Source organism: Campylobacter felis, assembly GCF_030250085.1.
GTDB lineage: Bacteria > Campylobacterota > Campylobacteria > Campylobacterales > Campylobacteraceae > Campylobacter_D > Campylobacter_D upsaliensis.
This window is the reverse complement of the sequence record NZ_JANURX010000011.1, coordinates 1-57,671: the sequence shown is the minus strand read 5'-3', so window position 1 is coordinate 57,671 and position 57,671 is coordinate 1. Positions and strand designations below refer to the sequence as shown.

Genomic DNA, 57,671 nt, shown 5'->3' with positions numbered 1-57,671 from the left:
TTTTGTCGTGGAGGGAAATGGGGTAAAAAATGAAATTTCCTCTATGAACGGCGTATTTCAAATGAGCTTAGATATGATTTTAAAAGAGTGTGAAGAGCTTGTGAAGCTAGACTTAAAAGCCATTATACTTTTTGGCGTGATAGAAGAAGCAAAAAAAGATAGTTGTGGAAGTGAAGCCCTAGATGAAAATAGCCTCATCGCAAGAGCCATAAGAGCTATTAAAAAGGACTATCCTCAAATTTTTATCATTAGCGATTTATGCTTTTGTGAATATACAGAACACGGACATTGTGGCATTATAGAGCCAAAAACTAAAAGCGTGGATAATGATGCGACTTTAGAGCTTTCAGCCAAACAAGCCCTTATCCACGCTAAAGCTGGGGTGGATATGATAGCACCAAGTGGTATGATGGATGGCATTATCCTTAGCTTACGCGAGGCTTTAGACGCGGCTGGGTATGAAAATTTGCCTCTTATGAGCTATTCAACCAAATTTGCGTCAAGCTATTATGGACCTTTTAGAGAAGTGGCAAATTCCGCTCCAAGTTATGGAGATAGAAAGAGCTATCAAATGGACTTTCACAACGGCAAAGAAGCCCTAATGGAAAGCCTAGAAGATGAAGCGCAAGGAGCAGATATTTTGATGGTAAAACCTGCCCTTGCGTATTTAGATGTGGTAAAGGAGCTTTCGCAAAATACAAATTTACCACTTTGCGTTTATAATGTAAGTGGCGAATATGCGATGTTTCAAGCGGCTAAAAGGGCTGGGGTGATTGATTATAAAAAAACACTTATAGAAACGATGATAGCATTTAAAAGGGCTGGTGCGAAACTCATCATCACTTATCACGCTAAAGAACTTGCAGAAATTTTAAGGAAAGAAGCGTGAGACATTTTTTAACTTTAAAGGATTTTAGCAAGGAAGAAATTTTAGCCCTTGTTAATCACGCTAAAGTTTTAAAGCAAAAGCCTGAAAAACTTTTGATAGATAAAACTTTGGCTATGATTTTTGAAAAAAATTCCACACGCACTAGAATGGCTTTTGAATTAGCCATTACAGAGCTTGGTGGCAAGGCTTTATTTTTAAGTGCGAACGATTTGCAGCTTAGTAGAGGAGAACCACTTAAGGATACGGCAAGAGTTATAGGCTCTATGGTCGATTTTGTAATGCTTAGGGTTAATCACCACGCAAGTTTGGAGGAATTTGCAAAATATTCAAAAGCTCCTGTGATAAATGCTTTAAGCGATTTGTATCATCCAACGCAAATTTTGGGCGATTTACTCACAATGCAAGAATATCAAAAAGAAGGTCAAATAGCCTTTGTAGGAGATAGTAATAATATGTGTAATTCTTGGCTTATCGCCGCTTCGATACTAGGCTATGAATTAAGCATTGCTTTACCTAAAAACTATCACATTCGCCCTGAAATTTTGGAATTTGCGAAAGAAAATGCAAAAGAAAGTGGAGCGAAAATCACTCTTACAAACGATAAATTCGAGGCTATCAAAGATAAGGAAGTGGTGATTACTGATACTTGGATTTCTATGGGTGAAGAGGAGCAAAAAGAGCAGAAAATCAAAGATTTTGAGGGCTTTATCATCGATAAAGAGGCGATGAGTGTGGCGAAAAAAGATGCGATTTTACTCCATTGCTTACCCGCTTATAGGGGCTATGAGGTGAGTGAAGAGCTTTTTGAGTTACACAGCGAGGTGATTTTTGAGGAGGCGAGAAACCGCCTTTTTGTTGTAAAGGCTTTATTGTGTTTTTTGGAGAGAGAAAAATGAAAGAAATGAAAAAAACCATAGTAAAAAAAACAAAAAATGCTGTGGCACAGATTAATGATTTTAGCAAGTATTTAGGTATGAAAAAGCAGGATTTGACGATTTTTGAAATGCTTCCTGAAGAAAATGAGTATAGACTAAGGCTTAAAAATAGTAAGCTTAATAGAGTTGAGCCTTGGTTTATCATCGATGAGGACGGCGGCACACACGCATTAACTTCTTTGCATAGTCTTAATAATTTGCTAGATACCCTTAAGAAAAATCAAAAGGAAATTTTTGAGCTTAAGCTTGAAAAAGCGATTTACCAACAAATGCCTGTGGATTTTAATGACGCTTGGGCTGTGGCTATGGACGCTGTTGAAAAAATTGTAAGGGTTACTGGGGTGGCTAGGGCTAATGTCGATTTAGACCGCCTACTTGAAGACATTAAAAAAGAACACCCAAATTTATTTATCGATATGAATATGATGATGGAGAGTTTGCAAAATGAAAGATTATAAAGCCTTTGTAAAGTATTCTAAGGCTGGTCCTCGTTACACTTCCTACCCTACGGCTGTGGAATTTAGCACGGAATTTAGCTATGGGGAATATTTAAGATGTTTAAGGGAGTCCAAACGCGATCTTTCTTTATATTTTCACCTGCCTTTTTGTAGAAGTGCTTGTTATTTTTGCGGGTGTAATGTCATTTACACAGCTAAAGAAGAGAGTAAAAAGCGTTATTTAACATATCTTTTTAGAGAGCTTGACATTTTAAGCTCTCTTTTAAATACACAAAAAAAAGTCGTGCAAATGCACTTTGGAGGTGGCACACCGACTTATTTTTCTGCTGAGGAATTAGAAAGTTTAATCTTAAAAATTAAAAGCGTTTTTTCTCATTTTGACAAAGAAGCCGAGCTAAGCTGTGAGATAGACCCTCGCTTTTTCAATGACGCACAAGCTGATGTTTTGGTGCAAAATGGTTTTAACCGCATTAGCTTTGGGGTGCAAGATTTTGACGAAAGAGTGCAAAAAGAAATCCATAGAATTCAACCTTTTGATTTAACAAAAGAAGCGCTTTTAAAGGTGCGAAGTAGAGGAATAAAGTCCGTTAATATCGACCTAATTTATGGCTTACCTTTTCAAAATTTGCAAAGTTTTAAGCAAACTTTAGAAAAAATCATACTTTTAAATCCTGACCGCTTGGCTATTTTTAATTATGCTCATGTGCCTTGGCTTAAGAAAAATATGAGAAAATTTGACGAAAATACCCTACCAAGCCCTGATGTCAAACTTCAAATTTTAGAATATTGTGAGCAATTTTTAGGGCAGAATCATTACAAAATGATAGGAATGGACCATTTTGCTAAAGAAGATGATGAGCTTTTTAAAGCTTTAAATGATAATACCTTGCATAGAAATTTTCAAGGCTACACGACTAAGGGTGGCGTGGATTTAGTGGGTGTGGGACTGACTAGCATAGGCGAGGGGCAAAATTATTATGCGCAAAATTTCAAGGATTTAAAATCTTATGAAGAAGCGATTGAAAGGGGCGTTTTGCCTTTTGAAAGGGGTGTTTTACTTAGTGATGATGATAGGCTTAGAAAGGCTGTTATTATGGCTTTAATGGCGAATTTTAAGCTAGATATTAAAGAGATAGAAAGGGAATTTAAAATTGATTTTAGAAAGTATTTTAAACAGGATTTAAAGGCTCTTGAGGAGTATGGTGAGTTTGTAAGCGTTGAAAATGATTTCATTAAAGTCAATGAAACAGGCACAATGCTTATAAGAAATATCGCAATGTGTTTTGATGCGTATTTAAAAAACATTAGCGAAGAAAAAAAAGTATTTTCAAAGACGCTTTAATGGATTTTGCTAAATTTTCTCAAAGCTGCGTAAAATGTGGCAAATGTATCCCCACTTGCACAATTCATCAAATCAAACGCGATGAGATTAATTCTCCGCGTGGTTTTTTAGACCTTTTGACTGCGTATAAAGAGGGAAATTTAGAGCTTGATAAAGAAGCAAAAAGAGTGTTTGAATCTTGCTTTTTATGCACGAATTGCGTGGAGGTTTGCCCATCGCACATTAGGGTTGATAATGCCATTGAGGCGGTGCGTTATGACATCGCTAAGAAATTTGGCATAGCTTGGTATAAAAGGCTTTTGCTTTATTTTTTACGCACACGAAAAGCCCTTGATATAGCAGCTAAATTTGGCTTTGTGTTTCAAAGCTGTGCTTTTGCTTTGCAAAATTCTGGTATGAAGGCGCGTTTTTCTTTACCTTTGATTAAAAAAGGCAGACTTTTGCCTAGTTTTAAGCAAAAAAGTTTTTTAAATCAAAACACCGAATTTATCGATAATGGCGGAGAAAAAAGCGTAGGATTTTTTGTAGGCTGTTTGGCAAATTATTTTTATATAGATAGTGCAAAAGCCGTGCTTAGTATCGCTAAAGAGCTTAAAATTAATGTTGATTTGATGAAAGAGCAGGTTTGCTGTGGAGCGCCGCATTTTTTCACAGGGGATTTTAAAAGCCTTGAAAGTCTAGCGAAAAAAAATGTGGAATATTTTGAAAAAAAGCTTGAAAGTGTGGAATATATCATCACTCCTGAAGCGACTTGCTCGGCTATGCTTAGTGTGGATTTGGAGCATTTTTTTACGATGATAAAGGAGGAGCAGTGGGCTAAAAGAGCGGCTAAAATCGCCCCTAAAATCAAGCTTGCGACTTGGTATTTTTATGAAAAAACGCCTCTTTTAGAGCTTTTAAAAACTAAGGCTCAAAAAGAGCTTTTAATCACCTACCACGACCCTTGCCACGCGAGGAAAATGCAAGGAGTGTTTAAGGAGCCAAGAGCCTTTTTAAAGGCAAATTACCGCTTTGCTGAGATGAGTGATTCTAATGCTTGTTGCGGTTTTGGAGGCGTGAGTATGCAAAGTGATTATTATGAAAATACCTTAAAAGTGGGACTTAAAAAAGCTAAGATGATTGATGAAAGTGGTGCTAGCGTGGTGAGTGCGGAATGTTCTGCTTGTAGAATGCAAATTTCAAACGCCCTTACGCAAAATCAAAGCAAGGTGGTTTTTAAAAGCCCCCTTGAATTAATCGCACAGGCTTTAAAGCAGTGAAAAGTCTTTGCATTATCCCAGCGCGTGGTGGTTCTAAGCGAATTCCAAGAAAAAATATTATTGATTTTTGCGGCAAACCCTTGATGGCTTATAGTATAGAAAATGCCCTAAATTCAGGCATTTTTGAGGAAGTTGTGGTTTCTAGTGATGATGAGGAAATTTTGCAAGTGGCAGAGGCTTTTGGGGCGAGGGCTTTGATGAGGGAAAAGGAGTTAAGTGATGATTTTAGCTCAAGCTCTAAGGTTATAAAAAGCGTTAGCGAAAAAATAGGGGCTGGGTATGAAAACATTTGCTGTCTTTATGCGACCGCACCCTTGCTTAATAAAAAAATCTTAAAAGAGGCTTATGAAGAATTTATTAAGGGCGATTTTAGCTTTTTGTTTGGCGCTGTGGAATTTGACTATCCTATCCAAAGGGCGTTTTATTTGAAGGAAAAAAGGGTTTATATGTTTGATGAAAGTCAGTATTTTATGCGTTCTCAGGATTTAGAAAAGGCATATCACGATGCGGGGGCATTTTATTTTGGTAAAAAAGAAGCGTGGCTTAAGGAGGAGATGATTTTCACGCCCAATTCTAGCGTGTATTTACTGCCTAGAAATTTGGTTTGCGACATTGACACGCCACAGGATTTAGAATTTGCGAAAAAACTTTTGATGTTAAATAAGGCTTTGATGTGAAAATTCTCATTCGTGCGGATAGTTCTTTTAAGATAGGACACGGACACATACAGCGTTGTTTGATTTTAGCAAAGCAATATGAGAAATTAGGACACGAAGTGAGCTTTGCTTGTTTGGAGCTTGAGGGAAATATCATAGAAAAAATTCCAAATGAGGTTTTTTTACTTGAAGGGACGAGCCTAGATGAGCTTTGTGGGCTGATTGAAGAAGAAAGTTTTGAACTTTTAGTGCTTGATCATTATGATTTTAAAGAGCAAGATGAAAGAGCGATTAAGGCGATGTGTGAGGTGCAAATTTTAAGCTTTGATGATGAGCTAAAGCCTCATTTTTGTGATATTTTACTTAATGTTAATGCCTATGCCAAACCTTCACTTTATAAAAATTTAGTCCCTGCTACTTGCGAGCTTAGATGTGGCTTTTCTTATGCTTTGATTAGAGAGGAATTTTACGAAGAGGCGAAGAAAAAACGCCCTAAAATTTGGGATATTTTCATTTGTATGGGTGGCACAGATAGTAAAAATCTCTCCGCCAAACTAGCTCTCGATCTTCCCAAAAGCTTGAAAATTCTCATCGCAACAACAAGTGCAAATAAGAATTTAAAAGCCTTAAAACATTTAGAGCAAAACACGCCTAACATTAGCTTGGCTGTGAATTTAGAACATTTTGCTAAGGCGATGAACGAAAGTAGAAAACTCATTATCCAAGCTTCAAGTTTAGTTAATGAAGCCTTGCTTTTAAAGGCAAATTTTAAAGCCATTTGCACCCAGAAAAATCAAGAAAAACTAGCTCAGTGGCTTTTAGAAAAAGACTATGAAATCGAGTATAGATGATAGAGCTTAGAAATTTTATCTCTCTTAATGAAAATGAGCTTAAGGAGCTTTTAAAATGGCGTAATAGCGTGGGAAATTTTATGAAAACGCAAAATATCAGCCTAGAAGAACATTTAAATTTTGTAAGTAGCCTTAAAAACGATGAAAGTAAGCGTTATTTTGTAGTTTTTAAAGGGGGGCAAAGTATAGGCGTGATACATCTTTTTGATATCAGCCTTCAAACTTGCGAATTTGGACTTTATGCAAAGCCGAATTTAAGAGGCGTAGGACAACTTTTAATGAACGAAGTTTTAAACTATGCTTTTGACACTTTAAAAGTGCAAATTCTAAAAGCTTGTGTATTTAAGACAAATGAAAGGGCTTTAACTTTGTATCTTAAAAATGGCTTTAAAATCATCAGTGAGGACGAAAAAATGTTTTATCTTTGCAAACGGGGGGGGGGGGGGGGGTAACCCTTTACCTTAATCCTTTAAGGAGAGCTTCGTGAAAATAGCTCTCGTTAGCTCTCCTAATCAGTGGTTTTATGAAAAGGCTTTGGAATTTGCGAAAAAACTTGGGGCGGATTTTTTTGAAGCGTATGAAAAAGTAAGAGGCTATGAGGTCGTTTTCATTTTATCTTATCACAAAATTATCCCGCCAAATTTATTAAGTCTTAATCAACACAATCTCATCATACACGCCTCCAAACTTCCGCAAGGAAAGGGCTGGTCGCCTATGTTTTATCAAATTTTAGAGGGTAAAAATGACATTGTTTTCACGCTTTTTGAGGCGGATAAGGGTGTGGATAGTGGGGATATTTATCTTCAAAAAACGCTTAAGCTTAGAGGCGATGAGCTTTACAAAGAATTAAGAAACAAGCAAGCTTTTTTCAGTTTAGAGCTTTGTGAGGATTTTTTAAAACTTTATCCAAATTTAAAGTCTAAAAAGCAAAATGGAGTGGAGAGCTTTTACCCTAAAAGAAGCCCTAAAGATAGCGAATTAAACATCGATAAAAGTTTAAAAGAGCAATTTAATCTTTTACGCATTTGCTCTAATGAAGACTTCCCTGCTTTTTTCTATCATAAAGGTAAAAAATTTGTGCTAAAGATTTATGAGGAAATTTAGCTTTAGTATTAAAAATAAATTATTATTAAGTAATTATTAAATTTATATTAATAATAACAAATCATAATTTAAGCAACATTTCACATCACAACTTACAAGCAAACAAACACACCAAAACAAAAATTTTTAAAATTGTTTAAAGCCTATTGAAATTAATAAAACCTATCGCAAAAATATAAACTTAACATTGTAGCCCAAAGGCTACAAATTTAATGTCTTGCGAGGTAGTTTGTATCGTAGTTATTATCGATAAAATCAGGATTTTCCATCATCGCCAAATGAAAATCCCTCGTCGTCTTAATCCCCCCAACAATAAGCTCATGCAAGGCCACCTTCATCTTAGCGATGGCCGTATTTCTATCCTCCCCCCACACGACAAGTTTGCCTATCATCGAATCATAATAAGGTGGCACCGCATAGCCCTCATAGCAGTGGCTTTCCATTCTCACATTACGCCCTGCTGGTGGGATATATTTGGTGATTTTACCCGGACTTGGTAAAAAGGTCTTAGAATCTTCAGCGGTAATACGACACTCTATACTATGTCCGCGTAGCTTAATGCTTTCTTGAGGAGGCAAGGCATAGCCCTCGGCAACCTTTATCATCAATTCTATGATGTCTATACCGCTTACCATTTCACTCACGCAATGTTCAACTTGCAAACGCGTATTCATCTCAATAAAATAAAAATCCAAATTTTTATCGACCAAAAATTCAAAAGTCCCAGCACCCTCATAACCTATGGCTTTTGCTGCTTTGACAGCTGTTTCGTGTAATCTTATCCTTGTCTTTTCATCAAGCAAAATAGCAGGACTCTCCTCTATAAGCTTTTGATGACGCCTTTGCATAGAGCAGTCTCTTTCACCTATGTGTATGACATTGCCAAAGCTATCTCCTACAACTTGCACTTCGATGTGGCGAGGGTTTTGGATATATTTTTCCATATACATCGTTCCATCTCCAAAAGCCGTCATAGCCTCACTTTCAGCCGACCAGTATGCTTTTTCTAAATCTTTTTCATTTTCTACCACACGCATACCACGCCCACCGCCTCCAGCAGCCGCTTTTAAAATGACGGGATAGCCTATTTCTTTTGCAAGTTTTTTTGCTGCTTCCGCCCCAGCTAAAGCCCCATCACTTCCGGGGATCACAGGCACACCAGCCCTTTGCATTACTTGTTTTGCCTTGCTTTTATCGCTCATTAAATTCATCGCCTCCACTGAAGGACCTATAAATTTAAGATTATGTTTGGCACAAATTTCGACAAAATTTTGATTCTCACTTAAAAAGCCATACCCCGGGAAAATTGCATCCGCCTCCGCTATCTCAGCCGCTGTGATAATAGCAGGGATATTAAGATAGCTTTCAGCACTTCTTGCCTTACCTATGCAGATATTTGCGTCCGCATACTTAAGATAAAGGGCGTCTTTATCCGCTTCAGAATAAACGCAAATCGCTCTTTTTCCCATTTCTTTAATGGTTCTTAAGGCTCTTAAAGCAATTTCACCGCGATTTGCTATTAAAATGCTTTTAATTTCCATTTATAGTTTCTCCACCGCAAATAAAGGCATACCAAATTCCACAGGCTGTCCGTCCGCGACCAAAACCTCGACAATACGGCAATCAAACTCCGCTTCAATCTCGTTCATAATCTTCATCGCTTCTATTATGGCTATGGTGTCGCCTTTTTTCACATTAGCCCCCGCTTTGACAAAGGGTGCTGCACCCGGGCTTGGCGCTTGATAGAAAGTGCCTACCATAGGGCTTGTAATGCTTGGTTGATTGCTTTTAGTTGGAGTGCGATGAGTTTCATTAACGACATTGACATTAATAGGCTGAGGAGTAGTAGGAGGTGGAGTAGTAGGCGCTGGCACATCACAGAACATCTCTCTTTCAAGCTCTATTTCAAAGCCGTCCTGCTCTTTAATCTTAATCTTGCTAATATTTGCCTCAGAAAACAAATTTACAAGCTCTTTAATCTCTTCTTTAGTCATACAATTCTCCTATATTAAAGACTTTAAATCGCTATTATATTAAAAAATAGTAATTAAAATTGAATTTTTTTTGCTAAAATTAAGCATATTTCATCACAAAGATGAGATAAATTCTTAAAAGAGGCACATATGAAGAAATTATTACTTTGTATGATTGCATTTTTTATAGTAGGGGCGAGTATGGCGGAACCAAAAGTTGCTATTTTAGCCACAGGAGGAACGATAGTAGGGTCTATCGATAGTGCGGTTGCTACTATTGGCTATACGGCTGGTGTTGTAGGTGTTGATGTGCTGATTAAAGCAGTGCCTGAAATTCAAAATTTAGCGAAAATTGAAGGACAGCAAATCGCAAATATCGACAGCTCAAATATGCGTGATGAAATTCAGCTCAAACTTGCAAAAGAGATTAATAAGCTTTTTGCGAGTGGCGTTGATGGTGTGGTTATCACTCACGGAACGGACACTATGGAGGAAACGGCTTATTTTTTAAATTTAACCATTAAAAGCGATAAGCCTGTCGTTTTAGTCGGTGCTATGCGTCCAAGCACAGCCATAAGTGCAGACGGACCTAAAAATCTTTACAACGCAGTCGCTCTAGCAGCTGATAAAAATGCCAAAGGCGTAATGGTTGCTATGAACGATAAAATTCAAAGTGCTAGAGGCGTGGTAAAAACACATACTTTAAATGTCGATGCTTTCTCTTCACCTGATTTTGGGGATATGGGTTATATCGTTGATGGTAAGGTTTATTTTTATAACAATGTCGCAAAAGCTCGCACCAAAAAAGCACCTTTTGATGTGAAAAATCTTAAAGAATTACCAAAAGTAGATATTCTTTATAGCTATTCAAATGATGGCAGTGGGGTGGCTGCTAAGGCTTTATTTGAAAATGGCACAAAGGGTATAGTAGTCGCTGGAAGTGGTGCTGGTAACATACACGAAGCACAAAAAGAAGTTTTAAAAGAGCTTTTAGCTAAGGGGCTTAAAGTCGTGGCGAGTTCTCGTGTAGTGGCTGGTCGTGTGGCAGTGAGTGAGGCGGATAAAAAGCTAGGTTTCATCAGTGCGGAGGATTTAAACCCACAAAAAGCTAGAATTTTGCTAATGTTAGCTTTAACTAAGACTAACGATGTTAAGAAAATTCAAGAGTATTTCTTAAAATACTAAAACATAGGCTCTTTATGAGCCTATATTCAAAGTTTTAATTTTAAATTCACTTAAAAACGCATTGCAATTCATAAGACTTTATTTGAAATGGCATAGTAGTCGCTGGTAGCATACACGAAGCACAAAAAGAAGTTTTAAAAGAGCTTTAAGGCTTAAAGTTCTCTCGTGTAGTCGCTGGTCGCGTGGCAGTAAGTAAAGCGGATAAAAAGCTAGGTTTCATCAGTATGGTATAGTAGTCGCTGGAAATGTGGTAGTGAATAAGGGGGGAATAATTTTTAAGATAATTGTTATTTTTAGGATTTTATATGCTTAGAACGAAAAAAGCCCCTGGGGGCAGGGGCTGACCACCCAGCTAAAAGGGAGGGGGCTGGGTGGATAAGTGGCATTATACCATAAAAATTAAAACTTGTAAAGAGCTTGAAGTCTTACAGTATCTTTTTTACCTTCGCCGTTTGCATCTTTATCAACATTTAGGTAAGAATACCGAGCTTGGAAAGATAGTTTTGGAGAGTATTTATAATCTACTCTTGCAACAGCTTCCATTTTTTCACCACCGCTCTTGTGGTCAGCTGTCTTAGTTCCACCATATACGAAGTCTGCACCTAAACGCAATACTTCATTGAAGGTATAACCAGCAGTTAGGTAACCAAAAGTATTTTGACCAAGGTCGCCATTTAGGTGTGAACCTTCAGTGTAGTAAATTTCGTTACCAGCAAGAAGATGTCCTAAGTTACCTTGATCTTCGATCACTGTTACTGTTACAGCATCTTTTTCACCATAGTATAAACCACCTAGGCTAGCGTCAAAGCCATTCCAGTCAATAGAACCTCTTAAAGCGAAGAAATTTCCGTCTTCAAATTTTTTATTACTTGGTCCTGTAGATTGTCCCGGTTTATTGTTAGCAGTATAAGTTTTATCTAGGTAGTTTCCTAAATAAGCGGCATTAAGTTTCCAGTTGACATCGTTAAAGATAGTTGTGCCATAAGCTAAATCTAAAGCATACCAAACGCCTACGCTATCCCAATAAGCACCCCATAGTTGAGAGTCAAGTTGTCCGCCGAAAACTTCATAAGAAGCGATAGCAGCACCACCATAAAGGTTACCAACTTCATCAAAAGTTGTAACATTACCAAAACCTGTTACATCACTTCCTTGCTCATCTACATTGTAGCTATCTACCGCGAAAGCTGCAAAAGTTAAGCCGTCAAAGCTGTTATTAACCACTTTGACACCTGCGCCAACAAGACCATCTATGCCATTGTCAGTCCAGATAGTGTTAAGCTGTTGCTTACCTACTGATACGCTAGTAGCAAAGTCTTCATTAGTGTAAGTTAGGTAAAGTTGTCTTACATGTAAAGTCGCACTATCGCCAGTTGTAACACTTATAACATCAGAACCATAACCGCCATCTTTCGCACTATAATCTAATTGAACGAAAGCTTTGAAGTTATCTGCGATCGCAGCGTTGAAATTAAATTGCGCTCTGTATTTGTGATTTTGCTTAGAGGTATTAAGACCTGACTGACCAACAAGACCAGCATTATCTTTGATATTTCCTGACTCATAGCGGTATCTTAAAAAACCTGATACATCGATATCTTTAATCGCTTCTTCTAGTGGAGTAGCATTAGCCACTGAGAAAGCACCCGCAGCAAGAGCTGCAACTAAACTAAGTTTAACTAGTTTCATGAGAATTCTCCTTAAAATAAGATATAAAACGGCGAAATTATAGCATATAAATGAGCTTTTTTACTTAAATAATACTTAAAAATTAAAAATATTAAAGAAAATAAAGATAAGAAATAAAGCCCTAGAGCTTTAAACTAGGGCTTTTAAGGAGTTCTTATGAATGTTTAATTTACACGATGAAATGATAAATTTAAAAGCTTAATGATAGGTAAATAATATTAAATTTTATTAATCACTATCTCATTTTCTTCTAAATCTATGCTTATGGTATCGTTTAGGCTTAAGGTATCGCTTAAAATCATATCGCTTAATTTATCCTCTATCTTATCATAAATGGCTCTTTTAAGAGGTCTTGCTCCAAAGTCAGGGTCAAAGCCCTCTTTGGCGATGAGTTTGGCGGCTTCATCGCTTAAGGTCGCTTTTAAGCCCTTGTTTTCTAGGCTTTTTTGCAAGTCTTTGAAAAGTAATTTCACTATCTCATATGCCTCGTTTTGTCCTAGTGGGTTAAAGGTGATGATGTCATCGAGGCGGTTTAAAAATTCGGGCTTAAAAAAGCTTTTAAGCTCGGCTTTTACCGCTTCTTCTTGCTCTTTTCCTTTTAAATTCATAATGGCATTTGAGGCGATGTTAGAAGTTAAAATGATAATGGTATTTTTAAAATCCACACTCACGCCCTTGCTATCTGTGGCTCTTGCGTCATCTAATATGCCTAAAAGTATGTTAAAGACATCTTTGTGTGCTTTTTCTACCTCGTCAAATAAAATCACGCTATAAGGCTTTCTACGCACGGCTTCAGTAAGCTCTCCGCCCTCTTCATGCCCTATATAGCCCGGAGGCGCACCTAAAAGACGCGAAACGCTGTGTTTTTCCATAAATTCACTCATATCAAAACGAATCATTGCTTTTTCATCGTCAAATAAAAATTTCGCTAAAGCTTTGGCGGACTGGGTTTTACCCACGCCTGTTGGTCCTAAGAATAAAAAGCTTCCTATGGGTTTGCTGCCCTCGTTTAACCCTGCTTTGTTGCGTTTTATCGCCTTGGCTAAGGCGTTTAAGGCTCTATCTTGTCCTATGACGCTTTCTTTTAAATGCTTTTCGACTTCTAGGAATTTTTGCTTTTCGCTTTTTAGCATTTTTTGCACACTAATGCCTGTCCATTTGCTTAAAATTCCTGCGACTAGGTCTTCATCGACTTTATTTTTAAGCAAGACGCCGTTTTGACTTAAAAGCTGCCATTTTTCTTCAAGGCTTAAAACTTCTTTTTCTAGGCTTGGAATTTGTCCGTATTCTAACTCGGCGGCTTTTTGAAAATCGCCTTTATTTTTGGCTAAATTTGCTTCGTTTTTTAGCATATCAATTTCTTTTTTCTTAACGCTTATGCTATCAAATACGCTTTTTTCGTTTTCGAACTGGGCGTTTAGGGCGTTTTGCTCCTCTTTTAAATTTGCTAGTTCTTTGGCAATTTCCTCTAATCTTTTCTCATTTGCTTCATTTTGCTCCATTTTAAGCGCTTCTTTTTCGACCTCTAAGGTTTCTAGCTCTTTTCTTACCTTTCTTAAAGAGCTTGGCTCGCTTTCTATTTGCATTTTAAGCTCGGCGGCTGCTTCGTCAATGAGGTCAATTGCTTTATCAGGTAAAAAGCGATCATTTATATAACGCTTAGAAAGCTTTGCCGCTGCAACTAGGGCGGAGTCTGTAATGCTTACATTATGATGAATTTCAAGCTTTTCTTTAATGCCCCTTAACATAGCCAAAGCCTCGTTAATGCTTGGTTCATTGACACTTACGGGCTGAAAGCGGCGTTGAAGTGCGGCGTCTTTTTCAAAATACTTGCGGTATTCTTTAAGCGTAGTCGCTCCTATGGTGTGAAGTTCGCCTCTTGCTAGGGCTGGTTTTAAGATGTTTGCCGCGTCCATACTGCCCTCGCTAGCCCCTGCTCCAACAATGGTATGAATTTCATCGATAAATAAAATCACATTTTTACTTTTTATCACTTCATCAACGACACTTTTAAGCCTGTCTTCAAATTCGCCTCTATACTTTGCTCCTGCGATTAAGGCACTCATATCAAGGGCGATGAGGCGTTTATTTTGTAAAGAAGTGGGGACATCTTTTTTCACTATCCTTTGTGCTAAGGCTTCCACAATAGCCGTTTTACCAACGCCGGGTTCGCCTAGTAAAATGGGATTATTTTTACTTTTTCTAATGAGAATTTGCATTGTTCTTTCTATCTCTTCTTCGCGACCTATAATGGGGTCAAGCTCGTTTTGCTGGGCTTTTTGCGTTAAATCTATGCCAAATTTATTAAGAGCGTCCATAGTATCTTCGCTTGTTTTACTCTCTATCTTACGCCCTGCCCTTAAAAGCTCTAGTTCTTTTTTAAGCTCGTTTAAATCGATAAATTTAGTTAAAAGCTCTTTTATAGGCGAACGCTTACTTTCTGCTATGAGATAAGTATCTACGCTTAAATAACTATCGCCATTTGCACTCATTAAACCCTTAGCATTTTCTAAGGAATTTAAAAGCTCGTTTGAAATTCTTATGTTATCTCTGCTTACATTTGAGCTTGTAGGCAAGGCTTTAATTTGGCTTTTAAGCTCAAGCTCTAGGGCTTCTTTTGAGATGTTAAGTTTATTGCAAATTTGAGAAAGTAGGCTCGTGCTATCTATCGCTAAAGCCCACAAAAGATGAAGTGGGACGACTTCGCTATTTTTACTATGTATCGCTAAAGAGACTGCACTTTCGACATTTGAAAGCATAGAATCTGTGAGAAAATCTTGTAAATTTGCCATAATAGCTCCTTTTAGTTTTATAATGGTGGTATTATATATCTTTAGTCTATTAATGTCAAGTTTTTTTAATAAATTTTTTTAATTTACTTTACAAACATATCAATAGCCTTATGCAAATCCTCTAAACTTTTATGGTCATTTTCCTCTAAAGCGTGAATAAGACAATGCGATAAATGCTCCTTTAAAATAGCGGTGGCAGTGTTATTAACGGCAGATTTAACGGCGGCAAGTTGGATAAGAATTTCGCTGCAGTCTTTGTCATTTTCTACCATTTTTTTAATGGCTTCTAAATGTCCTATGGTTTTGGCTAGGCGGTTTGAAATTTGCTTGATGTGTTTGGGGGAGTGGTGATGATGCATAATTTTACTTTCTCTTTTTGAAATTTACAAAATTGTAGCAAAAAATGCAAATTCTTTGTATTTACAAATTTTTATTAAAATCTTAGCTTTAAAATCTTTAAGGAGTTGATAGTGAAAAGGAAACAAATTCTCGCTGCTTTGGCGGGATTTACGGGATCGCTTATTTTATGTCTTGGGCTTGCAAATGTCTTATATGCCGATGATAAAACGGAACAAATGCAAAAACGCCTCGAAGCTTTGGAAAAACTTACTAAAACGCTTCAAATTGTCGAGCAGTATTATGTCGATGAGCAAAATATTAGCGATTTGGTCGATAAATCACTTTCAGGACTTTTGACAAATTTGGACGCACATTCTTCTTTTTTAAATGAAAAAGATTATAATGATATGAAAATGCAAATGAGTGGCGAATTTGGCGGACTTGGGATCACTGTGGGTATGAAAGACGGAGCTTTGAGCGTGGTTTCACCCATAGAGGGAACACCTGCGGATAAAGCGGGGATCAAATCAGGCGATATTATCCTTAAAATCAATAATGAAGCCACTTTAGGTATGAACTTAAATGATGCCGTGGATAAAATGCGTGGAAAGCCTAGCACCAAAATCACTTTAACCATTTTTAGAGAGGGAGCAAGTAAGCCTTTTGATGTGAATTTAACAAGAGAAATCATCAAGGTGGAGAGTGTTTATAGTAAAAGGATAGAAGATGAGGACATTTTATATCTTAGAGTTACAAGTTTTAATAAAAATATAGTCGATGAAGCACGAAAAGAGCTTAAAAAATACCCTAATAATAAGGGCGTAATTTTAGATTTAAGAAATAATCCGGGAGGGATTTTAAACCAAGCCATAGGACTTACAAATTTATTTGTCGATAAGGGCATTATCGTTTCTCAAAAGGGTAGAAATGAAAGTGAAAATAAGGACTATAAGGCAGATCCTAAAAATAAAATTTCAAATTCGTCCCTAGTCGTTTTAGTTAATGGCGGAAGTGCGAGTGCAAGTGAGATTGTAAGCGGGGCTTTACAAGATTTAAAAAGGGCGATTATCGTGGGGGAAAATACCTTTGGTAAAGGTAGTGTGCAGCAAACTATACCTCTAAACAAAACAGAGGCTTTAAAACTCACCATAGCAAGATACTATCTCCCAAGCGGACGCACCATACAAGCTGTGGGCGTAAAGCCTGATGTGGAAGTTTTCCCGGGCAAGGTTACGGCTAAAGAAGATGGCTTTAGCATTAAAGAAAGTGATTTAAAGCAACACTTAGAAAGTGAGCTTGAGAAATTAGAAAAGAAAGAAGATAAAAAAGAGTTAAAGGAAAATAAAAGCCTTATCACAAAAAAACAAATCAATGAAGACGCACAGCTAAAAGCGGCAATTGATAGCATTAAAATTCTAAACATCAAAAAAGGAAAATAAAAATGGAAAAGAAGGAATTGCTTTACGAGGGCAAGGGCAAGAAGCTTTTTAAAACCGATGATGAATTTTTGCTTATTACGGAATTTAAAGATGACCTAACTGCCTTTAATGCTGAAAAAAAGGGTAATGAAGCGGGTAAGGGGGCGCTTAATTGCAAAATTAGCACCGAGCTTTTTCATCTTTTAGAAAAAGAGGGTGTTCAAACGCATTTAGTTAAAACCCTAAGCGAAAATGAACAGCTTGTTAAAAAATGCAAAATCGTGCCCATTGAAGTCATCGTGCGTAATGTCGCTACTGGCTCTCTTACAAAAAGACTTGGCATTAAAGACGGCACAAAGCTTCCTTTTGCTTTAGTGGAATTTTGCTTAAAAGATGATGCTTTGGGCGATCCTTTCATCAATGATGAGCATTGTTTGCTTTTAAATTTAGTCAAAAATCAAGAGCAAATCGAGGAAATTAAAACAATAGCTAGGAAAATTAACGCCATACTTTTGGACTTTTTTGATAAGAAAAATTTAAGGCTGATCGATTTTAAAATCGAACTTGGCTTAGATAAAGATGATAAGCTCATTTTAGCCGATGAAATAAGCCCTGATAGCTGCCGTTTTTGGGATAAAGAGACAAATGAAAAGCTTGATAAGGATAGATTTAGGCAAGATCTAGGCAATGTCAAAATGGCTTATGAAGAAGTTTTAAAAAGAATTTTAAGTTAAGGGGCGAAAGTGCAAATAACTATCAATGTATTTTTAAAAAATGGCGTTTTAGACCCGCAAGGCAAGGCTTTAGAAAAGGCTTTGCACTCTTTAAATTTTTCTAAGGTTAAAGAAGTGCGTGTGGCAAAACAGCTTAAAATCGAACTTGATGAAAGCGACACGCAAAAGGCTAGAGAGCTTGTAGCTAAGATGTGCGAGGAACTGCTTGTTAATAGCGTGATAGAAGATTATGAAATTTTACTTTAAGAAGAAAAAATGAAAGTTGCTATTATAAGATTTTTAGGGACAAATTGCGAATTTGACACACAATACGCCTTTGAAAAAATCGGCGCTAAAGTCCAGCTCGTTTGGTACGAGGAAAGGGAATTTGAGGCGGATTTGGTCGTTTTACCGGGGGGCTTTTCTTATGGGGATTATTTGCGTTGTGCGGCTATTGCTAAACTTGCTCCCGCTATGCAAGGCGTTTTCAAACACGCTAAAAAAGGTGGCTTTATACTTGGGATTTGCAATGGCTTTCAAATTCTACTCGAAGCAGGACTTTTAAAGGGTGCGATGAAGCATAATGAAAATTTAAGCTTTATCTCCAAAAATCAAACCCTAAGAGTCGTTTCTAACGATAATGCTTTTTTAAAAAAATTTCACAAAAATGAGCTAATCACCCTTCCCATAGCACACGGCGAGGGGAATTATTATGCCGATGAAGCTACGCTTAAATACCTAGAAGATAAAGACCTCATCACACTCAAATATGAAAATAATCCCAACGGCTCTTGTAATAATATCGCTGGAATTTGCGATGAAACTAAGAAAATTTTCGGTCTTATGCCTCACCCTGAAAGAGCTTGTGAAAAGCTTTTGGGTGATGATGTAGGGCTTAAGATGTTTGAGGGATTTTTATCTTGAGAATTTTAAGCATTTTATTTTCATTTATCATAATTTTATGGGCGGAACCATCCGTTTTTGAAGGTCAGCAAAAAACGATAGAAAGCCAAAAAGAATTTTACAAAAATATCGCTCCAAGTGATGAAAATACAGATTATGAAAATAATCGTTATGAAGATTATGTGGCACATTCAAGCTTAGCCTTAACGAGTGAGGAATATCCGCAAAATTTTTATGTAGGAGAAGCCTTTAACATAGAGCTTTACGCTAAAACTTTGGAAGATGTTAAATTTGATTTTAACCTCTCTTTAGTCAAAAATGACAGCTTGCATTTTTTAAACCCTAAAAGCTCATTTGAAAAAATTTCTAATGATACTTATAAAAATACGCTATGGTTTGAGGCTAAGGACGCTAATGCAAATTTAGAGCAAATTGTCGTTTCTATGTTAAGAAATGGCGAGGTCTTTCAAAAGGCTAGTTTGCAAATTCAACCCCTGCGTTTTCAATACCCACCCAAAGAGCAAACTTACGCTCATATCGTGGCAAGCTCTTTGGATATAGGGCAAGTTAAGACAAGTTATTTTGATGAAAAAAATATCATTATGATGCTTGAGCTAAATGCGACAAATGCAAATCTTAAGAGCTTTTTTGTAAATGGAGTGCAAAAACAAGGCATTGAAAATTATAAGGGCGATTTTAACGCTTCAAAGGCATTTTATTATGCCATTTTCCCTGCAAATAAAAATCATTTTGAATTTTCTTATTTTAATAAAGAAAGTAAAAAGCTTGAAAATTTTAACATCAAACTTCAAATTTCTAATGATGAAATTAGCACGCAAAGCGATTTAAATCCTACAAATAAGGACTTTAATATCTATAAACAATACGCCTTATGGGCTTTGGCTTTTGTTTTGGCGATTTTATTTATCTTTAAAAGAAATTATTTTATCTTAGGTTTTGCTTTGCTAAGTTTTGCTCTAAGCTTTTTAGTCGATACAAATACGTATAATGGATTTTTAAAAACAAATACTAGGGTCAAAATTTTACCGACTGAACCTTCAACTTATTTTTACACTACCAACACAGAAGAAGAGGTAGAAATTTTAGGAAAAAGAGAAAATTACATTAAAGTTTTGTTTAAAAATGGCAAAATAGGCTGGGTTAATGACACAGATTTACTCAAAAATTAAAGCTTTAATTTTTTGGATATTTTTTATTTTTAGCGTTAGTGGTGTGATTATAGCCTTTTGCTTCACACAAAATCAAAATAGCATTTGGAAAATTCGCCGTCTTTGGGCTAAAACCCAAAGGCTAATTTTAAACTATAAAATAGAACTTATAGGCGAATTTCACCAAGACGCACAAATGCTAGTGATGAATCATCAAAGTGCCTTAGACATTATCGCGCTTGAGAGCATTTATCCTAAGAATTTATGCTGGATAGCTAAAAAAGAGCTGGGTGAAATTCCTGTGTTTCAAATCGCCATTAAAAAGTCTCAACTTCTTTGCATAGATAGAAAAAATCCTCGTGCCTTAGTGAGTGTTTTAAAAGAGGCTAAAGAAAGACTTAAGGCGGGGAGGGTTTTGGCAATTTTCCCTGAAGGGACACGCTCAAAAAGTGAAAAAATGCTTAAATTTCAAAGTGGTGCTAAGATTTTAAGCGAGAAATTAAATTTAAAGGTGCAACCTGTTTTAATTGTCGATTCTGCTAAGATTTTAGACACTCAAAAATTCGAAGCAAAAAGTGGAATTTTAAAGCTTATAGCCCTACCACTTGTGGATACAAATGACGCAAATTGGCTAGAAAATACAAGAAAAACAATGCAAGAGCGTTTGGAGCAAGAAAGGGCGGTTTTATTGTAAATTTTTTGCTACAATGCGACAAATTTTTAAAAAGGATAAAAAATGCAATTTCAAACTGAAGTTAATCAACTTCTACAACTTATGATACACTCTTTATATTCTAATAAGGAGATTTTTTTACGCGAACTTATTTCTAATGCTAGTGATGCCTTAGATAAGCTTAATTTTTTAAGCGTGAGTGATGATGCCTATAAGGGCTTAAAATTCGAACCTAAAATCGAACTTAAACTTGATAAAGACAAAAAAACCCTTACCATAAGCGATAATGGTATAGGTATGAATAAAGACGATTTAATCAACCACCTTGGCACCATAGCAAAAAGTGGCACAAAAAGCTTTTTGGAGAATTTAAGCGGAGACGCGAAAAAGGACTCGCAACTCATAGGGCAGTTTGGCGTGGGCTTTTACTCAGCCTTTATGGTGGCGGATAAAATCGAAGTTTTAAGCAAAAAAGCTTTAGAAAATAAGGCATATTTATGGAGCTCTGATGCAAATGGCTATGAGATAGAAAAAGCACAAAAAGACACGCAAGGCACAAGCATAACCCTACATCTTAAAGATGAAGAATTTTTAAACGAATTTAAGATAGAGAGCATAGTAGAGAAATATTCTAATCACATACAATTTCCTATCTTTATGGAAAAAGAGGAGTTTGTCCCTCTAAGCGAGGAAGAGCAAAAAGAAAATAAAGAGCCTAAAAAGGAGCTTAAAATCTCACAAATTAATAAGGCAAACGCTCTTTGGACGATGTCAAAATCAAGCCTTAAGGCAGATGATTATGAAAATTTTTACGAACAAAATTTTCACGATACAAATAAGCCTTTACTTTATATCCATACAAAAAGCGAGGGTAAGCTTGAGTATAATTCTTTATTTTTTATCCCACAAAATGCACCCTTTGACCTTTATAGAGTCGATTATCAAAGTGGCTTGAAGCTTTATGTGAAGCGTGTGTTTATCAGCGATGATGATAAGGAGCTTTTGCCGACTTATTTGCGTTTTGTAAGAGGGATTATCGATGTGGAGGATTTACCTTTAAATGTCAGCCGTGAAATTTTACAAGAAAATGTCATTTTAAAGGGCGTTAAAGAAGCAAGTGTTAAAAAAATTCTAGGCGAACTTCAAAAGCTTAAAGAAAAAGATAAAGAAAAATATTTAAGCTTTTTTAGAAATTTTGGCAGAGTTTTAAAAGAGGGGCTTTATGGCTTTAGCACAGAGAAGGAAAGTTTGCTAAAATTAATGTATTTTAAAAGCTCTAAAGGGACGGATTTAAGAAGCTTAGAAGAGTATAAAAACGACCTAGCAGATGAGCAAAAAGAGATTTTTTACATTATAGGAAGTAGCGAAAGTTTGCTAAGAAATTCGCCTTTGCTTGAGGATTATAAGGCTAGAAATATTGAAGTTTTGCTACTTGATGATGAGATTGATAGCATTATTATGCCTATGTTAGGAGAATTTGAGGGCTTGAAATTCACAGCGATCAATCAAGTCGAGGATAAAAACGAACTAAGCGAAGAAGAAAAGCAAAATTTCGCCCCTTTTCTTGCAAAATTTAAAGAACTTTTAAAAGATGAAGTTGAAGATGTGAGACTTACTTCAAGACTTAAAGATAGCCCAAGCTGTATAGTGTATGATAAAAATAAGCCCGATTTTGCCATGCAACAACTTTTAAAACAGATGGGTCAAGAGCAAAATGTCAAGCCCATTTTAGAGCTAAATCCTAAGCATAGCATTTTTGCAAAACTAAAAGAAAATGAAAGCTTTGTCCCAGATATCGCCATTTTAACTCTTAATATGGCAAAATTAAGCGAGGGTATGGGTATAGAAAATGCGAGCGAATTTAATGCAAGTTTAAGCAAAATCATCACTAAGGCTTTATCGTGATAGAGCATATCGCTCCTAAAATTTGGAATAAGAGCTTAAGCTCTTACCAAATTTTTGATGTAAGAACGCCAAGCGAGTGGCAAGATGGAATTATAAGCGATGTTAAATGTGTAGCTTTATTTGATGATATGGGGCTTTTAAATAAAAATTTTATAGAAGAATTTAAGGCAAAATATCAAAAAAATGGCAAAACCCTAGCCTTTATCTGTCGTAGCGGACATAGAAGCGAAATCGCTGCTTCAATGGTGCTAGATGAGCTTGAAATTCGGGGCGTGAATTTAGAAGGAGGCGTTTTAGCCTACGAAAAAGAGCTTATCAAATGATAGGCTTTTATCTTTTAATCGCAGCTCTAAGTTTTTTAGCACTTTATTTTGCAGTGAAAAAACTCACATTAAATATAGATGAAAATAAGCTTTTAGAGCGCCGATAAAAGCAGATATTTATCCTCGATTTTGTGATATTATTGATGAGGAGATAAGAGCCTTAAAAGAAGGTGTAGAAAGTGGGGAATTTGAGCTTTTAGAAGACGAGAAAAAAGAAGAATTTTTAGAATCGCTTGGAGATTTAAGCAGGGAACTAACTTTCATACAAACGATGAATTTAAGCAAGAAAAATGACTCCATTTGGCAAAGTGAGCTTTTTAACTTTTTAAAAGAGCTTGAAAATTTAATCTTGCGTTATCTTAAAAATGCAGAAATTTTAAGCGATACTTTAAGAGAAAAACTGATGAATGCATTTGAGAGCTTAAAAGCCTAAGGAGAGCATTTGCAAGAGGAAAATAAACGCGACTTCAAATATATCAAACAAATTGCCATTATCATTTTTATCGCTATTTTAGCTTATATGCTTGTAATTTATGATGAGCTTGCTAGCATTTTAGCGGGAGTGGCTATTTTGCTTATAGGTATGATGAATTTAAGTGGAGGTTTTAAAACTTTTAGCGGTGGTTTGCTTGAAAAAATTCTAGCAAAAAGCACCGATACGACACCAAAAAGCATTATTTTTGGCACGATTAGCACTGTGATTATGCAGTCTTCTTCGCTTATTTCTATCATTAGCATTTCTTTTCTTTCGGCTGGTCTTATCTCACTTCTTCAAGGCATAGGCATTATGTTTGGTGCAAATTTAGGCAATAGTGCTGGCTCTTGGCTTATCGTTGGGATTACAAGCATTAAAATTTCAAGCTTTGCTATACCTATGCTTATCATTGGGGTTTTGCTTTTTTTTCAAAATGATGCGATTTTTAAAGGAGTGGGGCAAATTCTCATTGGCATAGGCTTTTTCTTTTTGGGAGTAGATTATATTAAAAATGGCTTTGAAGAAGTTAAGGAAATTTTCAATCTAGAGCGTTTTAATGTCGAGGGCTTTAAGGGAGTGCTTATATTTACGGCACTTGGGGCTATTTTAACAGGCGTGATACAATCCTCCCACGCCACTTTAGCCATCATCATCTCAGCCCTACTTTCTCATCAAATTTCTTACGAAAATGCTTTGGCGGCGACTTTAGGAACTAGCGTTGGAGGTGTGGTAACGGCTCTACTTGCTTCACTTAGCACAAATATCGAAGGGAAAAAACTTGCCCTTGCAAATTGTATTTTTAATTTTGGCATTGCGGTAATTGTTTTGGCTGTTTTTCCTTATTTTGTAATGATGGTTGATTTTATCGCTCAATTTGTCGGCATAGCTAAGGATAATTTTGCCCTTAAAACTGCCGTTTTTCACACGCTTTTTAATCTCATCGCCGTTATTTTATTTGGTCTTTTAATTAAACACATTGTCAAATTTTTAGACCGCTTCATCAAGGCTGCAAAAGATAAAAATAAAGACAAAGCCCTTTATTTAGACCCTAATCTTACGCGTTATCCAGACACAGCCATTGAAGCTTTAAGAAAAGAAAGTGAGCATCTTTATAATAATACTTATGCTATTATCGCTCACACTATAGGCTTTAACCGCAGAGATATACGCTCAAATTTAAGCTTTAGCGAAATTATCAAAACAAAAAAATGGTTTAGGCAAAATGTCGATTTGGACTATTTATACCAAACAAGAATTAAGGTGCTTTTTGAAGCCATTATGGAATTTTCTACAAAAGCACAGCTTCACATCAAAGACGAAGCAAAAAATGAACGCATTTTCGCCTTTAAAATCGCCGCTAAAAACTTAACAGAAGCGACTAAAAATCTCAAAATCATACAGACTAATATCAAAAAAAACTCCAATTCTCAAAACGAAAATCTAGCAAATGAATACAACACTATAAGAATAAATTTAGGAGAGCTTTTAAGAAGTGTGGAGGAACTTCGTTTAGTCGAAGATGAAAAGGCTTATCTTATCATTAAAAATTTCACAAAAGCAAAAGAAATGTTAAAAGAAATTGATAATGAAACCCTGAAAAAAATAGAAAATCTTCTCTCACAAGGCAAAATCACCACAACAGAGGGCATTTCTATCCTTAATGATACAGCTTTTATCGCTAAAATAGCCGAAGAAATCATCGAAGCGGTTGAAATCATCTTCTCTAAAGATGAAATTAAAAAGAAAGAGGAAGATAAAAAGCAAGAGGAAAATTAACTCATTTGCTCATATTCTCATCTTTTAGAAAACCGACCTTATGGGCATTAACGCAATCTTGACTGATGATAGATTTTTCGCGACATTCTAAAGATCTTTCTTTAGCAATTTGTGGATTTTGCTCGTAAAATTCGAGCGATCTAGTCTGCTCACAAGCAGCGAAAAATAAAGAAGTTAATAGTAAAATATAATTTTTCATTTCTCTTCCTTATAAGAAAAAATCGGCAAAGACCATTGATATTTAATCGCTAAAAGTCTCGCTCCCACACCCACAATAAGCGTTATAATAGTGCAAACAAACACATCAAATTGCACCCAAACCACTAAGGCATAATAAAGCGCACCAGAAATAATAGCAATACCAGCATAAATTTCTTTTTGAAAAACTAAAGGGATTCGCATACACAAAATATCTCTTAAAATTCCACCAAAAACACCTGTAATTACAGCAGCCGAAATGGCGATGATTAGACCATATTCTTCATTAATAGCAATTTGTGCTCCAAGTATGCTAAAAACAACAAGTCCTATTGCATCAAGAGTGAGAAAAAGACTCTCAAGCCTTGTAACAAGGCGAGGAATTCTAGTGGCAATAAGCGCACAAAAGCATATTAAAATGATGTATTCTGGGTGCTTAACCCAAGTAAGAGGATAATGCCCCAAAAGCACATCTCTAATACTCCCACCTCCAATCGCCGTTACCAAAGCGATGAAAATCACTCCAAAAAGATCCATCTTATGCCGTCCAGCGGCTAAAGCCCCTGTCATACCCTCAGCAGAAATTCCTATAATATAAAGCGTTGTTAAAAGCATTAAAAATTCTCACAAGAAATTTGATAAGTGTTAATATTTTCATCTAAAACATTAATATTAGGCACTTTATAGCACTCTTTAAAATCTTTTGCTTTAAAAATTTTAATGTAAAAACTAGGCACGGCGATATGGTTTTTAATGCGTTTAGGATTTACATCATAAACTATAAGGTTTAAGACGGCTATTTTTTGAAATTTGTGCGCTAACTCTCTTTCTCTTTTTTCTATATCGTTCCAAATTTTATTGTTAATTTGAAAATTTTGTGGCGTAATATTACTCATCAAAAATACAGCCTTTTGTGAAGCCAAAGAATAGCTAAAAGACGCATTAGGTGCGATATGTCCTCTACTATAAGAGCTATTTTTATAGTCTTCCCAGCGAGTTCTATATTTTTTCGCTAAAGCAAAATCTTCTTCAAATCTTGGTCTTTTTTTAAGTTGCTTTAAGACTAAATTTTCCGCTTTAACTTCATAAGCTAGAGCTTTTGAGCCTTTTAGATGATAATCATAGCAATTAATATAATAAATTTTATCCATCACAATAGAGCAATTTAAGCCGTTAAAATAGCCTTTAAATTCCTCATCTAGCTCATATTTTGCAAAAAGAGAAAGACTAAAAATAGCAAGTAAAATTAGAATTTTCACACTTTCTCCTTTAATTTTTTATCCTTACTTTTGCAAAAATCATACAAAAAACATTGATGACATAAAGGATTTTTCGCCTTGCAAGTATAGCGACCAAATAGCACCATAGCTTGATGAAGATAATTTAATTCATCTTTAAAAATGCGTGTTAAATCCTCCTCTGTGGCTTCTGGAGTTTTTGCCTTACTTAAGCCCAAACGATGAGAAACACGAAAAACATGCGTATCCACCGCCATAAAATTTGCTCCACACCACTCTATCAAAACCACATGAGCAGTTTTTTGCCCCACACCCGCTAAACTCTTTAAATCTTTTTCATTTAAAGGAATTTCGCCATTAAAATGCTCACAAACAGCTTGTGCCATTTTGATGAGATTTTGTGCCTTATTATTAAAAAACGAACAGCTTTGGATATAGCCTTTCACGCTAGCTAAATTCGCCTTTGCGAGACTTTTTATATTAGGATAAGCCTTAAAAAGTGCGGGAGTGATAAGATTAACCCTTTTGTCGGTGCATTGAGCTGAAAGCATTACGCAAACTAAAAGCTCGTAAAGGGTAGAAAATTTGAGTTCTGTAACAGGCTTATCAAATTTTTTTAAAAAAAGTTCTTTTATTACTAAATTTCTTTTCATTTTTTTATTGTAGTTAATTAGTTTTAACCAAGTTTATATATAATCACTTACCAACAATTTTCAAAAAGGATACATTATGAAAAAATTTTCTTTAATTGCAGCTAGTTTAATCGCTAGCGTAAGTTTAAGCTTAAATGCTGCCACAGTAGCAACCGTAGATGGTGAAAAAATCAGCGACACAGAAGTAAATGAATTTTACGCTCCAATGCTTAGAGGGCAAGATTTCAAAAAATTACCTGAAGAACAACAAAAAGCTTTAATTCAACAATATGTTATGCAGGATTTAATTTTAAAAGACGCAAAAAAACAAAATTTAGAAAAAGACCCTATGTATATCAAAGGACTTGAGCGTGCAAAAGATGAGCTTTTACTCAATGTTTATCAAAATAAAATGATACAAGATATTAAAGTTGATGCTGCTAAGGTTAAAGAAGCTTATGAAGAAAACAAAGAGCAATTTGTAAAACCAGCAAGAGTCAAAGCTAAACACATTTTAGTAACAAGCGAACAAGAAGCTAAAAACATCATCAATGAGCTTAAAAATCTAAAGGCTAAAGACTTAGAAAATAAATTTGCACAAATTGCAAGAGAAAAGTCAATCGATACAGGCTCAGCTGCTAATGGCGGCGACTTGGGTTGGTTTGATGAATCGACTATGGTAAAACCTTTCACTGATGCAACTTTTTCTCTTAAAAATGGTGAAATCACAAAAACTCCGGTAAAAACGAATTTCGGTTATCACATTATCCTAAAACAAGATTCAAGAGCGAAAGAACAAGTCGCCTTTAAAGACGCCAAAATGGGCATTGAAAACAGACTTAAATTTGAAGAATTTCAAAAAAGAATAGCCCTTAAAGGACAAGAACTTTATAAAAACGCTAAAGTGGAAATTAAGTAATGGGACTTTTAAATATCGTTGAGGCAGGAGTTATAAGCGGAGATAAACTTAATCTCGTTTATGACTATGCTAAGAGTGAAAATTTTGCTATTCCTGCGGTTAATGTCGTGGGAAGTAGCTCTATAAATGCCGTTTTAGAAGCAGCAAGAAGGGTCAATTCTCCCGTTATTATACAATTTTCTAACGGAGGGGCTCAATTTCTCGCAGGGAAAAACTGCCCAAATGGCGATGTTTTGGGAGCTATAAGTGGAGCTAGACATGTGCATTTAATGGCTAAGGCTTATGGTGTGCCCGTAATCTTACATACCGATCACGCCGCTAGAAAGCTCCTTCCTTGGATCGATGCTTTAATCGCCGAAAACACACGCTTTAAAGCACATCATAATCAAGCCTTATTTAGCTCGCATATGCTTGATTTAAGCGAAGAAGACTTAGAGGATAATCTCAGCACTTGTGAGGATTATCTTAAAAAGCTTAGTGTGCTTGGAATTTCTTTAGAAATCGAACTTGGTTGCACAGGTGGCGAAGAAGATGGGGTCGATAATACGGGCATTGATAATGCCAAGCTTTACACTCAACCTGAAGATGTAGCTTTAGCTTATGAAAGATTAATGAAAATTAGCCCAAATTTCTCTATCGCGGCAAGTTTTGGTAATGTGCATGGGGTTTATAAGCCCGGCAATGTAAGCCTTGAGCCTGAAATTTTGAAAAATTCGCAACTTTTTGTCAAAGAAAAATTTAAACTAAATAACGATAAGCCTGTGCATTTTGTCTTTCACGGAGGAAGTGGAAGTGAGCTAAAGGACATAAGGGAGGCGATTAGTTATGGTGTGATTAAGATGAATATCGACACCGATACACAGTGGGCTTTTTGGGACGGAGTAAGGGCTTATGAAGCAAAACATAAAACATTTTTACAAGGGCAAATCGGCAATCCAGAAGGCGATGACAAGCCTAATAAGAAATACTACGACCCACGCGCTTGGCTTAGAGCTGGAGAGGAAAGTATGGTAAAAAGGCTTGAAGATGCTTTTGAGCATTTAAATTGCATTAATAAAAATTGAAAACCAACCTTAAGGTTGGTTTTATTTTGAAGATGAAGTCTTTAAAATAAAACTTATCGATAAGGTCTTTTTATGGAGTTAAAAGCACAAGAATTTTCTGAGTTAATTTTGCCTGAAAGTAAGGAAAAAAGAGGCTCTTTAGTTTATCTTAAAATTATTTTTATCCCTACCTTACTTTATGCTTTTGTAGTGCTTGGTTACCTCAAACAAATCAATTTTCAAGTGGAAATTCATACTCTCGTAATGACTGGAATTATTTATCTTAGTGCTTTAATTTTTGCTAGGCATAGTGCGGAATACGCCTATAACATCTTCGAACAGCAAAAAGATGAATTTAAACAGGCTTTAAAGCGTTACATTATGAAACATTTTTTAACCATAGGAAAAGATACAAAGTCAAATGCAAATTTTGATGATTTTGCTAATGCCTACATTAAAGGGACGCGCAACGAGAATTTCGCCGCAGTGGGTGCGACTATCTTTCCTATGATGGGAATTTTAGGCACTTTCATTAGTATAGCTCTTTCTATGCCAAATTTTTCTTCCTCAAACACTCAAGCCTTAGAGCAAGAAATAGCCCTACTTTTAAGTGGAGTTGGCACGGCTTTTTATGTGTCGATTTATGGAATTTTTCTTGCTTTGTGGTGGATTTTCTTTGAAAAAATTGGCTCAAGCAAAATTCAAAGACTCTTAAATCGTCAAAAAAATTCAACCGAGGGCTTTTTTTGGACAAAAGAAGAGCTTGATTTAAAATATTTAAGCGAGAGTTTGCAGCATTTTGATAAGATAGGGACTATCTTTAAGCAAGTAAGCAGCGATGACTTTTTTAGCGAACTTGACCACACTATAGAGCGTAAATTTGGCATTTTTCAAGATATGTTAAATATCGAAGAAAAGGCGATTAGACTTAGTAGTGAGCATATCAAACAAAGTATGAGTGAGCTTTCTAAAATGCAAAGAGACCAAAGAGATTTAGGAAAACTTTATAGCGAAATGCTAAATGGAGTCAGTTTGCTTAATCAAAACTTAAAAGAAGTTAGCACTAGAATGAGTGAGCAATACAATAGACTTCTTAACATAAGCACAGAAAAAATCACCCATTTAGATAAAACCTTAGAAAGTTTTGACGATAAAATCGAACGCTTTTCTAAAAATTTCGAACTTTATGAAAAAGCAATGCTAGAAAATCAAGAAAAAATCTTTAACGGCTTTAAAGCAAGTCTTTTTGAGGGTATGGAGAAATTTAAAGAAATTTATGAAGAAGAAAAAAATATCGATGAAAAAATCGAATTAATGGACGAATTTAAAAAAGAATTAAACGCCTTAGATAATGAAACAAAAGAAGTGATTGCCAAACTAGAAGGTAAAGAAAATGAGAATTTGAAAGCAACTCAAGATGAAGAAAATAAAGAAGACTTAAAAAAAGATGATGAAAAATAATAAAGAAGAGGGGAATTTTTGGATCGCTTATGCGGATTTAATGGCGGGACTGCTTTTTATTTTCATACTTTTAATCGGCGCTATCGTGGTTAAATATGTCTTAACACAAAGCGATTTAAAAATAATCAAAGAAAACTTAAACACCCAAGAAGCAAATTTAGAGCTTAGCAAACAAGCTTTAAAAGATAAAGAAAGCATAGTGTTTCAACTCAGCAAAGAATTAAATGCCACCGCAAATACACTCAATCTTATTCACACTCAAAAAACAGAACTTGAAAATAATATTAGCACTTTAAGTAAAGATTTAAAAAATAATATTGATGAAAAAGACAGGCAAATTCTCATTTTACTTAATCAAATCGAACTTAAAGAAAACGAGCTAAAAGCTATCCAGCAGGATTTCAAAGAGGCTAAAGAAAGGGTAGAAAATTTAAGCTTTATCAGGGAGAATTTAAGCAAAGAATTACAAAAAAAGCTTGATGAAAATATCAGCATAGACCAAAAAACAGGGGCGATTTCTTTACCGGCAGAAGTGCTTTTTGACAAAGATTCTTTCATTTTAAAAGAGGAAGCTAAGACTAGCCTTAAGAAAATTTTAAGTGGATACTTGACGGGTATTTTAAATGATGAAAATATCAGCAAAAATATCGAAAATATCATCATCGAAGGACACACGGACAGCGATGGTTCTTATATTTACAATCTTGATTTATCGCAAAAAAGAGCTTATGAAGTGATGAGTTTTATTTATAGTTTTTACAAAGACGAAAGACTACAAAAGCTTTTAATGGCAAGTGGAAGGAGCTTTTCTGTGCCTATTTTAAAAAATGGCGTGGAGGATAAGGACTTAAGTCGTAGGATTGAAATTAAATTTAGTCTTAAAAATGACACAGCCCTAAAGGAGCTTGAAAATTTCTTTGAATTCCGCTAGTGTGCTTGAAAAAAGGCGTTTTAAAGACTTAGAATTTTATCTTAAACGCGATGATTTATTAGGTGAACTTAATGGTAATAAGGCGAGAAAACTTCGCTTTTATCTTCAGCAAAATTATCCCAAAAATCAACGCTTTGTAAGTTACGGAGGCTCACAAAGTAACGCCCTAGCCGCCCTTAGCATTTTTGCAAAAAATTATAAACTCATCTTTGTATGCGAAAAAATTTCAAGCTTTTTAAAGCAAAATCCTTATGGAAATTACGCTCTAGCCTTGCAAAATGAGGTAGAAATTTTAGAAAATTTATCCTTTCCAAGCCATAGAGAAATGGCACTTAGCCTCTGTAAAGAGGGAGATATTTTTATCGAGGAAGGCATAGCAAATCAAAATGCCGAGCTTGGTTATAAAGAACTTGCCAAAGAATTAAAAGAGCATAGCAAAGAGCAAGGCGTGAAATTTGATATTTTTTTACCCTCAGGCACAGGCACATCTGCTGCTTTTCTAGCCAAACATAGCGAATTTAGGGTTTTTACCTGTGCTTGTGTGGGAGGAAGTGCTTATTTAAAAGAGCAAATTTTAAAGTTAGAACCGCTTTATGACTTTTCTAATCTTTTCATTTTAGAGCCGCCTAAAAAATATCATTTTGCCAAGCCTTACGCGGAATTTTACGCCTTGTATCACGCCTTAAAGCAAGAATGTGGCGTAGAATTTGACCTACTTTACGATATGCTAGGTTTTAGCACCCTAATGTTTCACAAAAATAGGCTTAAAAACCCCCTTTATATCCATCAAGGTGGGCTTTTAGGAAATGAAACTATGCTACAAAGATATGAATTTAAGGGCTTTAATTTACCATACCAAAATAAAAAATCACCAAAATAATCAAAGGCACGACAAATTTCACATAATAAAACCACACGCTAAGCCAAGCACTTTTTAGCTCACCTTCATTTGAAAGTTCTCTTAAGCACACTTCTTTTTTTAGCACCCAGCCTACATAAATGCAACACAAAAAGCACATTACCGCTAATAAAATCAAAGGTATCAAAAATATTTTTACCCCTTAGCAAAACGACATCGCTTAAAGGTCCATAAGTTAAAATACAAGGCAAATTTCCCAAAATAAAAATCACGCCTAAAGTAAGATTAATGGCAGCTTTTTCTTAAGTTTAAATTTCTCCTCCAAAACGCTAATAATCACTTGATAAATAGGCAAACTAGTCGTTAGTGCTGCAATGAGTAAAAGAAAGAAAAATAAAGCACAAATCAAGGTCCCAAAATGAATATAAGAAAAGGCTATAGGTAGGGTTTCAAAGACTAAAGAAGGACCTTTATCGGGTGCTAAATTTGCTGAAAAAAGTGCTGGGAAAATCATAAAACCCGCCAAAACCGCAATCAGCGTATTTAAAATCCCTGTATAAATCGCCGTTTTTATCATATTTTCTTTTTTGCTAAGGTGAGAAGAAAGCGTTATCATCACGCCAAAGCCTAAAGAAAGAGCGAAAAATACCTGTCCTAAAACATCGATGAAAAGTTTAAGGCTAAGTTTTGAAAAATCAGGCAAAAGATAGAATTTAACCCCCTCCATAGCACCATCTAAGCTCAAATTCTCCTCCCCACAACCAAAATAAGACAAATCAAAAGCATAGGCATTAAAAATTTCACAGCTTTTTCAATCCCATCGATAATCCCACGCCTTAAAATTACCCAATTTATCACGACGAAAATGGTTGTAAAAATCCCTACGCCAAGAGGATTAAAGGCAATATTTTGTGTGTAAAATTCGTGCGTGTATTCTTTACTCACGGCACTTGAAAGATTAAAATCCCCAAAGAGTAAAGAAAAAATATATACCAAAACAAAGCCCCCAAGCACCATATAATAAGCCATAATCCCAAAGCTTCTCAAAAGCCCCATATAGCCCACGCTCTGCCATTTTCCCTTAAAGGCATCGACACTATTTTTCATCGCCTTTCTGCCGATGATATTTTCGACCAAAATTACAGGAATTCCTATAAAAATCATAGCAAGGCAAAAGGCTAAAACATAGGCTCCACCGCCATTTTCTCCTACTAAATAAGGAAAACGCCAAGTCGCTCCAAAGCCTATGGTCGCACCAGCTACGGTTAAGATGTAAGTGAGGGTATTACTCCAAGTTTGTCTTTGCATGGCTTATCCTTTATAAATTGTGCATATAGCTCATATCGTATTGATTTTTAAGCCTTAGGGCAATGCTTTTTTGCCACTCTTTGCTTAAAATGTCCTTTACTTGTTCGATTTTTTCTTTCAAATTTGGATTTTGCTTTAAAAAGGTTTTTGGCTCATAAAAAAGCCTGTTTAACTCCATAATGCTAAGTTTTGCAGGGTGTTTTTGTGTAATTTCAAGTGAGGTATTGACAGAGCATTTTCCCTCCTTTAAAACCCTATAATACCACCCACTAAGCCCACTTTCAAAAATTTTCGCACAAAAATCATTTTTTTGATGCACTTTTGAAATTTTCACGCAAGGTGAGCGTGGCTCACTCACTTGTAAAACGACCTCTCCTAAGCGGTGGATATCTCCCACGCAAACGCTCATTTCATCAAGTCCGCTTAAGCTTAAATTCTCCCCCATCGCCCCATATCTTAGCTTTTTACCCAAAAATTCCTCCCAAAGCTTATAATTACTTGTCGCATTCGCAAAAATAGCCTTAAACACGCCTCCGTGATTTTTTGTATCGGCAATTTCATTTTCACTCAAGCCTAAAGTGCCTATAAAGGCATCTTGGAGGTAAATATCCTTGATAAAAGCACTTTTAAATTTTTCATAATCTTTAATTTTCCCCACTTGCAAACTAACTAGCCTCATTATAAGTCCCTTTTTAAAAGCTCATTAACATCAACATAGCCTGTGATTTTATCTCGCCTTTCACCTTTATCAAAAAAGATAAGAACAGGCGGAGCGAAGACATTAAATTCTTTCATTATTTCAAGTTGTGCGGCATTATTTTCACTCACATCAATCTTAATTTTTTCATAATTTGCAAATTTAGCGATGATTCTTTCATCGCTAAAAACCTTTGCATCTAAAATTTTACAATATTCACACCAAGAAGCGGTAAAATAAAGCAAAACTTTTTCTTTCTTTTCGATTATTTCTTTGATTTGTGTTAAATTTTGTAATGTTTTAAAGCTTAATGTTTGCCTTTCTACTTCTTTTTGATTAAAATTTAAAGAGGAATTGATACTAAAAATACCCTGAAGAAAAAGCATTAAACTATAAGCTAATATTAAGATTAAAAAGGCTTTTTTCACTTTTTGTATCCCATTACAAGCTCTTTCAAAAAGTCCCATAAAAACGACAAAAAATACACCCAAAATTCCATAAGCGAGCATAATTAAATTTGAAGGAATAATGCGTGAAAGTATCCAAAGTGCCATAGCTAACATTACAAAACCAAAGAAAATTTGAATTCTTTGCATCCAAAAGCCGGGCTTTAAAAAGCCAAATCCAAGCCCCACAAAAAGCAAAGGCACACCCATACCAAAACTAAGCGTAAAAAGAGCCAAACCCCCAAGTAAAAATGAACCAGAATCCGCAAGATAAAGCAAAGCCCCCGCCAAAGGTGCTGCCACACAAGGACCTACGATAAGGGCAGATAAAAAGCCCATTAAGGCTATGCCTAAAACGCCTTTTGTTTTGCTTGTTTTGTGTTGGATTAAGCTCTGTAAGCTTTTAGGTAATTCAAAATTAAAACCACTAAAACACACAAAAGCAAAGAAAACAAAAAATAAAGAAAAACCTACTAAAAGCCAAGTTTGCTGTAAAAGTGCTTGAATACTAGCACCCAAAAAACTAGCCAAAATTCCCGCCAAAGCATAGGCTAAAGACATGAAAAACACATAGATTAAAGAAAGTAAAAAGCCTTGTTTTTTGGAAGGTTTCGTGCCACCTTTTGCTATGATGAGTGAAGATAAAATAGGGATCATCGGTAAGGTGCAAGGCGTAAGAGAAAGCAAAAGTCCGTAACCAAAAAAACTAAGCAAGATGAGTGCTAAATTTTCATTTTTCAAAGAAAAGGCGATTTGCTCTTCTTCACTTTGCATTGTTTCATAAGGGCTAGTTTTATAAATTTGACCCTCTTTAAAAATTCTAAATTCACGCTTTTGCGGAGCATAGCAAAAGCCATCATTTGAACAGCCTTGATACCAAATGCTTAGTCTAGAATCGCTTTTAACATAATCATCTAACATTAAATTTGAAAGTGCTAATTCAAGCAAATGAAAATAAACCTTTTGCTCTTGCTTAATTTCGCCTTGCGGGTAGTTTATTAAAGCTGTGAGGTCCTTATCATTTAACTTGATTTTAAGCTGATTGTGGTATAAAAAATGATCCTTTGCTATATTAAATTTCAAAATTAAAGCCTGTTCATTTGCCAAAATATCAAGCTTAAAGGCATCTTTAGCACTTAAAACATTAGCAAAAGAAAATTGCAAAAAAAGCAAGGCTAGGACAATAAATCGCATTTTTACCTTATAAGTAATGATTTTTAAGCTTAATTCTAAGTTATTATGGTAAATTTAGACTAAATACTCGTTAAAGGAAAGCAAATGTCAAAAGAGCATAATGAAGAGGAATATGTCGAGGTTAAGGTCAAAAAAAGCACCTTAAAATACGAAAAAGATTTAGAAAGTTTGCAAATCGAGCTTTTGAAATTTCAAAACCACGTCAAAGCACAGGGGCTTAAGGTCCTCATCATCCTAGAAGGACGCGATGGGGCGGGGAAAGGAGGAAGCATCAAGAGGCTTACCGAGCATTTAAATCCCAGAGGCTGCCGCGTGGTCGCCCTCTCAAAGCCCAATGTCGTCGAGCAGACGCAGTGGTATTTCCAGCGCTATGTCAATCACCTCCCCTCCGCTGGCGAAATCGTCATCTTCGACCGCTCTTGGTATAACAGGGCAGGCGTGGAGTATGTGATGGGCTTTTGCACGCCTGAGCAGCACGAGCAGTTTTTGAGAGAGGTGCCACTTTTTGAGCACATGCTTTTTAAAAGCGGGGTGATGCTTTTGAAAATTTACCTCTCCGTGTCCAAAGAACAGCAAAGAAAACGCTTCAAAGAGCGGATGAAAAACCCCCTCAAGCAATACAAACTCTCACCCATCGATCAAAAATCGCAGGAGTTGTGGGACAAATACACCATAGCCAAATACTCCATGCTCCTCTCCTCCAACACAGAAACCTGCCCCTGGACCATCATCGACTCCAATGACAAAAAGCAAGCGAGGTTAAATTTAATCCGCTTCATACTCTCGCAAGTGGAGTATCCGGGCAAAAAGGATGGGAAATTTGCTAGGATTGATGAAGGGCTTGTGCGGAGTGGGGAGGCTGAAATTTTCAAAATGGAAGCGGGTGCGGGCAAAAATAAGGACATCGCCAATTCAGAAAACGAAAACATAAGTCAGGAGGTAGAAGATGAAAGATAGAGTTGAGGCCTTAGCGCAGAAATATTTTTCAAAAATCGTCGAGCTTAGACATCAAATCCACATGCATCCCGAGCTGGAATTTGAAGAGGAAAACACCGCAAATTTACTCTGCGCCATCTTGGACGAGTATGGCATAAAGTATGAAAGAAACATCGCCAAAACGGGAATTTTGGCTCAAATTCAGGGCAAAAAAGAGGGTCCCTGCGTCCTCCTTCGCGCCGATATGGACGCCCTGCCCGTGCAGGAGGAAACGGGACTTAGCTACGCTTCAAGGATAGCGGGCAAGATGCACGCCTGTGGGCACGATGGGCATAGTGCGGGACTGATGGGGGCCTTGCTGATCTTAAACGAGCTGCGGGAGGAATTTTCAGGGACGATTAAGTTTATGTTCCAGCCCGCCGAGGAGGGCAGTGGGGGAGCCAAGCCGATGATCGAGGCGGGGATTTTGGAAAATCCTAAGGTGGATGCGGTTTTTGGCTGTCATTTGTGGGGTGAGGGTCTGGAAAATACGGCGCAAATCATGAGTGGAGAGATGATGGCAGGGGTGGATGTATTTGACCTTGAATTCATCGGCAGGGGCGGACACGGCGCGCATCCTCACACTACGATAGATCCCATTGTGATGGCGGCGAAATTCATCAGTGATGTGCAATGTGGCGTCTCAAGGCGACTTAGTCCTGTGGATGCGGGGGTGATAACCGTGGGCTCACTCCACGCAGGGACGGCCTTTAACGTCATCCCAGAAAAGGCGTTTTTAAGCGGAACGGTGCGCTTTTTAAACGAGAAAACTCAGGATCTTCTGTGCGATACGATTGAAAAAACTGCCAAGGCTGTGGCTTTGGAATTTGGCGGAGATTATAGGCTTGATTACAAAAAACAATACCCGCCCCTCATCAATGACGCGAAAATGGCTCTGCTTGCAAGGAGGGCCTTTGCGAAGGTTTTGGGCGAGGACAATGTGATAAGCGACGCCAAGCCTACGATGGGGGCGGAGGACTTTGCCTACCTCACGCAGGCGAGGAAGGGGGCTTACATTTTTGTGGGAATTTCTAAGGACTTGAAAAATCCTACCAGACATCATAGCAGCACCTTTTGCTGGGATGATGAAAATTTAAAGGTCCTGATGCAAGGGGACGCCTTGATGGCTTTGGAATTTTTAAATCAAGCTTAAATAATACCTTAAGATTAATTCTTAAGGTATTCTATATTTAATTTAGAGCGAAGTTTATCAAAATAATCTTGAATATAATTTTGTCTTTGTTCGTTAAAATAAACATTCATCACGCTATCTTTGATTTGCTCAAATTCAGGGACATTTGCCCCACTTTTTGCCATAACCTCATAAAGCTCAAAACCCTCTTTAGAATTTAATACAGGAGAAAATTCGCCTATCTTAAGCTGTGATAAAAGAGCTAGTAGTCTAGGATCGGCATTGTGTGGATTTAAATTGGCATTTTGAGCTTTTAATGTGATTTTTTTATCGGCTTTCATTTTTTCTAAAATGGCTTGATCGCTAGAGCGGTAAATTTTAACATCAATAGAAGTGTAAAAAAGGAATTTTTCTTTATTAGCTTCAAAAAATTTCTTCGCACTTTCTTCGCTAAAATCCGTTTTATTCATACTGGCTATTTTCTCATAAAGCTTTCTTTTTTCTAAGTCTTTCTTAAGATTATGGCGGAAAAGCTCATAATTTTGCCCCTTAGCCTTTAGAGAATTTTTAAACTGCTCCAAATTCATTTTATTTTGCGTAAGAATCTTAGAAATCGCCGCATCAACCTCAAGTTCATTAACAACTATGGAAAATTGTTTGATTTGAGAAAGCTCCATTTTTTCATTAATAAGCACAGCCAAAGCCTGCTCTCTAGGCAGCTTTAAAAGCTTCATCGTTTGCTCTATGTCATAGTTTGTAATAGGCTCTTTTTCTACGACTAAAGCGACAGAATTAAGCACCTTAGCATTTACAATCGCAACAAAAAATAATAAAATCATCAAAATTTTTTTCATCAAAAACCCTTATTTGTGTAATCAAAATAAATCATAACAAAACTAAGAAAATAAACACTAACATTAAGAAATTTCAATTATAATTTCGAGCATTAAATTTAAAGGTCAAATATGCAAGAAATTCTTACGACACGCTTTGCTCCATCTCCTACTGGATACTTACATATAGGGGGTTTGAGAACGGCACTTTATAGCTATTTATACGCAAGAAAAAATGGAGGGAAATTTTTACTTCGCATTGAAGATACAGATTTAAAAAGAAATTCCAAAGAAGCAACAAAAGCTATCATAGAAGCCTTTAAATGGTGCGGTTTAGACTATGATGGCGAGGCTTGTTATCAGTCGCAAAGAAGTGCAATTTATAAACAATATATCCAAAAATTACTTGATGAGGGTAAGGCATATTATTGCTATATGTCTAAAGAAGAATTAGAAGAATTAAGAAAAGATCAAGAAGCAAATAAAGAGCGTCCAAGATATGATGGAAGGTATAGAGATTTTAAAGGAACTCCTCCGCAAGGCATTGAGCCTGTGGTGCGTATTAAGGCACCACAAAGTGGTGTGATTAGCTTTGAAGATGGGGTAAAAGGCAAAATTGAATTTAAGGCTGAAGATATATTAGATGACTTTGTCATTGCAAGAAGTGATGGGAGCGTTACTTATAATTTTTGCGTTGTGATTGATGATGTATTAATGAAAGTAAGCGATGTGATAAGAGGCGATGATCATCTTTCAAATACCCCTAAGCAAATCGTGCTTTATGAGGCACTTGGCTTTAAAATTCCTAATTTTTTCCATGTGGCGATGATACACGGCGAAGACGGCAAAAAACTCTCCAAAAGACACGGTGCGACTGATGTGATGGAATATAAACAAATGGGTATTCTCCCACAAGCTTTGCTTAATTTTCTCGTGCGTTTAGGCTGGGGGCATAATGATGATGAAATTTTTTCTCTAAACGATATGAAAAGACTTTTTGACCCTCATCACATTAGCAAGGGTGCATCTTCATATAATTTTAAAAAACTTGAGTGGCTAAACGCACATTATATTAAAACTCTTCCTTTTGAAGAGATTAATTCCCAGCTTAAGAGACTTGGCTTTGATTTAAGTGGGGTAGAAAAGGCGGGATTTTTGTTAGATTTATTAAGAGAAAGGGCAAAAACCCTGCTTGATATTATTAGCTCCGCAAAAAGCATTTTAGAAACACCAAAAAGCTATGATGAAGTGGCAATTACTAAATTTGTCAATGAGAACAATTTAAATTTATTACGCAATTTCGCGACTTCTCTTAGCACACAAAATAAGGCAAAAGAATTTGAAGAATTAACCACACATTTTTTAGAGCAAAACGAAGCAAAACTAAAAGACCTAGCCCAGCCCTTACGCATTGCTCTCACAGGCACAGCGGTAAGTCCTAGCATTTTTGAAGTTTTGGAATTTTTGGGCGTTAAAGAATGTCAAAAACGCATACAAGCATTTTTAGAATATAAGGAAAAACAATGAATTTAAAAGAAGAAGCATTAAAATACCACTTAGGTGGCAAAACAAGCATACAACCTACCAAAGCTCTAAATACAAGCTATGATTTAAGCCTAGCTTATAGTCCGGGTGTGGCAGAACCCTGCCTTGAAATCGCTAAAGATGAAAATTTAGCCTATACTTATACAAATAAGGCAAATTTAGTTGCTATCGTTAGTGATGGCTCGGCAGTGCTTGGCTTGGGTAATATAGGTGCAGCAGCAAGTAAGCCTGTGATGGAGGGAAAGGCGTGTTTATTTAAAAAATTTGCAAATATTGACGCTTTTGACCTAGAAATTAATGCACATAGCGTAGAAGAGATTGTAGCCTTTTGTAAGGCTTTAGCGCCTAGCGTTGGTGGGATTAATTTGGAGGATATTTCAGCACCAAAATGCTTTGCCATAGAGGCAGCTTTGCAAGGACTTGGCATTCCTGTTATGCACGATGACCAGCACGGCACGGCTATTATCTCTACTGCTGGTTTAATGAACGCTATGGAAATTAGCAATAAAAACTTTAAAAATATCAAAGTTGTTATCAGTGGGGCTGGAGCAGCTGGGATTGCCAGTGCGAAAATGTATAGAAATTTAGGCGTTGAAAATATTGTTTTAATTGATAGCAAAGGCGTTGTAAGTAAGGATAGGACGGATTTAGGGCTTGAAAAACTTGAATTTGCAAGGGATACAAAGGAAAGAACTTTAAGGGACGCTATGAGGGGTGCTGATGTATTTTTGGGACTTTCAAAACCTAATATTATCGATGAGGAAATGTTAAAGTCTATGGCACAAAATCCTGTTATTTTCGCTCTAGCTAATCCTGTGCCTGAAGTAATGCCTGAACTTGTGTATCAAGTCCGCAAAGACGCCATAGTAGGCACAGGAAGAAGCGATTATGTAAATCAAATCAACAATGTTCTAGGCTTTCCTTTTATCTTTAGAGGTGCGCTTGATGTTAGAGCGAGTAAAATTACAGAAAATATGAAAATTTCAGCCGCAAAAGCTTTGGCGGATTTAGCCAAACTTCCTGTTAGCGAGAAAGTTAAAAAAGCCTACGCAATCAGCCATTTAGAATTCGGCAAAAACTATGTCATACCTAAACCTTTTGATGTGAGGGTTAAAGCTCTTGTTAGCACGGCTGTGGCAAAAGCTGCGGTAAAAGACGGGGTGGCAAAAATAAAAGAATTTGACGAAAAAGCTTATTTTCAAAGTTTGCAGTAAGGACAATGATGATTTTTGGAAAGATTGATTATATCAATCTATTGCCCCTTCACATTTATCTTAAAAAATACCCCCTACCAAGTGGCATAAAGGCAAGTTTTGAGCGTAAAAAAGGCGTCCCAAGTAGGCTTAACCGCGCCCTTTACAAAAGGCAAATTGACGCAGCTATCATTTCAAGCATAGAGAGTGTTAAAACAAAATATCAAAATCTAAATCTTGGAATTTGTGCCAACAAACAAGTTTTAAGTGTTTTGGTGGAGAAAAAAACGCCAAATCAAAAAGATTCAAGCTCGGCAAGTTCCAATGCTTTAGCTACAATTTTACAACAAAAAGGCAAAGTTGTCATAGGCGATAAGGCATTAAAACTTTACTTAGAAAATAAAGAAAATTTCATAGACCTATGCGAAGTATGGCACAAAAAGACGAATTTGCCTTTTGTTTTTGCGCGTTTTTCTTGCACACAAAAAAAGGCACTTTATAAAAAAATTTTACTTCCTTTTGCAAAAAAAAGGATTAAAATTCCAAGCTACATACTGGAAAATTACGCCAAAACAAGAGAGATAAATAAAAAAGATATTTTATTTTATTTAGAAAAAGTGATTTATTATAAACTTGGAAAAAAGGAAAAAAAGGCTTTAGCAAAATTTACTAAAGCCGTGCGTTTTAAAGCGAAATTTAGGACTTGAGATAAGTCTCTTTATCTAAAGCATTTAAATTCTTAGCCGTGCAAAGTGCTGAAGTCATCGCCCCTGAGACATTACTCGCCGTCCTTGCCATATCTACAATAGGGTCGACCGCCAAAACAAGACTTAAAAGCATAAAATTATCTCCAAAACCAATACCTGCTAACATAATAGAAGCAGCCATAGTCGCACTGCCAGGAACTCCAGCTATGCCTAAAGAACCAAGAATTGCCACTAAAACTATCATCAAAATAAAGCTAAAATCAAGTTCCACGCCTAATATATGTGCTACAAAGACCGCTGCCATAGCAGGAAAATAACCCGCACAACCATTAAGTCCCGTAGTTGTGCCAATAGAAGCCACAAAATTAGCTACGGCTGGGGATACGCCAAGTCTTTCTTGTAGGGTAGAGATACTTAAGGGTAAAGTTGCAACGCTTGAACGAGAGCTAAAAGCAAAAAGCCAAACAGGGAAGGCTTTTTTAGCATAAATCAACGGATTTAAGCCTTGAGAAAGTAGCATTAAAAAATGCACTCCAAACATTAAAATCATAGCCACATAAGTGAGTATAATAAAAAGTCCTGCCGTCTTAATCGCTTCAAAGCCATTGCTTAGAATTACATTTGCCATCATACAAACTACCGCATAAGGCATAAAGCGAATCACAGTCGCTGTCATATTCATCATAATGCCATAAAAACTTAAAATAAGCTTTTGAAAGCTTTCAAAAGGCTGTGCGTATTCTTCTTTTTGACTAATATTTTTCGCACAAAGTCCAATAAAAAAGGCAAAAAGAACTATGGCAATGATATTTTCCTTACTCATAGCATTAACGATATTGCTAGGGATTAAATTTTGTAAAATACTTGTGAAAGTTGCGATTTCTCTAATTTGTCTAGTCCCTTCATTGACACTTAAACCCTCGCCTAAGCCAAAATTAAGTGCTAAACTAACACCTAAAATAGCCGCTAAAGCTGTGCTAAAAAGTATCCAAAAAAGACTAGTGCCAATCAAAGAACTAACCTTAATGTCTTGATTAATTTCTATAATGACCTTAATGATACAAGCAAAAATAAGAGGAATAACAAGCATTTTAATGAAGGCTACAAAAACAGAACTAAAAAAACCAAACCAATGTTTCGCCTCGCTAAACCAAATGATATTCTTAGCTTCATCACCGCTAGGATAAGCGGCTAAATGTTGCAAAATAAAGCCTAGTAAAATACCAATAAAAAGTGCGAAAAGCATTCTTAAAGAAAAATTAATTTTCTTATCACGCATCTTTTTAAGCGTAAAAAATGTAGCGAAAAGCACAGCAAAAATGACGAAAATTTGCCAACTTGAAAATCGTAAGAAGTGAGTAAAAAATTCCTGATTCATAAAAAGTCCTTTGAGAAACTATATTTTGAAAGGTATATTTTCATATTTATATACCTTGAAAGTGATTATGACAGCTTTTTGATTAAAATAGGATAAAAAAACTACGATTTATAAAATTTTAATCTTGCATACAGTGTTCAAAAATAAAGCGATGCTCATCAGGCAGTGCTTCAAACATAGTCCTCGCTAAAGCCCTTATCTCCCATAAAGCCGACTTTGAACTTCGCAAAGATAAGAAATTTTGCAAACTTCTAGCATTAATGCTAAAGGTAAGTTCTGTTTTATAGCTTTCAGGGAGGCAGTATTTAGCCAAATCTAAACTAATGCTTGTTTGTAAAATCTCTCTTAAATTTTCAAGTGCCTTAATGCTAGCATTATCCACAGCCTCATTACCACAAAAAACCAAATAACGCCCCGCATTTTCAAAATCATTTTCCTTAAATTCACTTTCATTTCTAAGCTCTTTTAAGGTATAACGCGTGCTTTTGACACTAAAACTCGCATGCCTATGACGGGCTAATTCTTGCAAACAAGCCCTTGAAATTTCTTGGATATAAAAATTATAATTTAAATGCTCCAAAGTCGAAGCGTGTTTAAATTTATTTCCCACTCTGTCGATTAATTCTTTATCCTTTTCTCCACCACAATCGCCCTTTTCAAAACTCTGCCAACAAGTGCGTGTAGCGTGAGAACAAACGCTAAGAGGGGTATGAAAAAGTAAAGTAACTCGCATAATTTTCCTTAAATTTTTTCAAATTTTAGCCGCTTTTTCTTGCCATTTTGTAATTTTTTCTAAAAAATTTCTCTTTTTTAATTCAAGCTCTAAGGGCTTGATATGATTTTGTAAAGTCATTTTTTCTTTCTTAATCGAACCTAAAGAGATACCAAGCCACCATAAATAAAGCCTTACGAGTGATAAAATTTTCTCTCTTTTTTGCTCTTCATTTTGAGGCTGCAACACAAAAATTTGCATAAATTTAAGCTCAAAACTATGCAAACTAGGACGCAAAACTTCAAGTAAAGGTCTAGAATTTAGCAATTTCTCTTTCAAATCATCAAGCTTAAAACTTAAATTACGCAAAGCTTCATTATCTAAATTTTCATAATTTAAATTCGCAAAAAGCATTTCTAGCTCCCCTTCGACTTTCTCGCATTTTTTAATTGCTAGAAAGATCTTAGCAAAAGCCTTTAAAAGCCACTCATTTTGCTTATTTTGATTTGGCTTTTTTAAAGGCGGTAAGGGTTTTAAAGGCTTATTTAAAAATTCTTCACAGCACTCACTAAAGGGCTTTTCAAAAGCTCCTTTTATCCTCACTCCTCCCTCAGTGGCATTATAAATTTTTATCCCATTTTGTGAAGCTTTGGCAATTAAAAGCTCTAAAACTTGCTTAAATAAAAGCCAAATTCCGTGCGTTTTAACCAACCCATCGCCTCCATAAGCTAAAGTTTGAATAGCCTTAGTTCCGCTTTCATAATCTGCCTTATGAAGATAATCTTTAGGATGCGAATTTCCATTTTCATCAAAGGCTAAATCCTGCCCTATGAAGATGATATTTTCAAATTTCAAACAAAGAGCGATTTCTAAAGCCATATGTGCCACACTAACACAATCATTAACAAAATCAAATTCCTTAAAATCACAATAATAAGCAAAGTCATAATAACGCGGCACAATGATATAGGGGCGGTGATTTTTTTCTAAAAGCTCCAAAGCTCTAGGATGCACCACAGCTGCTAAAATGAAAAGCACCCCTGCGTCAAATTCTTTAAAATCATTATTAAAAAATTCCGCCGTAAAATCTGTGCGCTCAACCATAAAGACAAAATCAGGCTTAATGCCGTATTTAGCCAAGATAGGATAAGCACTATCGGCTGCGAAAATCACAGCCTTAGAAGCGTATTGTTTTAAAAGGGGAAGTTGTTTTGAAAGGCTTGGTCCCGTGCTAACTATAATAGCGGTTTGATGGCATTTTTCATAAGCTTTTTTGAGTGTTTTAAGGCTAGGATTTGTCAGCATTTTAGGAAGATTATGGACAAAATTGCTAAGTCCCATTAAGCAATCTTCAATATCATTTCCATAACGCAAAGTGCTTTTGTCAAAAAATTCACGCATAGCTCCATTAATTCTTGCAAAATCTTCCCTAAAATTTTCATAAAAAGCACACATTAATTCTAAATGATAAATTCTTGCAAAGATATTTAAACCCTCGCAAAGGGCGTTAAATTTGTCATCATCAAGCCTTTTAGTGTCGAAAAAACAAAGCTTTTTTAAGGCTAATTCCTTAGAAAAATCTAAAAAATGTAAGATGTGCCATAAAATTTCAAGCTCCTTTTCAAAGACAATAATAAGTTTATGCGTAGGATTTTGAAAAAGAATTTTGAGTAAAACTCCATTACCTACGCCGTAAAAAAATAACACAGGATAAAGGGCGAATTTTTGCTGGTAAAAAGTAGCTTTACTTTGAACTTCGCTTAAAGGATTTTGATAAAGCTTACCCCCCCCCCCCCCGTTTGCATTAATATCTAAAGGATCATCTCCTTGTGAAAATTGATAATCCTTAGCCACAATTTCACTCAATTCTTTTTTCAAATTTTCATCTTCAATGGCATTTAAATTTGCTTCGAAAATCATCATCTGCCTAGCATTAAAATCCATAATTTTCCTTATTAAATAGGCTTATTTGACTTGAAATTCTACTTTAAATAATAAAACAAAAAGTTTTTTCTCGTTATAATTACACTAAAAATAAGGCAAATCAATGAAACAAACTAAATATATTTTCGTAACGGGTGGGGTTTTAAGCTCTCTTGGTAAGGGCATAGCAGCAGCCTCTATTGCTACGCTTTTGAAAAATTCCAAGCTTAAGGTAAGCATTTTAAAAGCAGACCCTTATATCAATGTCGATCCCGGCACAATGAGTCCTTTTGAACACGGAGAAGTTTTTGTAACAGAAGATGGAGCAGAGACGGATTTGGACTTGGGGCATTATGAAAGATTTTTGGATGAAAATTTAAATCAAAATAATAATTTCACCACAGGTAAGGTTTATCAAAGCGTTATAGAAAAAGAAAGGCGTGGCGAGTATCTTGGTAAAACTATACAAGTCATTCCTCACATCGTAGGCGAGATAAAAGAGAGGATTATTAAAGCTGGAGAGGGCAAAGATGTTTTAATTGTAGAAATCGGCGGCACCGTAGGCGACATCGAGGGTTTGCCCTTTTTAGAAGCTATACGCGCCCTAAAGCTTGAAGTAGGTAAAAATAATGCGATGAATATCCACCTAACCCTAGTGCCTTTCATCAAAGCCGCAGGAGAGCTTAAAACTAAGCCCACGCAACACAGCGTAGGAGAGCTAAGACGCATAGGAATAAGTCCTGATATGATAATTTGTAGGAGTGAAAAGTCGCTAGGTAAGGATTTAAAGGATAAAATCGCCATTTCTTGCGGCGTGGATAAAAACTGCGTGATAGAAAGCGTGGATGCGGCTAGCATTTATCAAATTCCGCTTAATTTCTTAAAGCAAGACATCTTAACACCCATTTGTCAAATTTTAAACCTCAAAGCCCTAAAGCCTGATATGCAAAACTGGGATAGCTTAGTCAAAAGAGTCATCGCACCTAGCAATGAAGTGAAAATCGCCTTCGTAGGCAAATATGTCGATTTAAAAGAAAGCTATAAAAGCCTTACTGAAGCACTAATCCACGCAGGAGCTGCTCTAGATACTAGGGTAGAAATTCGCTGGATTGATAGCGAAAAGCTTGAAAATTTAAATTTAGAAGAAAGCTTTAAGGAAGTGAGTGGAATTTTAGTCGCTGGGGGGTTTGGATTTAGAGGCGTGGAGGGGAAAATTAAAGCCATCACCTACGCAAGAGAACACAAAATCCCATTTTTAGGCATTTGTTTAGGTATGCAACTTGTTTTGGTGGAATTTGCTAGAAATGTTTTAAAACTTGAAGATGTCAATTCGAGCGAATTTGAGCCAAATTGCAAAAATGCTGTCGTTTATCTCATTGACGAATTTATAGATAATAATGGCAAAAAGCAAATTCGCACCGCTAAAACCCCACTTGGAGGCACGATGAGATTAGGTGCTTATCTTTGCCAAATCAAAGAAAACACTCTTTTAAGTAAAATTTACAATGCAAAAAGCATTAAAGAACGCCACAGACATCGTTATGAAGCAAACCCAAAATTCCGTAAAGATTACGAAAATAAGGGCTTAGTGGTAAGTGGAGAAAGCGATGGCTTAATCGAAGCGGTGGAGCTTAAAACTCACGATTTTTTCCTAGCCGTGCAGTTTCACCCTGAATTTACTTCAAGGCTTGAAAGGGTTAATCCTGTCATTTTAGGTTTCATCAAGGCAGCAAATGCATACCATAACTAAAAAAGAATTGAGGCAAATTTTAGCTTCACGCTTTGAAAATGACCTACATAAAAAGCTTTGTGAATTGCCATTACCTAGCTGCTTAAAAGATATTTATAAGGCGGCAAATCGCATTAAAGAAGCCATTGAGAAAAATGAAAAAGTCGCCATTGTGGGCGATTATGATGTCGATGGAATCATTTCTTGCGTGATAATGAGCGAATTTTTTGATGATATAGGTTTTGATTATAGTGTGAAAATTCCTAATCGCTTTAAAGACGGCTACGGCTTAAATGAAGAGATTATTAACGAGCTTGAAGACATTAAGGTTATCATCACGGTGGATAATGGCATAGCCGCACTTGGGGCGGCGAAGCTTTGCAAAAAAAGAGGGATTGATCTCATCATCACAGATCATCATACGCCCCTACAAACCCTGCCCGAAGCTTATGCTATCATTAATCCCAAACAAAAAGAGTGTAATTTCCCAAACATTGAAATTTGTGGAGCGCAAGTAGCTTGGTACTTAATCGCAGCCTTAAAAGAAGTATGTAAATTAAAATATGATATGTGTAAATTTTTAGAGCTTTTAGCCATAGCTATCATCGCCGATATGATGGAGCTTAGGGACTTAAATAGGGCTTGTGTAAGAAGAGGAATAGAGTGTATTAATAAATCCAAAAGAGCGGCTTTTAGAGCGATGAAGCAATATTATCAAAAAGATAAATTTGCCATTGATAACATAGGCTTTTTAATCGCTCCTTTGATTAATAGTGCGGGGAGAATGGACGATGCTAGCGTTTCTTATAAATTTTTACACACTAAAGATTTAAATAAAGCAATGCATTATTTAGAGCAAATCATTAGCTTTAATGAAAGCCGTAAAGATGAAGAAAAACAGCTTTTTGAAGAGAGCTTAAGGCAAATTGATGAAAAGCAATCTTGCGTCATTGTGGGTGGAGTAGAGTGGCACGAAGGTGTGCTTGGCATAGTGGCAAGTCGCTTGGCAAAGCATTTTAAAAAGCCCTCTTTTGTCTTTTCTATCAATGAGGATAAGTTAAAAGGTAGTGCTAGAAGTGTCGGCAAGATAGATATTTTAAATTTAATTTCTAAAGCAAATCCCTATCTTAAAAACTATGGTGGTCATAAAGGGGCGGCGGGACTTAGCTTAGAGCTTAAGGACTATGAGAATTTTAAAAATTTGATTCAAAAAGAAAGTGCTTTAATTGATAAGGAAGAATTTTTAGATACAGAAGAAGTTTTAGGGGTGCTAGAGCCTAATGAGATTGATTTTGAAATGCTTGAAATTTTAGAAAGTTTTGAGCCTTTTGGGTATAAAAATCCTCGTCCTTATTTCGTGCTAGAAAATTTAAAGGTCAAAAATAAAAAATTACTCGGCAAAGAAAAAAAGCATTTAAAGCTTATCTTAGTCAAAGATAATAAAACCATAGAGGCACTTTTTTTCAATTTCGACAAAGAGCCAAATTTAGAAGAGAGTATCAATCTTGTAGGTAGCATTTCTAAAAATGAATTTAGAGGACTTGTAACGCCTCAATTTATCATACAAGAGCTTTATTCACTCTCTTCTTAAATCAAAGGTAAAAAATTTACTTTTAAAATCATTTGGTAAGCTTTTATACTGCAAAAGAGCGGGCTCATAATTTTGCACTTCGTGGTATAAAAAGCCTAAAGCAGCCTTGCTTTCTTTATTGCCATTATCATTTAATTTAGCAAGTTGCAAAAGGGCTATGGCGGAATTTGGATTATTCGCCCCTGTGGCAGCAACAGCGGCTAAAAAAAGCGTATGAGAATCCCTTACCCCATAAGTGTCGATAAGCTCATTATAAAGTGCGTAAGCCTCCTCAAATTGCCCCGCAAAAATATCCAAATAAGCCAAAGTTTGAATCGCTCCTTCATTTTGCCCTGCATTTGTATTAAGATATTCCTTAAATTTTTGTCTTTCTAAATTCAAAAGCCCTGCAATGTGCATTAAAGAGACATAATATTCCCTAGCGATGTCCGCACCGCCAAACACCGCTCTATAATCAAAACCCAAATTTTTAAAATGAATTTGTGCATTTTGTGCGTATTCTTTAATGCTAGCATTTTTATTAAGAGAATTAAAATACAAAATATTACTCACAATATCATTTGGCAAAAGGGCTTTTAGCTTGGCGATTTTAACGCCTACTTGCTGATTTAAGCCGTTATTTTTAGCAATAATAGCTTCAAAAATGAGACTAAGGGGCGTTTCTTGCTTGATTTCATCTAAAAAAGGTAGCATAGAAATAAAATCCGCATTTGCTAAAAAAAGCATACTTTTTGCCATAGTAGCTTTAAATTCGGTATCTACACTTATATTTTCTAAAATTTCATTATAAAATTTATGCGTATCCGCCCCACTTAGTTTAGCACTTAGCATAGCAAAAGCACCTGCTTGATAATTTTTAGGATTAAGATGATAAGAACTTGCAAAATGCTTGTAGGCTAGGTCGTAATTTTGCAGTTGAGCGTAGGTAAGTGCTAAATTATAATGCAAAATGCTATGCTCAGGATAAATATCAAGCAAAGCTTTAAATTCGGCATTTGCTTGCCTTAAGCGTTGATTTAAAGCGTGGTTGATAATGCTAGCAATTTTAACATTTGTCGAAGAAAGCGCCCGACTGGCAGCCAAATAATTCCCCGTATTAAAATTATCATCAACAAAGCCTGTAATATTTGCTTTTTTAATATAAAAAGCCGCTTGTTTGCTGTCAAAGACCTGATATGGCGCAAAATAAAAAAGTAAATCAAACTGATCTTTAGAATTTTTAAGTAAATCTTTTGAAAAATTTTCCTGTGCTAAATTAATATCAAAAAGCTCTTTTGAAAGTATAGTTTTGATCTTATAACGCCCTAAAATTTGATATTTTGCTGCTTCATCTTTATAGGCATTATCAAGGCGTATCAACATATCTTGAAATTTGCCCGTTTTTAAATCCACAAGCGTAAGAGTCGCTAGGCTGGCATTAAAATCTCTTTCTATCTTCATCGCTGTTTCCAAAGCTCTTCTAGCCTTATCATACTCGCCCACTCTTGCATATAATAGCCCCAAAGAAAGGCTAGACTCAAAACTTCCCTGCGTTGTAAGCTCATTAATCGCCTTTTTATCAAGGTCCATTTTGGCATAAATTTTAGCCGAAAGATACTTTGCTGTGTCAGCGTATGGTTCTATTTTTGTTTTTTGAAGCATTTGTAAGGCTTCTGGATAATAGCCCTTATAATAATTAATCAAACTAAGATAATATTCATAAAGCTTAGATTTACCCTCCTTTGGCAAATAAACTTCAGCCAAGCTGATATAGTAGCGAAATTTCTCCTCATCATTAAGCTTTAATGCACAAACAGCAGCATTAATAGCCGAAACGCTTTGATTTTCTCCATTAGAAATGGCTCTCTTAAAGCTTTCAAGTGCGGTTTTAAAATCGCCCTCGTTCATCTGTAAAACACCTAAATTATAATTAGAAAGTGCTTCATTATATACAGCAACTTGCGCGTAAATATCCAAAGCCTGCTCGACCTCACCTCTAAGATAAAGTGCATTTGCTTTTTGTATCATCCCATCGATCTTAGCCATATCGCTATAATCATAAGATTCATCAAGTGGTGTTATAGGGTGCGGCTCTTCTTTATCGGCGAAAAAATCTGGTTTAATATTACCTTCGCTAAAAGTGAGATAAAAAAGCGTGAAAATAAGAACGGATATAATAGCCAAAGAAAGTCCCACAAGAGACATAAATTTCTTATCTTTATACCACTCTTGCGTTTTTTGCTCATCGACCTCCTCGAAAAAAGTGCTTTCCTCCTCCTTAGCCCCCTCTCTCGTAAAGCTAAAACCCGTGCTACTTTCACTAGGAAGCTCTTCTGGTAAAGCGGCTAATTCTTCTCCCTCAGGTGCTGCCCCCTCCTCACCTCTAAAGCCATCTAAGCTTTCATCAAGCCTTTTTTCTTCGGGTTTTTCAAGGATTACTTCTTCAGCCATTTAACTTCTCAAAAATACTTTCTTAACACATCTGGTATGGCTATTTTGCCATTTTTATCTTGATAATTTTCCATAATCGCCACTAAAGTTCTTCCCACAGCCAAAGAAGAGCCGTTAAGCGTATGGACAAGCTCATTTTTACCCTGCTCGTTTTTATAGCGAATTTTTGCCCTTCTTGCTTGAAAATCACGGCAATTTGACACAGATGAAATTTCTCTAAATTGATTTTGCCCAGGTAGCCACACTTCTAAATCAATAGTTTTAGCCGCACTAAAACCCAAATCCCCCGTGCAAAGCATCATCCACCTATGTGCTAAGCCAAGTGAGCTAAGTAAATCACTAGCGCATTCACACATTTCATTAAACACACTCTCACTTTGCTTAGGGCTTGTAATGCTGACAAGCTCGACTTTTTCAAATTGGTGCTGCCTTATAATGCCTCTTGTATCACGCCCCGCACTGCCTGCTTCTTTTCTAAAGCAAGCACTATAAGCCGTCATTTTAAGTGGCAAATTTTCCGCATTTAAAATTTCATCGTTAAAAAGATTAGTCAAGGCTATTTCGGAAGTTGAGATGAGATATAAATCCTCCTCCTCGACCTTATACATATCGTCCTTGAATTTCGGTAGTTGCCCCGTGCCAAACATCGCATTTTGATTTACTAAAAAAGGCACATTGACAAGCTTAAAACCTCGTGAGCGGTTGAAATCTATCATATAATTTATCAAAGCACGATTTAGTAACGCCCCTTCCTCTTTAAGCACACAAAAACGACTTTGTGCGATTTTAACCCCTCGCACAAAATCAAGCCACTCAAGCCTCTCACCAAGCTCAAAATGCTCCCTTGGCTCAAAATCAAATGAAGGCGGAGTTAGCACTCTTTTAAGTTCCAAATTTCCGTCCTCATCGTCTCCTACAATCACATCATCATCTGGGATATTTGGGATCTTAAAGGCTAGATTTTCAAGTCTTTCTTCAAGCTCTTTGACCTTTTGATTTTGTGTAGCGATTTTTGTTTTATTTTCGCTTAATTGTTGCTTTAATTCTTCCTTATTTTCAGCTTTTGCTAATTCTTTGCTAAATTTATTTTGAAAGGCTTGAAGCTCCTCTAAAAGCATTTTTTCTTTTTTCAAAAGTGTAAAAATTTCGCTCAAATCCTTAAGCAAAAGCTCATCAACTTTTTTATTTTTAAGCTTTGTTGCTACGCTATCAAAGTCATTTTGTAATTTTTTTAAATCTAGCATTAACCCTCTCTTATAAAAATTTCTTAATCATAGCTTAGTTAAGTTAATTATAAGCCTATTTTATCATAAATTTTTTGCATTTTATTTTGTGCGATTTTTCTTGCTTTACTTGCTCCAAATTCTAAAATTTCTTCAAGCTTTTTAGGCTCTTTTAAATAATTTTCATAATTTTCCTGTGCTTCTTTAAAATATGTCTCTACAAGTTCATTTAAATACGCTTTAAAATGCCCATAACCCTCGCCACCTCTTTCATATCGTCTTTTTAACTCCTCTTGTTTTGTTTCGTCTAAAAAAAGTTTTGCGATTTTAAAAATATTACAATCTTGCCAATTTTTAGGCTCCTCTAAAGGTGTGCTATCCGTTACAATGGAAGAAATTTGCTTTTTTCTTAGCTTTTCGCCTGCAAAAATATCGATAGTATTTTGATAAGATTTACTCATCTTAGCTCCGTCAGTACCGGGCACCACGGCGACATTTTCACTCACCCTAGCTTCAGGCAGGGTAAAAATTTCTCCCCACTCATTATTAACCTTTAGAGCAATGTCTCTTGCAATTTCAACATGTTGAATTTGATCCTTTCCCACAGGCACGATTTGCGTATCAAAAAGCAAAATATCCGCCGCCATCAAAACAGGGTAAGAAAACAGCCCGTGCGAAGAAGGCAGTCCCTTAGCGACCTTATCTTTATAGCTATGCGCTCTTTCAAGCAAACCCATAGGGCTAAATTGTGATAAAATCCAATAAAGCTCAAGCACCTCTTTCACATCACTTTGTAGCCAAAAAACACTTTTTTGAGGATCAACGCCAAGACTTAAAAAAGCCGCTGCCGCCTTAAGGGCATTTTGCTTTAAAATTTCGCCCTTTTGACTTGAAGTCATCGCGTGATAATTTGCGATGAAAATAAACATCTCACTTGTTTCTTGTGCTTCTATCATAGGCTTAATCGCACCAAAAAAATTCCCTATATGTAAATCTCCACTCGGCTGAAGTCCTGTTAAAACTCTCATTTTATCCTCTTTTTTAATTCTTTTATCAAGCTTTCTAAGCTTTGATTTTCAATATCTAAAATTAAATTTGCCTTTTCTTCATACAAAGCAAGTCTTGCCTCATATAAGCTCCTTGCTCTTTTTTCATCTAAAAAAAGCGGTCTTTTAGCTCTTTCTTCCTCGCTTAAACGCTCTTTTAAAAATTTAAAACTAGCTCTTAAATACACGCAAAAGCCTATTTTATCTAAATTTCTCACACCCACAAAGCCCCCACCTGTGGCTAGAGAAATGCCTCTTGTATAAGTGAGAAAATTCGCCATTTTTTGCTCCTCTTTACGAAAAAACTCCTCGCCAAATTTGGCAAAAATTTCATTTACGCTTAAATCAAATTGCATTTCAATCAAGGCATCACTATCGATAAACACACGCCCACTTTCCCTCGCAAAAGCCCTCGCTAAAGTGCTTTTCCCACAGCCCATAAAACCGATGAAAAGGACATTTTCACTCATTTTCCTTTTCTCCTTTTTTACGCGAAGCAAGGATTAGCGGCACTCCTTCGAAGTTAAATTCCTTTCTAATTTGATTTTGTAAATAGCGTTTATAGCTAAAATGCAAAACCTTAGGACGGTTCATAATTAAAGCGATTTTAGGCGGTGCTAAGTCATACTGCACAGCATAATAAATTTTAACTAACTTTCCATAATCGTGTGGCAGAGGATGAGCTTTAGTGGCTTTATTAACCAAATCATTAAGCTTTGCGGTAGGGATTTTTTGTGTAAAATTAGCAAAAACCTCTAAAATTTTATCCATTACAACATGCACTCTTTTTCCACTTAAAGCCGACACGCTAATAATAGGCGCGTGAGAAAGAAATTTAAAGCGGTCAAGCCTTAATTCTTTTACTACTTTATCAAATTCATAACGCGTTTTATCCCACTTATTTAGCACGATAATCACGCCTAAATAATGCTTACTAATAAGCCCTGCAATACGCTCATCAAGCTCATTAAAGCCCTCATTTGCATCCAAAACTAAAAGAGCAATTTGTGAATTTTCTAACATCTTTTCCGTGCGGTTAAGCGCAAAGCGTTCTAATCCTTGAATTTTCCCTCTTTTTCTAATGCCTGCCGTATCGATGAATTCTAGCACTTTATCCTTATACATCACGCTTTCATTTACAGGGTCTATGGTCGTGCCAGCTATGCTACTTACGACACTTCTTTGCTCTTTCACAAGGGCGTTTAAAAGGCTTGACTTGCCGACATTTACCCGCCCCACTATGCCGATTTTAATGTGATTTTCATCAATTTCTTTAAAATTAATCTCCTTCTCTTCGTCGTAATTTTCTAAAAATTCCTCTAAGCTTTGCTCTTCTTCATCATTTTTTAAAACGCTCGTGTGCAAAAAATTCTCAAGCCAAACATAAAGCTCGTCAAGCCCTATATTATGCGTTACAGAAAGGTTAAAAAGCTCTTTAACCCCAAAATTTGCAAACTCATACGCCCTCTCTTCATCTTTTTTGTTATCGACCTTATTGATGATGAGTGCCATAGGCTTTTGAAGCTTTTTTAATGCGTAAAAAAACTTCCTATCCTCTTCATCGGGCAGATTTTTCCCATCGACTAGATAAAGGATAATGTCGGCGTTTTTAGCAGCATTGAGAGAATTTTGCTTGACATTTTTAAACAGCTCATTGCTTTCATCAAGTCCGCCACTATCGATGAGCAAAGCTTCTTTACCATTGATATTAACTTTTATTTTATTTGTATCTCTAGTCGTGCCTGAAATTTCACTTGTGATGGCGATTCTTTGCCTTGCTATGCGATTAAAAAGACTTGATTTACCAACATTTGGCTTACCTATAAGTATGATACTTTGCATTTTTCCAACTTTTTTAAAAAGGATTATATAAAATTTGCCTTAAAATTAAGCAAAAAAGACTAAAATAGCAAGGATTTTACTAAAGGAAAGTTATGCTAAGGGTGATTAAGCGTAATTTAGGCGTTTATTTTATGATTTTAGCTTGTTTGGATTTTGCTTTGATGAGTGCTTGCGCGAAAATTTTAAGCGAAGAATTAAGCTCCATAGAAATTATGTTTTTCCGTAATGTTATCGGCGTTGTTTTTATGCTTTATATGTTAAGAAAACTTAGGACACATAAAGAGGGGGGCAAACTTTGGCTTTTGATTTTTAGGGGGGTTGTTGGCACACTTTCTTTATATCTTTTTTTCTACAATGTCTCAAATATCACGCTTGGAGGGGCTTTTGCTTTTCAAAAAACCTCTCCCATTTTCATCACTTTAATCGCCTTTGTCATTTTCAAAGAAAATATAGGACTTAAGGGGTGGTTTGGAATTTTCATCGCCTTTATCGGTGTGCTTTTTATCGCTCAACCTTTCACGCACGAGGATTTACACTCTGGCTTTGACTTAAAAAATTCCTTACTAGGCGTTTTAAGTGGCTTTTTAGCAGCCTTAGCGCTTACAAGCGTAAGAGAATTGAGAAGCTACTACGCAACAGAGCAAATCGCTTTTTCTTTCATCTTTGTAGGCACATTAATGCCCTTAATCTCTATGCTTGTGGGCGAATTTTATGTCAATGAAAAGCTGGATTTTATTATCGCTCCTTTTGTAATGCCCTCTTTTAAGGCTTGGATTTTTATTTTAGCTATGGGAATTTTAGGCACAATTTATCAAATACACATTACAAAAAGTTACGGCATAGCAAAGCAAGCGGGAATCGTAGCTGGAGTGAGTTATTTAGATGTCGTTTTTTCTATTATTGTCGGTGTAATTTTAGGAGATGCGTTGCCTAGCGCTATGGTATTTTTGGGGATTGTTGGTATTGTTGTTGGTGGGCTTATCTTAATGAAAAAGAAATAATAAATTAAGCATTTACTTTATAAATTTTTTCTCTTTTTACTTGGAATAAATACTACACTACAAAAATTACTAAAATAGCAAGGGATAATGGTGGGAAGCACAACAAATTTATTTAACTAAGCCCTACAAAGCATAGGACTTAAAAATAATGAGATTTAAACTCATACCTAGTTTTCACTAGGTATAAATTAAAGCTTCTAAAACTTCTTCTTCTTCACATCTTCAAGGATATTATTTGCTATATCACTAACATTATTAGAGATGATAGCACTTTCATTAGCTATTTCTACATTATCCTTAGTGGTTTGGTCGATTTGAGCTACACTTTCATTGATTTGAGTGATACCTGCAGTTTGCTCTTTAATGCTTTCTGCCATATCATTGATAGATTGAACGAGAAGGTTAGTATTTGCTTCTATCTCACTTAAAGACTTTTGGGTTCTTTCAGCTAGTTTTCTAACTTCATCAGCCACGACGGCAAAGCCTCTTCCGTGTTCTCCTGCTCTTGCAGCTTCTATGGCAGCATTAAGGGCTAGAAGATTGATTTGGTCAGCTATATCACCTATAATGCTTGTTACATTTTTAATCTCCTCACTTTGAGTGATAACATCACTTGTTTTTTGAGAGACATTTTGCATAGAGGAAGTAATCTCTTCTA

The 57,671-nt window shown here is 36.0% G+C and carries 52 protein-coding genes and 3 pseudogenes (1 of these 55 running past the window's edge); 33 read left to right on the top strand and 22 right to left on the bottom strand.

The window, feature by feature from the left end; genetic code table 11:
* The 9 genes in view from hemB to NYG92_RS06840 are tightly spaced (at most 31 nt apart) and all read left to right on the top strand, a layout consistent with a single transcriptional unit that may run on beyond the window.
* On the top strand, positions 1–889 hold the 3' portion of the coding sequence (hemB, locus tag NYG92_RS06880) for a porphobilinogen synthase (RefSeq protein ID WP_289233923.1). It extends 95 nt beyond the left edge of the window; only the last 889 of its 984 coding nucleotides appear in the window; the start codon falls outside the window, past its left edge; it ends in the stop codon at positions 887–889.
* Complete coding sequence (gene argF, locus NYG92_RS06875; protein ID WP_289233922.1) at positions 886–1,785, top strand: ornithine carbamoyltransferase; 900 nt, start codon at positions 886–888, stop codon at positions 1,783–1,785. Before hemB ends, argF begins: the two co-directional genes overlap by 4 nt.
* On the top strand, positions 1,782–2,282 hold the full coding sequence (locus NYG92_RS06870; protein ID WP_289233921.1) for a DUF2603 domain-containing protein: 501 nt from the start codon (positions 1,782–1,784) through the stop codon (positions 2,280–2,282). The genes argF and NYG92_RS06870 overlap by 4 nt, the downstream gene beginning before the upstream one ends.
* Positions 2,269–3,624: an oxygen-independent coproporphyrinogen III oxidase gene (gene hemN, locus NYG92_RS06865; protein ID WP_289233920.1), complete on the top strand. Its 1,356-nt coding sequence runs from the start codon at positions 2,269–2,271 to the stop codon at positions 3,622–3,624. Before NYG92_RS06870 ends, hemN begins: the two co-directional genes overlap by 14 nt.
* Complete coding sequence (locus NYG92_RS06860) at positions 3,624–4,883, top strand: (Fe-S)-binding protein (RefSeq protein WP_289233919.1); 1,260 nt, start codon at positions 3,624–3,626, stop codon at positions 4,881–4,883. Before hemN ends, NYG92_RS06860 begins: the two co-directional genes overlap by 1 nt.
* Positions 4,880–5,560 (top strand): pseudaminic acid cytidylyltransferase, encoded by a 681-nt coding sequence (pseF, locus tag NYG92_RS06855; RefSeq protein WP_289233918.1) that lies wholly within the window; start codon positions 4,880–4,882, stop codon positions 5,558–5,560. Before NYG92_RS06860 ends, pseF begins: the two co-directional genes overlap by 4 nt.
* Positions 5,557–6,390 carry a UDP-2,4-diacetamido-2,4,6-trideoxy-beta-L-altropyranose hydrolase gene (gene pseG, locus NYG92_RS06850; protein WP_004276159.1) on the top strand — a complete coding sequence of 278 codons (834 nt, stop codon included), beginning with the start codon at positions 5,557–5,559 and terminating at the stop codon, positions 6,388–6,390. The genes pseF and pseG overlap by 4 nt, the downstream gene beginning before the upstream one ends.
* Positions 6,387–6,842 carry a UDP-4-amino-4,6-dideoxy-N-acetyl-beta-L-altrosamine N-acetyltransferase gene (gene pseH, locus NYG92_RS06845; protein WP_289233917.1) on the top strand — a complete coding sequence of 152 codons (456 nt, stop codon included), beginning with the start codon at positions 6,387–6,389 and terminating at the stop codon, positions 6,840–6,842. Before pseG ends, pseH begins: the two co-directional genes overlap by 4 nt.
* 31 nt (positions 6,843–6,873) lie before the next feature.
* Positions 6,874–7,494 carry a formyltransferase family protein gene (locus NYG92_RS06840; protein ID WP_289233916.1) on the top strand — a complete coding sequence of 207 codons (621 nt, stop codon included), beginning with the start codon at positions 6,874–6,876 and terminating at the stop codon, positions 7,492–7,494.
* Positions 7,495–7,703: 209 nt separating this feature from the next.
* Here the strand turns inward: NYG92_RS06840 and NYG92_RS06835 are convergent, their stop codons facing one another.
* Together NYG92_RS06835 and accB are read right to left on the bottom strand one after the other, a co-directional pair.
* Entirely contained in the window at positions 7,704–9,035 is a 1,332-nt protein-coding gene (locus NYG92_RS06835) for an acetyl-CoA carboxylase biotin carboxylase subunit (RefSeq protein WP_289233915.1), read from the bottom strand.
* The gene (gene accB / locus NYG92_RS06830) at positions 9,036–9,488 is read right to left on the bottom strand and encodes an acetyl-CoA carboxylase biotin carboxyl carrier protein (protein ID WP_270966329.1); all 453 of its coding nucleotides are present in this window, start codon (positions 9,486–9,488) and stop codon (positions 9,036–9,038) included. It lies immediately after the preceding gene.
* 180 nt (positions 9,489–9,668) lie between these two features.
* Between accB and NYG92_RS06825 the strand changes: the two genes are divergently transcribed.
* Complete coding sequence (locus tag NYG92_RS06825; RefSeq protein WP_289233936.1) at positions 9,669–10,652, top strand: type II asparaginase; 984 nt, start codon at positions 9,669–9,671, stop codon at positions 10,650–10,652.
* Between the two features lie 399 nt (positions 10,653–11,051).
* On the opposite strand, the gene NYG92_RS06815 is transcribed toward NYG92_RS06825, so the two are convergent.
* From NYG92_RS06815 to NYG92_RS06805, 3 genes are all read right to left on the bottom strand, one after another.
* Positions 11,052–12,341 (bottom strand): major outer membrane protein, encoded by a 1,290-nt coding sequence (locus NYG92_RS06815; RefSeq protein WP_289233914.1) that lies wholly within the window; start codon positions 12,339–12,341, stop codon positions 11,052–11,054.
* Positions 12,342–12,559: 218 nt separating this feature from the next.
* Complete coding sequence (locus NYG92_RS06810; protein WP_270976621.1) at positions 12,560–15,133, bottom strand: ATP-dependent Clp protease ATP-binding subunit; 2,574 nt, start codon at positions 15,131–15,133, stop codon at positions 12,560–12,562.
* Positions 15,134–15,216: 83 nt separating this feature from the next.
* Complete coding sequence (locus tag NYG92_RS06805; RefSeq protein WP_270976622.1) at positions 15,217–15,492, bottom strand: metal-sensing transcriptional repressor; 276 nt, start codon at positions 15,490–15,492, stop codon at positions 15,217–15,219.
* A gap of 93 nt (positions 15,493–15,585) precedes the next feature.
* Between NYG92_RS06805 and NYG92_RS06800 the strand changes: the two genes are divergently transcribed.
* From NYG92_RS06800 to NYG92_RS06755, 10 genes and pseudogenes are all read left to right on the top strand, one after another.
* Positions 15,586–16,911, top strand: a complete 1,326-nt coding sequence (locus tag NYG92_RS06800) for a S41 family peptidase (protein ID WP_270960631.1) — start codon at positions 15,586–15,588, stop codon at positions 16,909–16,911.
* 2 nt (positions 16,912–16,913) lie between these two features.
* Complete coding sequence (purC, locus tag NYG92_RS06795; protein WP_270976623.1) at positions 16,914–17,624, top strand: phosphoribosylaminoimidazolesuccinocarboxamide synthase; 711 nt, start codon at positions 16,914–16,916, stop codon at positions 17,622–17,624.
* Positions 17,625–17,633: 9 nt separating this feature from the next.
* Positions 17,634–17,870, top strand: coding sequence for a phosphoribosylformylglycinamidine synthase subunit PurS (gene purS, locus NYG92_RS06790; RefSeq protein ID WP_289233913.1), 237 nt, complete (start codon positions 17,634–17,636; stop codon positions 17,868–17,870).
* A 9-nt stretch (positions 17,871–17,879) separates the two neighbouring features.
* A pseudogene (gene purQ, locus NYG92_RS06785) lies at positions 17,880–18,588 on the top strand (phosphoribosylformylglycinamidine synthase I).
* The gene (locus tag NYG92_RS06780; RefSeq protein ID WP_432264806.1) at positions 18,524–19,696 is read left to right on the top strand and encodes an SH3 domain-containing protein; all 1,173 of its coding nucleotides are present in this window, start codon (positions 18,524–18,526) and stop codon (positions 19,694–19,696) included. The pseudogene purQ and the gene NYG92_RS06780 overlap by 65 nt, the downstream one beginning before the upstream one ends.
* A complete protein-coding gene (locus tag NYG92_RS06775) occupies positions 19,671–20,369 on the top strand; it encodes a lysophospholipid acyltransferase family protein (protein WP_270960598.1) in 699 nt (232 codons plus the stop codon). Before NYG92_RS06780 ends, NYG92_RS06775 begins: the two co-directional genes overlap by 26 nt.
* A gap of 42 nt (positions 20,370–20,411) precedes the next feature.
* The gene (gene htpG / locus NYG92_RS06770; protein ID WP_289233911.1) at positions 20,412–22,253 is read left to right on the top strand and encodes a molecular chaperone HtpG; all 1,842 of its coding nucleotides are present in this window, start codon (positions 20,412–20,414) and stop codon (positions 22,251–22,253) included.
* Entirely contained in the window at positions 22,250–22,576 is a 327-nt protein-coding gene (locus NYG92_RS06765; protein ID WP_289233910.1) for a rhodanese-like domain-containing protein, read from the top strand. Before htpG ends, NYG92_RS06765 begins: the two co-directional genes overlap by 4 nt.
* Positions 22,573–23,009, top strand: a pseudogene (locus NYG92_RS06760) (hypothetical protein). Before NYG92_RS06765 ends, NYG92_RS06760 begins: the two are co-directional and overlap by 4 nt.
* Before the next feature lie 9 nt (positions 23,010–23,018).
* Positions 23,019–24,827: a Na/Pi cotransporter family protein gene (locus NYG92_RS06755; protein ID WP_432264559.1), complete on the top strand. Its 1,809-nt coding sequence runs from the start codon at positions 23,019–23,021 to the stop codon at positions 24,825–24,827.
* A 1-nt stretch (position 24,828) separates the two neighbouring features.
* On the opposite strand, the gene NYG92_RS06750 is transcribed toward NYG92_RS06755, so the two are convergent.
* Genes NYG92_RS06750 through nth form a run of 4 tightly spaced genes read right to left on the bottom strand, consistent with a single transcriptional unit; the run spans position 24,829 to position 26,916 of the window.
* Complete coding sequence (locus tag NYG92_RS06750) at positions 24,829–25,026, bottom strand: EexN family lipoprotein (protein WP_289233909.1); 198 nt, start codon at positions 25,024–25,026, stop codon at positions 24,829–24,831.
* Positions 25,023–25,640: a trimeric intracellular cation channel family protein gene (locus NYG92_RS06745; protein ID WP_270976633.1), complete on the bottom strand. Its 618-nt coding sequence runs from the start codon at positions 25,638–25,640 to the stop codon at positions 25,023–25,025. Before NYG92_RS06745 ends, NYG92_RS06750 begins: the two co-directional genes overlap by 4 nt.
* Complete coding sequence (locus tag NYG92_RS06740; RefSeq protein ID WP_270966340.1) at positions 25,640–26,284, bottom strand: DNA/RNA non-specific endonuclease; 645 nt, start codon at positions 26,282–26,284, stop codon at positions 25,640–25,642. The genes NYG92_RS06745 and NYG92_RS06740 overlap by 1 nt, the downstream gene beginning before the upstream one ends.
* Positions 26,281–26,916 carry an endonuclease III gene (gene nth, locus NYG92_RS06735; protein ID WP_270966341.1) on the bottom strand — a complete coding sequence of 212 codons (636 nt, stop codon included), beginning with the start codon at positions 26,914–26,916 and terminating at the stop codon, positions 26,281–26,283. The genes NYG92_RS06740 and nth overlap by 4 nt, the downstream gene beginning before the upstream one ends.
* 76 nt (positions 26,917–26,992) lie before the next feature.
* Between nth and NYG92_RS06730 the strand changes: the two genes are divergently transcribed.
* From NYG92_RS06730 to NYG92_RS06710, 5 genes are all read left to right on the top strand, one after another.
* Complete coding sequence (locus tag NYG92_RS06730; protein ID WP_270966342.1) at positions 26,993–27,814, top strand: peptidylprolyl isomerase; 822 nt, start codon at positions 26,993–26,995, stop codon at positions 27,812–27,814.
* Positions 27,814–28,878 (top strand): class II fructose-bisphosphate aldolase, encoded by a 1,065-nt coding sequence (fbaA, locus tag NYG92_RS06725; protein WP_004276789.1) that lies wholly within the window; start codon positions 27,814–27,816, stop codon positions 28,876–28,878. The genes NYG92_RS06730 and fbaA overlap by 1 nt, the downstream gene beginning before the upstream one ends.
* Positions 28,879–28,950: 72 nt before the next feature.
* Positions 28,951–30,318 carry a MotA/TolQ/ExbB proton channel family protein gene (locus NYG92_RS06720; RefSeq protein ID WP_270966343.1) on the top strand — a complete coding sequence of 456 codons (1,368 nt, stop codon included), beginning with the start codon at positions 28,951–28,953 and terminating at the stop codon, positions 30,316–30,318.
* Positions 30,308–31,249: an OmpA family protein gene (locus NYG92_RS06715; RefSeq protein WP_289233933.1), complete on the top strand. Its 942-nt coding sequence runs from the start codon at positions 30,308–30,310 to the stop codon at positions 31,247–31,249. The genes NYG92_RS06720 and NYG92_RS06715 overlap by 11 nt, the downstream gene beginning before the upstream one ends.
* Positions 31,230–32,129: a 1-aminocyclopropane-1-carboxylate deaminase/D-cysteine desulfhydrase gene (locus NYG92_RS06710; protein WP_289233932.1), complete on the top strand. Its 900-nt coding sequence runs from the start codon at positions 31,230–31,232 to the stop codon at positions 32,127–32,129. The genes NYG92_RS06715 and NYG92_RS06710 overlap by 20 nt, the downstream gene beginning before the upstream one ends.
* Here the strand turns inward: NYG92_RS06710 and NYG92_RS06705 are convergent.
* The 3 genes and pseudogenes from NYG92_RS06705 to dsbD form a co-directional block, all read right to left on the bottom strand.
* A pseudogene (locus NYG92_RS06705) lies at positions 32,092–33,416 on the bottom strand (sodium-dependent transporter). The gene NYG92_RS06710 and the pseudogene NYG92_RS06705 overlap by 38 nt on opposite strands.
* Positions 33,417–33,426: 10 nt before the next feature.
* On the bottom strand, positions 33,427–34,095 hold the full coding sequence (locus NYG92_RS06700) for an MOSC domain-containing protein (protein WP_289233908.1): 669 nt from the start codon (positions 34,093–34,095) through the stop codon (positions 33,427–33,429).
* Positions 34,095–35,753: a protein-disulfide reductase DsbD gene (gene dsbD, locus NYG92_RS06695; protein WP_289233907.1), complete on the bottom strand. Its 1,659-nt coding sequence runs from the start codon at positions 35,751–35,753 to the stop codon at positions 34,095–34,097. The genes NYG92_RS06700 and dsbD overlap by 1 nt, the downstream gene beginning before the upstream one ends.
* Before the next feature lie 84 nt (positions 35,754–35,837).
* Here dsbD and ppk2 point away from each other — a divergent pair, with 84 nt between their 5' ends.
* Together ppk2 and NYG92_RS06685 are read left to right on the top strand one after the other, a co-directional pair.
* Positions 35,838–36,710 (top strand): polyphosphate kinase 2, encoded by an 873-nt coding sequence (gene ppk2, locus NYG92_RS06690; RefSeq protein WP_289233906.1) that lies wholly within the window; start codon positions 35,838–35,840, stop codon positions 36,708–36,710.
* A complete protein-coding gene (locus NYG92_RS06685; protein WP_289233905.1) occupies positions 36,700–37,881 on the top strand; it encodes a M20 metallopeptidase family protein in 1,182 nt (393 codons plus the stop codon). The genes ppk2 and NYG92_RS06685 overlap by 11 nt, the downstream gene beginning before the upstream one ends.
* Before the next feature lie 14 nt (positions 37,882–37,895).
* Here the strand turns inward: NYG92_RS06685 and NYG92_RS06680 are convergent, their stop codons facing one another.
* Positions 37,896–38,714, bottom strand: coding sequence for a peptidylprolyl isomerase (locus tag NYG92_RS06680; RefSeq protein WP_027303835.1), 819 nt, complete (start codon positions 38,712–38,714; stop codon positions 37,896–37,898).
* A gap of 111 nt (positions 38,715–38,825) precedes the next feature.
* On the opposite strand from NYG92_RS06680, the gene gltX reads away from it, so the two are divergent.
* From gltX to NYG92_RS06665, 3 genes are read left to right on the top strand one after another with little or no spacing between them, the layout of a single operon-like run.
* Positions 38,826–40,220, top strand: a complete 1,395-nt coding sequence (gene gltX / locus NYG92_RS06675; protein ID WP_289233904.1) for a glutamate--tRNA ligase — start codon at positions 38,826–38,828, stop codon at positions 40,218–40,220.
* Positions 40,217–41,452 carry a malic enzyme-like NAD(P)-binding protein gene (locus NYG92_RS06670; protein WP_289233903.1) on the top strand — a complete coding sequence of 412 codons (1,236 nt, stop codon included), beginning with the start codon at positions 40,217–40,219 and terminating at the stop codon, positions 41,450–41,452. The genes gltX and NYG92_RS06670 overlap by 4 nt, the downstream gene beginning before the upstream one ends.
* A gap of 8 nt (positions 41,453–41,460) precedes the next feature.
* Positions 41,461–42,138, top strand: a complete 678-nt coding sequence (locus NYG92_RS06665; protein ID WP_289233931.1) for an MqnA/MqnD/SBP family protein — start codon at positions 41,461–41,463, stop codon at positions 42,136–42,138.
* On the opposite strand, the gene NYG92_RS06660 is transcribed toward NYG92_RS06665, so the two are convergent.
* The 3 genes from NYG92_RS06660 to NYG92_RS06650 all read right to left on the bottom strand — a co-directional run bounded on the left by NYG92_RS06660 (position 42,128) and on the right by NYG92_RS06650 (position 46,172).
* On the bottom strand, positions 42,128–43,516 hold the full coding sequence (locus tag NYG92_RS06660; protein WP_139017931.1) for a cation:dicarboxylate symporter family transporter: 1,389 nt from the start codon (positions 43,514–43,516) through the stop codon (positions 42,128–42,130). The two genes, NYG92_RS06665 and NYG92_RS06660, sit on opposite strands and share 11 nt — an antisense overlap.
* A gap of 118 nt (positions 43,517–43,634) precedes the next feature.
* Entirely contained in the window at positions 43,635–44,249 is a 615-nt protein-coding gene (thyX, locus tag NYG92_RS06655) for an FAD-dependent thymidylate synthase (protein ID WP_131937563.1), read from the bottom strand.
* Between the two features lie 18 nt (positions 44,250–44,267).
* A complete protein-coding gene (locus tag NYG92_RS06650) occupies positions 44,268–46,172 on the bottom strand; it encodes a motility associated factor glycosyltransferase family protein (RefSeq protein ID WP_289233902.1) in 1,905 nt (634 codons plus the stop codon).
* Between the two features lie 103 nt (positions 46,173–46,275).
* Here NYG92_RS06650 and pyrG point away from each other — a divergent pair, with 103 nt between their 5' ends.
* Both pyrG and recJ read left to right on the top strand, forming a co-directional pair.
* Entirely contained in the window at positions 46,276–47,901 is a 1,626-nt protein-coding gene (gene pyrG, locus NYG92_RS06645) for a CTP synthase (protein ID WP_289233901.1), read from the top strand.
* Positions 47,885–49,471, top strand: coding sequence for a single-stranded-DNA-specific exonuclease RecJ (recJ, locus tag NYG92_RS06640; RefSeq protein ID WP_289233900.1), 1,587 nt, complete (start codon positions 47,885–47,887; stop codon positions 49,469–49,471). The genes pyrG and recJ overlap by 17 nt, the downstream gene beginning before the upstream one ends.
* Here recJ and pflB read toward each other — a convergent pair.
* From pflB to der, 5 genes are read right to left on the bottom strand one after another with little or no spacing between them, the layout of a single operon-like run.
* Positions 49,457–51,901: a motility protein PflB gene (gene pflB / locus NYG92_RS06635; protein ID WP_289233899.1), complete on the bottom strand. Its 2,445-nt coding sequence runs from the start codon at positions 51,899–51,901 to the stop codon at positions 49,457–49,459. The genes recJ and pflB overlap by 15 nt on opposite strands.
* 8 nt (positions 51,902–51,909) lie before the next feature.
* The gene (serS, locus tag NYG92_RS06630) at positions 51,910–53,145 is read right to left on the bottom strand and encodes a serine--tRNA ligase (RefSeq protein ID WP_270986611.1); all 1,236 of its coding nucleotides are present in this window, start codon (positions 53,143–53,145) and stop codon (positions 51,910–51,912) included.
* Between the two features lie 47 nt (positions 53,146–53,192).
* Positions 53,193–54,152, bottom strand: a complete 960-nt coding sequence (gene trpS / locus NYG92_RS06625; protein ID WP_270963606.1) for a tryptophan--tRNA ligase — start codon at positions 54,150–54,152, stop codon at positions 53,193–53,195.
* A complete protein-coding gene (locus NYG92_RS06620; protein WP_027303824.1) occupies positions 54,149–54,640 on the bottom strand; it encodes a shikimate kinase in 492 nt (163 codons plus the stop codon). The genes trpS and NYG92_RS06620 overlap by 4 nt, the downstream gene beginning before the upstream one ends.
* Entirely contained in the window at positions 54,633–56,012 is a 1,380-nt protein-coding gene (der, locus tag NYG92_RS06615) for a ribosome biogenesis GTPase Der (RefSeq protein WP_289233898.1), read from the bottom strand. Before der ends, NYG92_RS06620 begins: the two co-directional genes overlap by 8 nt.
* 92 nt (positions 56,013–56,104) lie before the next feature.
* On the opposite strand from der, the gene NYG92_RS06610 reads away from it, so the two are divergent.
* Positions 56,105–57,013, top strand: coding sequence for a DMT family transporter (locus tag NYG92_RS06610; RefSeq protein ID WP_270960627.1), 909 nt, complete (start codon positions 56,105–56,107; stop codon positions 57,011–57,013).
* A 197-nt stretch (positions 57,014–57,210) separates the two neighbouring features.
* Here NYG92_RS06610 and NYG92_RS06605 read toward each other — a convergent pair.
* Positions 57,211–57,671 (bottom strand): methyl-accepting chemotaxis protein (locus tag NYG92_RS06605; RefSeq protein ID WP_289233897.1); only part of this gene is annotated, 461 nt, incomplete at its 5' end.

Bases quoted from the DNA above. Each gene is read 5' to 3' on its own strand.
- NYG92_RS06870 (WP_289233921.1), top strand. From the start codon at position 1,782: ATGAAAGAAATGAAAAAAACCATAGTAAAAAAAACAAAAAATGCTGTG.
- hemN (WP_289233920.1), top strand. From the start codon at position 2,269: ATGAAAGATTATAAAGCCTTTGTAAAGTATTCTAAGGCTGGTCCTCGT.
- NYG92_RS06860 (WP_289233919.1), top strand. From the start codon at position 3,624: ATGGATTTTGCTAAATTTTCTCAAAGCTGCGTAAAATGTGGCAAATGT.
- pseH (WP_289233917.1), top strand. From the start codon at position 6,387: ATGATAGAGCTTAGAAATTTTATCTCTCTTAATGAAAATGAGCTTAAG.
- NYG92_RS06835 (WP_289233915.1), bottom strand. From the start codon at position 9,035: ATGGAAATTAAAAGCATTTTAATAGCAAATCGCGGTGAAATTGCTTTA.
- accB (WP_270966329.1), bottom strand. From the start codon at position 9,488: ATGACTAAAGAAGAGATTAAAGAGCTTGTAAATTTGTTTTCTGAGGCA.
- NYG92_RS06825 (WP_289233936.1), top strand. From the start codon at position 9,669: ATGGCGGAACCAAAAGTTGCTATTTTAGCCACAGGAGGAACGATAGTA.
- NYG92_RS06815 (WP_289233914.1), bottom strand. From the start codon at position 12,341: ATGAAACTAGTTAAACTTAGTTTAGTTGCAGCTCTTGCTGCGGGTGCT.
- NYG92_RS06810 (WP_270976621.1), bottom strand. From the start codon at position 15,133: ATGGCAAATTTACAAGATTTTCTCACAGATTCTATGCTTTCAAATGTC.
- NYG92_RS06805 (WP_270976622.1), bottom strand. From the start codon at position 15,492: ATGCATCATCACCACTCCCCCAAACACATCAAGCAAATTTCAAACCGC.
- purC (WP_270976623.1), top strand. From the start codon at position 16,914: ATGGAAAAGAAGGAATTGCTTTACGAGGGCAAGGGCAAGAAGCTTTTT.
- NYG92_RS06775 (WP_270960598.1), top strand. From the start codon at position 19,671: ATGACACAGATTTACTCAAAAATTAAAGCTTTAATTTTTTGGATATTT.
- htpG (WP_289233911.1), top strand. From the start codon at position 20,412: ATGCAATTTCAAACTGAAGTTAATCAACTTCTACAACTTATGATACAC.
- NYG92_RS06750 (WP_289233909.1), bottom strand. From the start codon at position 25,026: ATGAAAAATTATATTTTACTATTAACTTCTTTATTTTTCGCTGCTTGT.
- NYG92_RS06745 (WP_270976633.1), bottom strand. From the start codon at position 25,640: ATGCTTTTAACAACGCTTTATATTATAGGAATTTCTGCTGAGGGTATG.
- nth (WP_270966341.1), bottom strand. From the start codon at position 26,916: ATGAAAAGAAATTTAGTAATAAAAGAACTTTTTTTAAAAAAATTTGAT.
- NYG92_RS06730 (WP_270966342.1), top strand. From the start codon at position 26,993: ATGAAAAAATTTTCTTTAATTGCAGCTAGTTTAATCGCTAGCGTAAGT.
- fbaA (WP_004276789.1), top strand. From the start codon at position 27,814: ATGGGACTTTTAAATATCGTTGAGGCAGGAGTTATAAGCGGAGATAAA.
- NYG92_RS06720 (WP_270966343.1), top strand. From the start codon at position 28,951: ATGGAGTTAAAAGCACAAGAATTTTCTGAGTTAATTTTGCCTGAAAGT.
- NYG92_RS06715 (WP_289233933.1), top strand. From the start codon at position 30,308: ATGAAAAATAATAAAGAAGAGGGGAATTTTTGGATCGCTTATGCGGAT.
- NYG92_RS06700 (WP_289233908.1), bottom strand. From the start codon at position 34,095: ATGAGGCTAGTTAGTTTGCAAGTGGGGAAAATTAAAGATTATGAAAAA.
- dsbD (WP_289233907.1), bottom strand. From the start codon at position 35,753: ATGCGATTTATTGTCCTAGCCTTGCTTTTTTTGCAATTTTCTTTTGCT.
- ppk2 (WP_289233906.1), top strand. From the start codon at position 35,838: ATGTCAAAAGAGCATAATGAAGAGGAATATGTCGAGGTTAAGGTCAAA.
- NYG92_RS06685 (WP_289233905.1), top strand. From the start codon at position 36,700: ATGAAAGATAGAGTTGAGGCCTTAGCGCAGAAATATTTTTCAAAAATC.
- NYG92_RS06680 (WP_027303835.1), bottom strand. From the start codon at position 38,714: ATGAAAAAAATTTTGATGATTTTATTATTTTTTGTTGCGATTGTAAAT.
- gltX (WP_289233904.1), top strand. From the start codon at position 38,826: ATGCAAGAAATTCTTACGACACGCTTTGCTCCATCTCCTACTGGATAC.
- NYG92_RS06670 (WP_289233903.1), top strand. From the start codon at position 40,217: ATGAATTTAAAAGAAGAAGCATTAAAATACCACTTAGGTGGCAAAACA.
- NYG92_RS06665 (WP_289233931.1), top strand. From the start codon at position 41,461: ATGATTTTTGGAAAGATTGATTATATCAATCTATTGCCCCTTCACATT.
- NYG92_RS06660 (WP_139017931.1), bottom strand. From the start codon at position 43,516: ATGAATCAGGAATTTTTTACTCACTTCTTACGATTTTCAAGTTGGCAA.
- thyX (WP_131937563.1), bottom strand. From the start codon at position 44,249: ATGCGAGTTACTTTACTTTTTCATACCCCTCTTAGCGTTTGTTCTCAC.
- NYG92_RS06650 (WP_289233902.1), bottom strand. From the start codon at position 46,172: ATGGATTTTAATGCTAGGCAGATGATGATTTTCGAAGCAAATTTAAAT.
- pyrG (WP_289233901.1), top strand. From the start codon at position 46,276: ATGAAACAAACTAAATATATTTTCGTAACGGGTGGGGTTTTAAGCTCT.
- recJ (WP_289233900.1), top strand. From the start codon at position 47,885: ATGCATACCATAACTAAAAAAGAATTGAGGCAAATTTTAGCTTCACGC.
- pflB (WP_289233899.1), bottom strand. From the start codon at position 51,901: ATGGCTGAAGAAGTAATCCTTGAAAAACCCGAAGAAAAAAGGCTTGAT.
- serS (WP_270986611.1), bottom strand. From the start codon at position 53,145: ATGCTAGATTTAAAAAAATTACAAAATGACTTTGATAGCGTAGCAACA.
- trpS (WP_270963606.1), bottom strand. From the start codon at position 54,152: ATGAGAGTTTTAACAGGACTTCAGCCGAGTGGAGATTTACATATAGGG.
- NYG92_RS06620 (WP_027303824.1), bottom strand. From the start codon at position 54,640: ATGAGTGAAAATGTCCTTTTCATCGGTTTTATGGGCTGTGGGAAAAGC.
- der (WP_289233898.1), bottom strand. From the start codon at position 56,012: ATGCAAAGTATCATACTTATAGGTAAGCCAAATGTTGGTAAATCAAGT.
- NYG92_RS06610 (WP_270960627.1), top strand. From the start codon at position 56,105: ATGCTAAGGGTGATTAAGCGTAATTTAGGCGTTTATTTTATGATTTTA.